The organism is Nocardioides luteus, from assembly GCF_000960475.2.
Lineage (GTDB): Bacteria > Actinomycetota > Actinomycetes > Propionibacteriales > Nocardioidaceae > Nocardioides > Nocardioides luteus_A.
This window is the reverse complement of record NZ_JZDQ02000050.1, coordinates 1-41410: the sequence shown is the minus strand read 5'-3', so window position 1 is coordinate 41410 and position 41410 is coordinate 1. Positions and strand designations below refer to the sequence as shown.

The 41410-nt window shown below is 69.9% G+C and carries 38 protein-coding genes; 21 read left to right on the top strand and 17 right to left on the bottom strand.

Translation table 11 applies throughout. The features are described 5' to 3' along the window. Positions 1-40 precede the first annotated feature (40 nt). Together UG56_RS25455 and UG56_RS25450 are read right to left on the bottom strand one after the other, a co-directional pair. A complete protein-coding gene (locus UG56_RS25455) occupies positions 41-1483 on the bottom strand; it encodes an MFS transporter (RefSeq protein ID WP_045548141.1) in 1443 nt (480 codons plus the stop codon). Positions 1484-1540: 57 nt separating this feature from the next. Next, positions 1541-4636 (bottom strand): AfsR/SARP family transcriptional regulator, encoded by a 3096-nt coding sequence (locus UG56_RS25450; protein WP_052693397.1) that lies wholly within the window; start codon positions 4634-4636, stop codon positions 1541-1543. A gap of 151 nt (positions 4637-4787) precedes the next feature. Here UG56_RS25450 and UG56_RS25445 point away from each other — a divergent pair, with 151 nt between their 5' ends. From UG56_RS25445 to UG56_RS25435, 3 genes are all read left to right on the top strand, one after another. Continuing rightward, complete coding sequence (locus UG56_RS25445) at positions 4788-5696, top strand: hypothetical protein (protein WP_045548142.1); 909 nt, start codon at positions 4788-4790, stop codon at positions 5694-5696. 43 nt (positions 5697-5739) lie between these two features. After that, positions 5740-5946, top strand: a complete 207-nt coding sequence (locus UG56_RS25440; RefSeq protein WP_045548143.1) for a heavy-metal-associated domain-containing protein — start codon at positions 5740-5742, stop codon at positions 5944-5946. Between the two features lie 74 nt (positions 5947-6020). Next, a complete protein-coding gene (locus UG56_RS25435) occupies positions 6021-8300 on the top strand; it encodes a heavy metal translocating P-type ATPase (RefSeq protein WP_045548144.1) in 2280 nt (759 codons plus the stop codon). A 66-nt stretch (positions 8301-8366) separates the two neighbouring features. Here the strand turns inward: UG56_RS25435 and UG56_RS25430 are convergent, their stop codons facing one another. The 3 genes from UG56_RS25430 to UG56_RS25420 are packed head-to-tail and all read right to left on the bottom strand — an operon-like array spanning position 8367 to position 10800. Continuing rightward, on the bottom strand, positions 8367-8942 hold the full coding sequence (locus UG56_RS25430) for a class IV adenylate cyclase (protein WP_045548145.1): 576 nt from the start codon (positions 8940-8942) through the stop codon (positions 8367-8369). Between the two features lie 17 nt (positions 8943-8959). Next, complete coding sequence (locus UG56_RS25425) at positions 8960-9532, bottom strand: GNAT family N-acetyltransferase (RefSeq protein WP_052693398.1); 573 nt, start codon at positions 9530-9532, stop codon at positions 8960-8962. Further along, positions 9529-10800, bottom strand: coding sequence for a helix-turn-helix domain-containing protein (locus tag UG56_RS25420; protein ID WP_218145289.1), 1272 nt, complete (start codon positions 10798-10800; stop codon positions 9529-9531). The genes UG56_RS25425 and UG56_RS25420 overlap by 4 nt, the downstream gene beginning before the upstream one ends. A 328-nt stretch (positions 10801-11128) precedes the next feature. Here UG56_RS25420 and UG56_RS25415 point away from each other — a divergent pair, with 328 nt between their 5' ends. Further along, positions 11129-11806 carry a TetR/AcrR family transcriptional regulator gene (locus UG56_RS25415; protein WP_052693400.1) on the top strand — a complete coding sequence of 226 codons (678 nt, stop codon included), beginning with the start codon at positions 11129-11131 and terminating at the stop codon, positions 11804-11806. 68 nt (positions 11807-11874) lie between these two features. On the opposite strand, the gene UG56_RS25410 is transcribed toward UG56_RS25415, so the two are convergent. After that, positions 11875-12420: a hypothetical protein gene (locus UG56_RS25410; RefSeq protein ID WP_143055195.1), complete on the bottom strand. Its 546-nt coding sequence runs from the start codon at positions 12418-12420 to the stop codon at positions 11875-11877. An 89-nt stretch (positions 12421-12509) separates the two neighbouring features. On the opposite strand from UG56_RS25410, the gene UG56_RS25405 reads away from it, so the two are divergent. Continuing rightward, positions 12510-14213, top strand: a complete 1704-nt coding sequence (locus UG56_RS25405; RefSeq protein WP_045548149.1) for a cation:proton antiporter — start codon at positions 12510-12512, stop codon at positions 14211-14213. Here UG56_RS25405 and UG56_RS25400 read toward each other — a convergent pair whose 3' ends face one another. After that, positions 14214-14591 (bottom strand): winged helix-turn-helix transcriptional regulator, encoded by a 378-nt coding sequence (locus UG56_RS25400; protein ID WP_045548150.1) that lies wholly within the window; start codon positions 14589-14591, stop codon positions 14214-14216. It lies immediately after the preceding gene. A 111-nt stretch (positions 14592-14702) separates the two neighbouring features. On the opposite strand from UG56_RS25400, the gene UG56_RS25395 reads away from it, so the two are divergent. After that, the gene (locus UG56_RS25395; protein ID WP_045548151.1) at positions 14703-15068 is read left to right on the top strand and encodes a DoxX family protein; all 366 of its coding nucleotides are present in this window, start codon (positions 14703-14705) and stop codon (positions 15066-15068) included. 8 nt (positions 15069-15076) lie between these two features. On the opposite strand, the gene UG56_RS25390 is transcribed toward UG56_RS25395, so the two are convergent. From UG56_RS25390 to UG56_RS25380, 3 genes are all read right to left on the bottom strand, one after another. Beyond that, entirely contained in the window at positions 15077-16651 is a 1575-nt protein-coding gene (locus tag UG56_RS25390; RefSeq protein WP_045548152.1) for a multicopper oxidase family protein, read from the bottom strand. Further along, positions 16648-17058, bottom strand: a complete 411-nt coding sequence (locus UG56_RS25385; RefSeq protein ID WP_071327330.1) for a hypothetical protein — start codon at positions 17056-17058, stop codon at positions 16648-16650. The genes UG56_RS25390 and UG56_RS25385 overlap by 4 nt, the downstream gene beginning before the upstream one ends. Positions 17059-17131: 73 nt before the next feature. Continuing rightward, the gene (locus tag UG56_RS25380) at positions 17132-18292 is read right to left on the bottom strand and encodes an ROK family transcriptional regulator (RefSeq protein WP_045549264.1); all 1161 of its coding nucleotides are present in this window, start codon (positions 18290-18292) and stop codon (positions 17132-17134) included. Between the two features lie 166 nt (positions 18293-18458). On the opposite strand from UG56_RS25380, the gene UG56_RS28995 reads away from it, so the two are divergent. The 4 genes from UG56_RS28995 (at position 18459) to UG56_RS25360 (ending at position 22403) form a co-directional block, all read left to right on the top strand. Next, on the top strand, positions 18459-19628 hold the full coding sequence (locus UG56_RS28995; RefSeq protein WP_143055194.1) for a glycoside hydrolase family 19 protein: 1170 nt from the start codon (positions 18459-18461) through the stop codon (positions 19626-19628). 225 nt (positions 19629-19853) lie between these two features. Further along, on the top strand, positions 19854-20732 hold the full coding sequence (locus tag UG56_RS25370; protein ID WP_256206899.1) for an alpha/beta hydrolase family protein: 879 nt from the start codon (positions 19854-19856) through the stop codon (positions 20730-20732). Between the two features lie 103 nt (positions 20733-20835). Then, positions 20836-21183 (top strand): non-heme iron oxygenase ferredoxin subunit, encoded by a 348-nt coding sequence (locus UG56_RS25365; RefSeq protein WP_045549262.1) that lies wholly within the window; start codon positions 20836-20838, stop codon positions 21181-21183. Further along, positions 21180-22403, top strand: coding sequence for an NAD(P)/FAD-dependent oxidoreductase (locus UG56_RS25360; protein WP_256206898.1), 1224 nt, complete (start codon positions 21180-21182; stop codon positions 22401-22403). The genes UG56_RS25365 and UG56_RS25360 overlap by 4 nt, the downstream gene beginning before the upstream one ends. Positions 22404-22538: 135 nt before the next feature. Here the strand turns inward: UG56_RS25360 and UG56_RS25355 are convergent, their stop codons facing one another. Beyond that, positions 22539-23069 carry a Dps family protein gene (locus UG56_RS25355; RefSeq protein ID WP_045549270.1) on the bottom strand — a complete coding sequence of 177 codons (531 nt, stop codon included), beginning with the start codon at positions 23067-23069 and terminating at the stop codon, positions 22539-22541. A gap of 138 nt (positions 23070-23207) precedes the next feature. Here UG56_RS25355 and UG56_RS25350 point away from each other — a divergent pair, with 138 nt between their 5' ends. The 7 genes from UG56_RS25350 to UG56_RS25320 all read left to right on the top strand — a co-directional run bounded on the left by UG56_RS25350 (position 23208) and on the right by UG56_RS25320 (position 29843). After that, positions 23208-24182 (top strand): helix-turn-helix domain-containing protein, encoded by a 975-nt coding sequence (locus UG56_RS25350; RefSeq protein WP_045549261.1) that lies wholly within the window; start codon positions 23208-23210, stop codon positions 24180-24182. Positions 24183-24426: 244 nt separating this feature from the next. Beyond that, positions 24427-25719 carry an ABC transporter substrate-binding protein gene (locus UG56_RS25345; protein WP_052693626.1) on the top strand — a complete coding sequence of 431 codons (1293 nt, stop codon included), beginning with the start codon at positions 24427-24429 and terminating at the stop codon, positions 25717-25719. After that, entirely contained in the window at positions 25716-26447 is a 732-nt protein-coding gene (locus UG56_RS25340; protein WP_045549260.1) for an ABC transporter ATP-binding protein, read from the top strand. The genes UG56_RS25345 and UG56_RS25340 overlap by 4 nt, the downstream gene beginning before the upstream one ends. A gap of 112 nt (positions 26448-26559) precedes the next feature. Next, positions 26560-27288, top strand: coding sequence for an ABC transporter ATP-binding protein (locus UG56_RS25335; RefSeq protein WP_045549259.1), 729 nt, complete (start codon positions 26560-26562; stop codon positions 27286-27288). After that, positions 27288-28154 carry a branched-chain amino acid ABC transporter permease gene (locus UG56_RS25330; RefSeq protein WP_045549258.1) on the top strand — a complete coding sequence of 289 codons (867 nt, stop codon included), beginning with the start codon at positions 27288-27290 and terminating at the stop codon, positions 28152-28154. The genes UG56_RS25335 and UG56_RS25330 overlap by 1 nt, the downstream gene beginning before the upstream one ends. Beyond that, positions 28151-29203: a branched-chain amino acid ABC transporter permease gene (locus UG56_RS25325; protein WP_052693623.1), complete on the top strand. Its 1053-nt coding sequence runs from the start codon at positions 28151-28153 to the stop codon at positions 29201-29203. Before UG56_RS25330 ends, UG56_RS25325 begins: the two co-directional genes overlap by 4 nt. A gap of 40 nt (positions 29204-29243) precedes the next feature. Next, the gene (locus tag UG56_RS25320) at positions 29244-29843 is read left to right on the top strand and encodes a TetR/AcrR family transcriptional regulator (protein ID WP_045549257.1); all 600 of its coding nucleotides are present in this window, start codon (positions 29244-29246) and stop codon (positions 29841-29843) included. A 19-nt stretch (positions 29844-29862) separates the two neighbouring features. Here UG56_RS25320 and UG56_RS25315 read toward each other — a convergent pair whose 3' ends face one another. Together UG56_RS25315 and UG56_RS25310 are read right to left on the bottom strand one after the other, a co-directional pair. Further along, complete coding sequence (locus UG56_RS25315) at positions 29863-31092, bottom strand: epoxide hydrolase family protein (protein ID WP_045549256.1); 1230 nt, start codon at positions 31090-31092, stop codon at positions 29863-29865. Between the two features lie 26 nt (positions 31093-31118). Next, positions 31119-31577 carry a nuclear transport factor 2 family protein gene (locus UG56_RS25310; RefSeq protein ID WP_045549255.1) on the bottom strand — a complete coding sequence of 153 codons (459 nt, stop codon included), beginning with the start codon at positions 31575-31577 and terminating at the stop codon, positions 31119-31121. Between the two features lie 120 nt (positions 31578-31697). Between UG56_RS25310 and UG56_RS25305 the strand changes: the two genes are divergently transcribed. The 4 genes from UG56_RS25305 to UG56_RS25290 all read left to right on the top strand — a co-directional run bounded on the left by UG56_RS25305 (position 31698) and on the right by UG56_RS25290 (position 36422). Continuing rightward, the gene (locus UG56_RS25305; RefSeq protein WP_052693621.1) at positions 31698-32549 is read left to right on the top strand and encodes an alpha/beta hydrolase family protein; all 852 of its coding nucleotides are present in this window, start codon (positions 31698-31700) and stop codon (positions 32547-32549) included. Between the two features lie 118 nt (positions 32550-32667). Then, on the top strand, positions 32668-34458 hold the full coding sequence (locus tag UG56_RS25300; RefSeq protein ID WP_045549254.1) for an FAD-dependent oxidoreductase: 1791 nt from the start codon (positions 32668-32670) through the stop codon (positions 34456-34458). 27 nt (positions 34459-34485) lie between these two features. Continuing rightward, on the top strand, positions 34486-35538 hold the full coding sequence (locus UG56_RS25295; protein WP_045549253.1) for a maleylacetate reductase: 1053 nt from the start codon (positions 34486-34488) through the stop codon (positions 35536-35538). Next, a complete protein-coding gene (locus tag UG56_RS25290) occupies positions 35538-36422 on the top strand; it encodes a dioxygenase family protein (RefSeq protein ID WP_045549252.1) in 885 nt (294 codons plus the stop codon). The genes UG56_RS25295 and UG56_RS25290 overlap by 1 nt, the downstream gene beginning before the upstream one ends. A gap of 75 nt (positions 36423-36497) precedes the next feature. Here UG56_RS25290 and UG56_RS25285 read toward each other — a convergent pair whose 3' ends face one another. The 4 genes from UG56_RS25285 to UG56_RS25270 all read right to left on the bottom strand — a co-directional run. Then, positions 36498-37247 (bottom strand): Clp protease N-terminal domain-containing protein, encoded by a 750-nt coding sequence (locus UG56_RS25285; protein WP_045549251.1) that lies wholly within the window; start codon positions 37245-37247, stop codon positions 36498-36500. A 31-nt stretch (positions 37248-37278) separates the two neighbouring features. After that, positions 37279-38085 carry a class I SAM-dependent methyltransferase gene (locus tag UG56_RS25280; RefSeq protein WP_071327329.1) on the bottom strand — a complete coding sequence of 269 codons (807 nt, stop codon included), beginning with the start codon at positions 38083-38085 and terminating at the stop codon, positions 37279-37281. Between the two features lie 147 nt (positions 38086-38232). After that, a complete protein-coding gene (locus UG56_RS25275) occupies positions 38233-39576 on the bottom strand; it encodes an FAD-dependent oxidoreductase (RefSeq protein WP_045549249.1) in 1344 nt (447 codons plus the stop codon). A 626-nt stretch (positions 39577-40202) separates the two neighbouring features. Beyond that, positions 40203-41410, bottom strand: a 1208-nt coding sequence (locus UG56_RS25270) for an HNH endonuclease signature motif containing protein (protein ID WP_071327328.1), incomplete at its 5' end; no start/stop codon positions are given.

Sequence of the window (41410 nt, the reverse complement as noted above, 5' to 3'; positions counted from 1 at the left end):
GGCCCCGGACGGATCCGGGGCCACGACGGGATAGCGCGGGCTAGCGGCCGGCGGGTACCGACTCGGCCGCGGTCTCGGTGCGAACCGTCTTCCAGCCGATCCCGGTGACGACGGCACCGGCGAGGGCGATGCCGGCGGCGCCGAGGAACCCGGCCGAGAAGCCGTCGGTCATGGCGGCCAGGTCACCGACCTGGTCCGAGCCGTACGCGGCCGCGACGACGGTCATCGCCGCCAGCCCGAGCGCGGAGCCGACCTGGTAGCTGGTGTTGACGATCCCGGCGGCCAGACCGCCCTCCTCGGGAGCGGCGGCGCCGAGCGCCGTGCTCAGGGAGGGGATGAAGGCCAGCGCCATGCCCGCCGCGGTGACCAGGGTCGCGGGGAGCACATCGACCGCGAAGCTGCCGTCGGCGTCGATCCGGGAGAGCCAGACCAGGCCCGCCCCGAGGACGACCAGGCCGCCGACGGTCATCGCCTTCGGGCCGTACGCCGCGGTCAGCCGCGGAGCGACGGCGACCATGCCGAGCATGATCGTCACCGTCATCGGCAGCAGGGCCGCGCCGGACGCGAAGGCGCCGAGGCCGAGGACCTGCTGGAGGTAGAGGTTGATGAAGAAGAACATCGGGATCCAGGCGGCGCCGAGCAGGAGCTGGGCGATGTTCGCGGCGGCGAGGTTCGTGGCCTTGAAGATGCCCAGGCGCATGAGCGGCGCCGAGGATCCGGCCTGCAGGGCGACGAACGCGACGAGCAGGGCGATGCCGATGGCCCCGGCGACGAGCGTGCTCGGCGATGCCCAGCCCTCTTCGGGGACGCGTACGACCGCGAAGACCACGGCGGCGAGGCCCAGGGTGACGGTCAGCGCGCCGAGCAGGTCGATGCGGCCCCGCTGAGCCGTGCCGGCCGGCATCGCGCCGGGCGTCAGGGCGAGGACCGCGAGGGCGATCGGCAGGTTGATGAAGAAGACCCACGGCCAGGAGAGGTACTCGGTGAGCACGCCACCGAGGAACACGCCGGCGGTGCCGCCGGCCGGGGCGGCCGCGCCGTAGAGCGCGAGCGCCTTGGTCAGCTCCTTCGGGTTCGCCCCGAAGGTCATGAACAGCAGGGTCAGCGCCGAGGGCGCGATCAGCGCGGAGCCGGCGCCCTGGACGGCGCGGCCGGCGATCTCGACGGCGACGGTGTCGGCCAGTCCGGCGACCAGCGAGCCGACGCCGAGGACCAGCCAGCCGAGGGCGAAGAGCCGGCGCGCGCCGAGCAGGTCGGAGAGCCGGCCCCCGAGCAGCAGGAGGCCGCCGAAGGCGACCACGTAGGCGTTGAAGACCCAGCTGAGGTCCTGCGGGGCGAAGCCGAGATCACGCTGGATCTCGGGAAGCGCCACGCCGATGATGGAGGTGTCCATGATGACCATGAACTGGGCGGCGGCGATGAGGCCGAGGGCGAGCCAGCGGCGGCTGTTGGCACCCGCCGCCGGGGATGCTGTGGAAGACATGGTTCTCTCTCTTCGTCAGGGCGGCCGTTCGACCGCGTGAGGAGAACCTGTCCCGCGCTACTGTCCCTGGTCTGTCCGGGCGCCGTCCGTCGTGTCGTCCGTCGTGCCCCCGGTCAGCCGGGACAGCGCTTCGTCCGCCTGGCCCACGAGGGCGACCTCGCCGGTGGCGAGGCCGAGGCTGCGGGCCTCGTCGTAGCGCTCCACGGCCGCCTCCGTCTCGCCGAGCCGCTCGTGGCACCGGGCCAGCGCGAGGGTCGCCTTCGCCGTCATCGCGGGCGTCTGCAGCGTCTCGAAGCCCTGGATCGCCGCCGTCAGCAGGTCGATGGCGCTCGACCAGTCCTCCCGACGCTCGGCGAGCCGGCCACGTCCGTACGCCGCCAGGACCGACCCGGCGCGGTCGCCGACGTGCCGCGACGCCAGCTCAGCGCGGCGGAACGCGTCCTCGGCCGACTCGTGATCGCCCAGGCCCAGGTGGGTGATGCCGAGGTCGGCGAGAGCCCACTGCACGGTGTTGTGGATGCCGGCCGAGGCCGCGACGTCGATGGCCTGCTCGAGCGTGCGGGCCGACTCCCGCAGACGTCCGAACTGCCGCAGGCCGTAGCCGAGGTGGTAGAGGACGGCGCTGTGACCCCACGAGTCGTCGAGGTGGCGGAACTCGGCCGCGGTGGCCCGGCCGAGGCGCATCGCCGCCGCCTCGTCTCTGGCCTTGAGGGCGGTCTCGAGACGTACGAAGCCGGCGACGGCGAGGCCCCAGCGGTCCCCGCGATCGCGGAACGACCGCTCGGCGGCATCCAGCAGGGCTGCCGCCTCCGGATCCTGGCCGTTGACCCCTTCGACCGCGAGCAGCACCTGCGAGACGGCGGCCCGGTCGGCGTCGCCGTCGCTGCTGAAGATCGCGAGGCTCTCGCGGGCCGCCTCGGCACAGCGCGGGTGCGGGTGGACGACGCAGGCGCGGGGGCGTTCGACCAGCGACACCGCCTGCAGGGCAGCGGCCCGTGCCGACGCTGTCCCGCGGCCGGTCTCCAGGAGACGCCGCAGGATCCGGCGGCCCTCGAGATGGCGGCCCTGGTGCCAGAAGAGGCCGAGGTGGCCGGCCAGCCGCAGGGCGGCGTCGACGTCGCCGGCCGGGCCCTCCAGCCAGGCGATGGCGGAGCGTACGTTGGCCTGCTCGTCGCCAAGGAGGTTCCGCGCGCGGGGGTCGCCCTGACCGCGCAGCGCCTGCGCCGACCGCTCCGCGATCTCGGTGAAGTGGTGGGCGTGCCGGGCGGCCAGGGCGTCGCTGCGGCCGGTCCGGGAGAGCCGTTCGGCGGCGTACTCGCGCAGGGTCTCGAGCATGCGGTAGCGGGTGAGGGGGCCGCGTTCGGCGACGATCAGGGACTGCTCGACCAGGCGGCCCACGGCGTGGATGACCTGGCTCGGGTCGGTCTCGTCGTCGGCGAGGACCTGCTCGGCCGCGGTCAGGGTCCAGCCGCCGTGGAACACGGCGAGCCCTTCGAAGACGCGCTTCTCGAGGTCGTCGAGCAGGTCGTAGCTCCAGTCCACGGTCGCGCGGAGGGTGCGCTGGCGGTCCTCCGCCGTCCGTGGTCCCGAGGTGAGGAGCGTGAACCGCTGGTCGAGCCGGTCGGCGAGGTCGCTCGGGGACAGCGAGGCGGCGCGGGCCGCGGCCAGCTCCAGCGCCAGCGGCATGCCGTCGAGCGCGCGGGCGATACGGCCGAGCGGGACGTACGCATCAGGGTCGGTCTCGATCCCGGGCAGGACGGTCGCGATCCGGCGAACGAGCAGCTGCACCGAGGGGGTCGTCGCGATCGTCTCGGGGTCGTCGTCCTCGAGCGGTGTCGGGAGCGGGCCGACGAGAGTCTGCACCTCGCTCGGCAGGGCGAGGGGCTCCCGGCTGGTGGCGATGACGGTGAGCCGCGGGCAGCGGGCCAGCAGCCGTTCGACCAGGGTCGCGACTGGATCGACGAGGTGCTCGCAGTTGTCGATGACCAGGAGCAGGTGCTTGTCGGCGAGGAAGTCGACCAGCCGTGCCTGCAGGTCGGTCGCCGACCCGTCCTGCGGCATCGCCACGGCCGCGGCGACGGCCGGGACGATGTGCTCGCGGCTTCGGATCGCGGCGAGCCGGACGAGGAAGGTGCCGTCCGGGAACCGCTCGGCGAGACGGTGGGCGGCATGCAGGCCCAGGGCGGTCTTCCCGGAGCCGCCGGGGCCGACGAGAGTGGTCAGCCTGGAGCTGCCGACGCGCTCGCTCAGGGAGGCGAGCAGGTCGTCGCGCCCCACGAGCGGGGTGAGGTCGGTCGGGAGGTTGGAGAGCCGCGCTCCGGAGCGGGCGTGGTGCGGAGCGGTCGCCGGCGTGGAGAGGGTGACCTCGCCGGAGGAGCCGAGCGACGGGTCCTGCCGGAGCACCCGCTCGTGGAGCGACCGCAGGGAGGTCGACGGCTCGAGACCGAGGTCGGCGTCCAACGTCTTCCGGGTGCGGGTGAAGACCTCGAGGGCATCGGCCTGCCGGCCGGCACGGTAGAGCGCGACCATCAGCAGGCCGGCCATGGCCTCGTGGGCGGGGTCGGTACGCAGCAGCGGCTCGAGGTCGGTGACGACCTCGGCGTGGCGGCCCAGCGACAGCGCGATCTGGGCCCGCTCGGCGTACGCCGTCCGGCGCAGGTCCTCCAGCCGCACCGACTCGGGAACCGCCCACGGCTCGGTGGCGAAGTCGGCGAGCGCCTCGCCGCGCCAGAGCCCGAGCGCCGCGTCGTAGGTGGCCAGATCCTCCTCGCTCGGGCTCCCCGAACCGGCGACCGATGCCCGGACCTCCCGGATCCGTCGCTCGAACGTCTCGGCGTCGATGCTCTCGGGGTCGACGGCTGCCCGGTAGCCGCCGCCGTCGCGCTGCACCAGGTCCAGCCCGACCGCCTTGAACACCCGGCGCAGCTTGGAGACCCGGAGCTGGAGCGCGTTCAACGGGTCGGCCGGCAGCGACGAGTCGGCCCACAGCCGGTCGATGAGCGCCGAGGCCGGCACGATCCGGCCGCGCGCCAGGAGCAGCACCGAGAGCAGGGCCCGCTCCGCCGAGCCGGGGACCTTGACGGTCTCGCCGTCGACCGTCGCCTCGAACGGACCGAGCAGCCCGAAGCGGATGTCACGCGAGGTCGGCAGCACGTCGAGATCGTAGTCAGGCCCCGCTCGGGCGCCGAACGGATATCTGTCCGCACCTGTCCGGGCCGCGACAACGCCGGGACAGTACGCAGACAGATCGCCCGACCAACCTCTGGCACGTCAACACATCGAGATCCGAGCCAGGAGTGATCACATGAACGCCATTGCCAAGGTCGGTGCGTTCGCCGGAGCCGTCGTTGCCCTCGGCGGCCTGGGTTCCGCCGTGGGCGCCTCCGTCGGCCCGCTCGGCGAGCCGGAGCGCCACCCGGAGCACGCGACCGAGAACAGCAGCCACGGCGGCCACGCCGGGCACGGTGCCGGGAAGGCGCCCGCAGCCACCGGGCTCAACGTCAGCGAGGGCGGCTACACCCTCGATCTCGTCGAGGACCGCTACCAGCGCACGCCCGACGCCACGCTGCGGTTCCGGATCCTCGGTGACGACCACGAGCCCGTCACCCGGTTCGCGACCGCGCACGGCAAGAAGCTCCACCTGATCGTCGTACGCCGCGACCTGGCCACCTTCCAGCACGTGCACCCGGTGATGTCCGCCGACGGCACCTGGGCGGTCGCCGCCGACCTCGCCGAGGCCGGGACCTACCGCGTCTTCGCCGACTTCCGGCCGGAGGCCGCGGACGAGGGCCTGACCCTCGGCCAGGACCTCTTCGTCGGCGGGCCCTGCGAGCCGCAGCCGCTGCCGGCGGCCGCCACCACCAGCACGGTCAGCCCCTACCAGGTGGACCTGGGCGGGCATCTGGTCGCGGGCAAGACCTCGCGCCTGACCCTGACCGTGACCCGCGACGGCGAGCCGGTCACCGACCTGGAGCCCTACCTCGAGGCGTACGGCCATCTGGTCGCGCTCCGCGACGGCGACCTGGCTTACCTCCACGTCCATCCCGACGGGGCGCCCGGAGACGGGCGCACGCAGCCCGGCCCGGAGATCACCTTCTCCGCCGAGGTGCCCTCGGCCGGGACGTACCGCCTGTTCCTCGACTTCCAGCACGCCGGTGAGGTGCGCACGGCGGCCTTCACCGCCACGGCCGAAGCCCACGGAACAGCCCACTGACTCCCTGCTCCAGCAGGGTCCACCACAGAGAGAGGAAAGCACCATGTGCAGCACCACCTACACCGTTTCCGGGATGACCTGCGGCCACTGCGTCAGCTCCGTCACCGAGGAGGTCACCCAGATCGCGGGCGTCTCCTCCGTCGACGTCGACCTGGCCACCGGCCAGGTGACCGTCACCTCCGAGAACGAGCTCGACCCCGTGCTGGTTCAGCGCGCGGTCGAGGAGGCCGGCTACCAGCTGGCCGGCTGAGACCCGCGTCGGCTCCCCTCCCCGTGAAGGGGAGCCGACGCGTACGCCGATCCACCCACCCGAAGGACACCGTCATGACCGTCTCCGGAACCTCTCCATCAACCTCTGCACCCACGACCGACTTCGAGCTCGAGATCGACGGCATGACCTGTGCGTCGTGCGCGAACCGCATCGAGCGCAAGCTCAACAAGCTCGACGGCGTCACCGCGACCGTCAACTACGCGACCGAGAAGGCGAAGATCTCCGTCGCCGCGGACAACACCGACATCGACGCGAGCGTGTTGATCGCGACCGTCGAGAGCGCCGGGTACGGCGCGACGGAGCCTCGTCGCGAGGACCCGTCGTCGAGCGCGCCCGTCGACGCCGAGGCCACCGACCCCGTCGACCGGCTCCGGCAGCGGCTGCTGATCTCGGCGCTGCTCACCGTCCCGGTGGTGCTGATGGCGATGGTGCCGGCCCTGCAGTTCGAGAGCTGGCAGTGGCTCTCGCTCACCCTCGCCGCGCCGGTCGTGGTCTGGGGCGCGGCACCGTTCCACCGGGCGGCGTGGACCAACGCGCGCCACGGCGCGGCGACCATGGACACGCTGGTCTCCGTCGGGACCCTGGCCGCCTTCGGCTGGTCCCTGTACGCCCTCTTCCTCGGCACCGCCGGCGAGCCCGGGATGACCCACGCGTTCAGCCTCGCCATCGAGCGTACGAACGGGCTCGGCAACATCTACCTCGAGGCGGCAGCCGGCGTCACGACCTTCATCCTCGCCGGCCGCTACTTCGAGGCCCGCTCGAAGCGCCGTGCTGGCGCTGCCCTCACCGCGCTCCTCGAGCTCGGCGCCAAGGAGGTCGCCGTCCTCCGCGACGGGTCCGAGACCCGAATCCCGATCGACGAGCTCGCCGTCGGCGACCTGTTCGTCGTACGTCCCGGGGAGAAGGTCGCCACCGACGGCATCGTCGAGGACGGGTCCTCTGCCATCGACGCGGCGATGCTGACCGGCGAGTCCGTACCGGTCGAGGTCGCACCCGGCGACGCCGTCACCGGGGCCACCGTGAACGCCGGCGGGCGCATCGTCGTCCGGGCGACCCGGGTCGGCGCCGACACCCAGCTCGCCCAGATGGCGCGCCTGGTCGAGGAGGCGCAGACCGGCAAGGCCGCGGCGCAGCGGCTCGCCGACCGGATCTCGGGCGTCTTCGTACCCATCGTGATCGCCCTCTCGGCCATCACTCTCGGCTTCTGGCTCGGCGCGGGCGCCGGGACCGCCACCGCCTTCACCGCGGCGGTCGCGGTGCTGATCATCGCCTGCCCGTGCGCGCTCGGTCTGGCCACGCCCACGGCGCTGATGGTCGGCACCGGACGCGGCGCCCAGCTCGGCATCCTCATCAAGGGACCCGAGGTGCTCGAGAGCACCCGTCAGATCGACACGATCGTGCTCGACAAGACCGGCACCGTCACCAGCGGGACCATGACGCTGACCGATGTGATCGCCGCACCCGGCGAGGACGCCGACGAGATCGCCCGGCTGGCCGGCGCCCTGGAGTACGCCTCCGAGCACCCGATCGCCCGCGCCATCGCCTCCGGAGCCGAGGCCCGCGTCGGCACCCTGCCCGCGGCCGAGGACTTCGCCAACGTCCCGGGCCTGGGCGTGCAGGGCATCGTCGAGGGCCACGCCGTCCTCGTCGGCCGGGTCCGCCTGCTCGAGGAGTGGAGCCAGTACCTTCCCGGCGACCTCGCCCTCGCGATGGCCGAGGCCGAGAGCGAGGGCCGCACCGCCGTCGCTGTCGGCTGGGACGGACACGCGCGCGGCGTCCTGGTCGTCAACGACGTGATCAAGCCGACCTCGGCCGCCGCGATCGCGGAACTCCAGCGGCTCGGCCTGACCCCGGTCCTGCTCACCGGCGACAACGAGACGGTCGCCCGGAGCGTTGCCGCCGAGGTCGGCATCCCGGTCTCCGCGGACACCGTCATCGCCGAGGTGCTCCCCGAGGACAAGGTCGCCGTGGTCCGCCGGCTGCAGGAGGAGGGACGCGTGGTCGCGATGGTCGGCGACGGCGTCAACGACGCCCCGGCACTGGCCCAGGCCGATCTCGGCCTCTCGATGGGCACCGGCACCGACGTCGCCATCCAGGCCAGCGACCTGACCCTGGTCCGCGGCGACCTGCGGGTCGCAGCCGACGCGATCCGGCTCTCCCGCCGCACGCTGGCCACGATCAAGGGCAACCTGTTCTGGGCCTTCGCCTACAACGTCGCGGCGATCCCGCTGGCCGTCGCCGGGCTGCTCAACCCGATGCTCGCCGGTGCCGCGATGGCCTTCTCGTCGGTCTTCGTGGTGAGCAACAGCCTCCGGCTGCGACGTTTCCGCTGATCCGAATGGAGACACTGCTCCTCGGGCGTGACCGTGCTCGAGAAGCAGTGTCTCTCGGTCTGCGTACTATCCAACTCCCCGCTGGCGGGCGGCAGCGACTGCTCCGGTGTAGGTCTCGGTGGTGAGGTCGCCATCGCTGATTCCAAGTTTCGCGAGGACGGTCCGGATCGTGCCGAGGCCGGCCTCGACGTCGTCGGTAGGCGCCAGCGTCTCGACCTCCAGATACGTACCTTCGATCTCGGGCACCTCGACGAGAGTCGCCAGAAACTCGCGGCCCTCGGCCTCGAACCGATGGTTGCGACACAGCTTGCGAAACGAGATCAGCTCCACCGCGCCCAGAGCCTTCAGAACGGTGTCGGCAACAGCCGGGTCGGTCATCTCGGTCTCGTGCTCGGGCCTGGACCCCGAGGCCGTTTCGACTGGGGCGGTCTTGAAGGTCAACAGCGAGCGGCTGCCGGAATCGTTGGTGACAGTCCGGACCCGAAGCTCCTGGTCACGGGCGGTCAGAGTCTCATCGGGCAGGTCGTAGTAGGTGTCGTGGTAGGTCTCATCGATTCCGGATGCCAGTCGTTCGAGCTCGGCCCGGACGTGGTCGACATCGCTGACCTTGGCCTTCAGCTCGACCTCGATGAGTCCGCTCACTGTTCCGCCTTCCCTGATCAGGAGGTCGGTTGAACGGGCAGGTCGTGCATCAGTACGTCGAAGGTCGGTGCATCAGGCCAGGCCGGGCGGAGCTGTCCGACGCACTGCCAACCCCAGCGTTTGTAGGCGGTGTACGCACGTTCGTTGGTGGGCGAGACGAGCAAGGTTGCGCGTGGTTCGGTGCGGGCAGCGAGGAGTTCGTCGTGCAGGGCATGCGCCACGCCTCGGCCCATCCACTCGCTCGCGACCATGATCTCGCTGAGGGCGAAGGTGCGCTGCCCCGACTCCTTCGTGAAGTCAGCTCCCAGGTCGGTGAGTAGCCCATCCCACCAGGAGCTTCCGGCCTTCAAGGGCCAACCCCAGGTCAGCCCGACAGGGTCTCCCGCCTCGTACGCGACGACCATGTCGAAACCGGGAGTGTTGGTGTAGCGCTCGAACCGGTTCATGAAGGTGGCCGTGGTGCGGAAGGGGTCGCCGCTGGCGATGGCGTCCTCGTGAGATCGAACGTAGAGGTCCTCGATGAGCGCGGAGGCGCCGCGTGCTGCTTGCGCGTCGAACCGCTGGAAGGTGAGGGCGTCGAGGGATGTCATGCGGCACCACCGTTCATCGCTTTCAGGTTGTCGAAACGCACGTGGAACTCTTCACCGCCCCGGTGGTTGGCAGCCGCTTCTCGAACAGGTTCGAGCCGTCGCAACGTCCGCCACGAGGACACATTCTCTTCCAGTGAGCTCAGCACGGTTACGCCCTCGGTGATCGCGGTCGAGGTATCGCCTGCGTCAGCGAGGGTCGAGGCGAGCGCGGCACGATAGTTCGTAGCGTTCCGTGGATCTGGCTGTTCCTCCGCTCCGGCGTGGTAGATGGCAGCGGCGGCGTCGAGATCACCGAGGTAGGCGTGTCCTCGCGCTTCGTGATACCGAACTTCGGCGGGAACGACGAACTGCAGCCAGATCGCTGTGTCCGCAGGTGGCTCGTGGCCCTCTGCGTGCTCGACCTCACGCCATGCGGTTCCGATCGCTCTTTCGAAGTTGGGACGGTCGCCCATAGCCGCGTGCGCGATCGCCGAGCGCGCAGCGATGAGGGCGTGCAGCCGGCTTGAACGGATGTTGCGGGCGATGATGCGGGAGCGCTCGGTCAGCTGCATCGCGCGGCTGGGCGAACCGGTCCCCGTGGGCGACATGGCAAGGAGGCTCGCGTTCTGAAGCGCGTGGACGGCAAGGTCGTCGTCACCGGCCTCGCTGGCGAGAGCGAGTGCATCTGAATACCACTGCCGAGCCAGATCCTCCCGGTCGGCGTCATAGGCGACCCACCCGGCGCACAGTGCGAGATCGCCGGTGGCGCTCATCAAGGCGGTGCCGACCTCCGGGGTATAGGTCGCGGTCTCGAGCATGGCCTTCGCCCTGGTCAGGCAGTCCGCGGCTTGGTGCAGCAGCACGCCGCCGCCGACGTGCTGGTCGCGTTGCCGGATCCAGTCGGCGGCTGCGCGGAGCGTCTGAACGTGCACCTTGTCGACATTCATGCCGGCTGGAGTGGCGGACGTTGTGTGGGCCCACGCTGGTAGGGCGAGTGTGCTGATACCGAGCAGAGTCTTGTTGAACACGCGTCGGTCCACGCCGGAGTCGTCGCTATCGCGATCGGCGAGAGCCTGAGCGAAGCGTCTGTGTGCGGCTTTGTCGGCGCGGTCGAGAAGCGTGTCGAACATGGCCTGGAAGTGGGGTCGCGGTTGTCGTGAGGAGCCAGCCTGCTCCCACTTGGAGACGGTTCGGGGCGAGATGCCGAGCTCGGTCGCGAATTCGCGCACCGTCATGCGCAGCGCCACCTTTCGCAACAGTCGCGCTTCCGCCCCGGTCCAGGTGTCCACCTTCGGCATTGAACCAGGTTTACGCACCCGTGGGCAGGCAAAGGGCCACGCATGGGCCACACGTGGGCGTTCCGAATCACCTCGCCGGTGAGCAGGCTGAGAAGTGACCCCCGGCACCGGTCGAACGAACGCATCTGCGAGCAAGCCGTCGCATCCTGCCGCTCCGCGTATCTCGCCAGACGCGAGGTGCTCCCCAGCGGGGCCGACGAGTCTCCGGTGCCGGGGTCAGCAAGGTCGAAACGCATACCCACCCTGAGAGTCATGGAGCACCATGAGTTCAGTACCAGCCATCGGTCCTCGTCGCGGACGGCCTGGGCGCCCGCGCCTCGTGCATCCTCAGCTCAACGGATCGCCGCGCGAGCAGATCCTCGAAGCCGCCGCTCGGTTGTTCACCAGCAAGGGATACGCCGCGACCTCGACCCGGGAGATCGCCGAGGCGGTCGGAATCCGGCAGGCCTCGCTCTACTACCACTTCGCGGGCAAGGGTGAGATCGTCACGGAGCTGCTGGCTCAGACGATCCGGCCCACGGTGGACAGCGTCGCCCGGATGGAGTCGCTGACCGACGACCCTGACACGGTGCTGTACCTGGTGGCGCTCACCGACGTTCGTACGTTGGCAAAGGCGCCGCACAACATTGGTTGGCTCTACCTCGCCCCTGATGTCGCCCAAGTCGAGGGGTTCGACGAGTTCACCGAGGCCCGCTCGGATCTCGCTGCCACCTACGCGCGCCTGGCCGAGCCGATCGCGACTTCCGAGGTCCTCGGTGCTCTCGGGCCGGTCCGACTCGGAGAGAAGCTGGTCCACAACGTCGAGGAGGTCATCGGGCTGCGGAACGCCGGCCGCCGCATCGATCTCGACGAGTCTGCGTCTATCGCATCCTCATGCCTACGGCTGTGTGGCATCGACCAGGCTCGTATCGACCTCGCACAGAAGACCGCCGCCACCCTCCTGGGTCAGCTGGACCAAGTCGATGGCAGCGCGGGCGGAGACGCAAGGTGCGGATAGCGAACAGCCCCTGAGACTGTCTCGACGTACAGGCTCAGGGGCTGTCGTTGCGCTTGCCCGGGCTGGATCTACTCGGGAACTGCTTTGGCCGAGGTTGCCGCCGCGATCGCTACCGCGAGAGCGGCGCCGATACCGGCCCCGAGAGCGGCTCCTATCCAGTTCACGACGACATCACTCAGCAGGAACCCGATCCGTCCCATCGCCGGAAAGAGCATCTGAATCAGCTCCACCAGTAGAGGCAGCCCCACCGCGGTGGCGACAGCGACCCCTCGGCGGCCGGCGCACCACATCAGCACTGATACCGCGCCCAGGCTTGCCCCAGCTAGAACATTGAGTGAGTCGGAACTGATCATCAAGAGGTTCCCAAGTGACGGCAGCTGGACTTCGAGCATGAGCCCACGAGACGCGCCCGGAGTCCCCCACAGCCCGGATATGTTCGGCGTTGCGGTCACGCCCAGGTAGGCGCCGCACACCGCGACGAACAAGACCGCGGTCGTGCGCGGCACACGCAACCACCTTGCCCACCATGGTGCTCCCAGGACGGCAAGCACCCCTGCGCCGATGATGGTCGGCAAAGCGAGCGGCAGCGAGCGGAAGAAGGGCTCGATGAACAATCTAGGCCTCCGGCTCTGGAGTAGCGCTATGTGCATAGGCCACGTTTCCTACGGCTGAATCATCGCTTGCGAACCTAGACTCCCGAAACGTGGACGAACACGTGTTGCTGATCGCCGGGGCGGCGCTCGTGATCATGATCGCGGCGTCGGTGTTCGCGCGGCGTACGGGGGTGGCGGCGCCGCTGCTGCTCGTGGGGCTCGGGATCGGGGCGAGCTATCTGCCCGGTGCCCCGGCGATCGAGCTCGATCCGGAGCTGATCCTGGCCGGCGTACTGCCGCCGTTGCTCTACTCCTCCGCGGTCAACCTGCCGGTGATCGACTTCCGGCGGAACTTCCGGCTGATCAGCTGGCTCTCGGTCGTGATGGTGATCGTCTCGGCGCTGGTGATCGGCGCGGTCGTGCACTGGCTGTTCCCGGAGATCTCGTTCCCGCTCGCGGTCGCGCTCGGCGCGGTCGTCAGCCCCACCGACGCGGTGGCGGCGACGGCGATCGGGCGCCGGGTCGGGCTGCCGCCGCGGGTGATGACGGTGCTGGAGGGGGAGAGCCTGGTCAACGACGCGTCCGCCCTCGTGGTCCTCCGGACGGCCGTCGCGGGGATCGCTGCGGCCAGCTCGTTCTCGCTGGGACGTACGGTCCTGGAGTTCGGGTGGGCGGTGCTGGGCGCGCTCGTGATCGGTGGCCTCGTCGGCTGGGGCACGGTCGTGCTCCGCCAGCGGCTGGACGATCCGGTGCTCAACACGACCATCTCGTTCGCGGTGCCCTTCATCGCCTACTTCCCGGCCGAAGAGCTGGACGCGTCCGGCGTGCTCGCCGTGGTCGTCGCGGGGCTGGTGACCGGTGGTCTCGGCAGCCGCCGGTTCAGCGCCCGCGACCGACAGACCCAGGCCACCACCTGGACCACGTTCAACTTCATCCTGGAGAGCGGCGTCTTCCTGGCGATGGGCTACCAGCTGCCCGACTTCGTCGATGCCGCCCAGGGCGAGACCACGCCGGGCCAGATGGCCGGCCTCGTCCTGACCGTCGTCGGCCTGCTGGTTGTGCTCCGGTTCGCCGGCCTGGCCGGGCCTGCCCTCCGTGACCGCGAGGAGACCCAGGAAGAGGTACGCACCCGCCTGGACCAGTTCGAGGAGAAGCTCGACTCGCTGACCCCTGCCGACGACCGGGAGGACGCCCGGATCACCGCGGCCCGGCGACGGCTGGCGCGAGGCCGGGCCGACATCGACTTCGAGGAGCGCGAGCCGATCACCAAGCGCGGCTTCCTGACGATCGGCTGGGCCGGGATGCGCGGCGTCGTCACGGTCGCCGCGGCCCAGACCATCCCGGCCGGCACCTCCCACCGGTCGACCGTCGTGCTCGCCGCCTTCCTGGTCGCACTCATCACCCTCGTACTCTTCGGCCTCACCCTCCCGGCTCTGATCCGCCGGCTGCGGTTCTCCCCGGAGAGCGCCAAGGACCGGCACGACGCGTTCCGCTCGCTGCTGCAGCAGGTCGGTGAGTCGGCCGTCGACACCCTCGGGCCACTGGAGTCGCAGACGATCGACGGCGAGCCGATCGACCCGAAGCTGGTGACCAAGCTCAAGGACCGCATCCTCCCGCGGGTGCTCGCGGGTGTGCAGGAGGCACCGAGACTCCGGCCCGCGGCGCTGGAGCAGACGATGATCCTGCAGAAGCGCTACCTCGATGCGATGCGCGAGGCACTCGCCGCCGAGCGCAGCATCGGGGCCTACAGCTCCCACACCTACGCCAGGGTCGAGTCGATCCTCGACGACATGGAGAAGCGGCTCGAGGTGTAGTCAGCTCTGGCGGGCGTCGTAGGCGCGTCGCTTCTCGTCGATGATCGGGTTGTGCCGGATCGCCCACTCGGCCAAGGAGACCGCCGGGCCGACGAGCGTCCTGCCCATGCCGGTCAGCTCGTATTCCACCCGTGGCGGCACCTCGGGATAGCTCGTACGGCTCACCAGCCCGTCGCGCTCCAGATGGCGCAAGGTCAGCGTGAGCATGCGCTGGGAGATGCCCGGGACGTGCTGCTTCAGATCGCCGAACCGCATCCGACCGCCGTCCAGCGTGGCGATCACCAGCAGACTCCACTTGTCGCCGATGCGGTCGAGGATGCCTCGGATCGCGCTCCCGCCGTCGCCCCTGATCAGGCAGACCTTCTCGTAGTCCGACATGCGTCGCTCCTGCCGTCACAGGCACACCGATGTGCCTTTTGTACGCCTCTCGGAACCGGTCCATGCTGGGTTCTCGATCGGTCAGTTACTAATCGTAACCAAGGAGTTCGCATGGTGGTCGCATACTGGGTCGTCGCGGGGCTGCTCGCGGTGTTCTACCTCTACTCGGGCGGGATGAAGATTCTTCGGAGCCAGGAGCAGCTGGCTCCGATGATGGCGTGGGCGGGCACGGCGATCCCGATGCCGGGAGTCCGGGCGATCGGGGTGGTGGAGATGGCCGGCGCGCTCGGTCTCGTCCTCCCGCCGCTGACCGGCATCGCCCCCGCCCTGGCGATCTGGGCGGCCGGAGGGCTGGCGCTGGTGCAGGTGCTCGCCACGGCCTTCCACCTCTCCCGTGGAGAGCGCAAGGATCTGTGGCTCAACGGTGTGCTGATCGTCGTCGCCCTGGTCGCGCTGCTCCTCGCCACCCGCTCGTAGCTCCACGGTCACACGGTCTCGAAGCCGGCCATCATCGCCATGTCCTCGTGCTCGAGGTTGTGACAGTGGATCAGGAACCGGCCGGCGTACCTCTCGAAGCGCACCCGGACCCGGACGGCCTCGTAGGGACGGATGTCGACGGTGTCCTTCCAGCCGAGGTCCATCGGGCCCGGGCCGCGGTTTCCGCGGCGCAGGACCTGGAAGGGCGAGAGGTGGACATGGACCGGGTGGTGGGCGTCGGTGAAGAACTCCCAGATCTCGGTGGAGCCGAGTGGCACCTGGGCCTGCGGGACCGCGGGGTCGAAGGGCTTGCCGTTGATCCCCCAGCCCCGGCGGCCATGGACGCCCTCGCGGCGGAAGTGCCATCGCCGGACGACGGCGCCGTGGGGACTCTCGGGTTCGGGTACGTCGGCCAGTTTCTCGGGGATCTTCACGTCGTCGGTCGCGCGGCGGGTGATCCGGAACCGCATCACCCGGGTGGTCCGGCCGGTGCCGAGGCCGTTGCGCATCTCGATGGTCGTCCCGGGTGCCAGTGACCGGAAGTCGACGACGACGTCGAACCGCTCGCCCGAGGCCATCGTGATCCGGTCGTGCTCGACGGGTTCGCCGAGCAGGCCGCCGTCGGAGCCGATCTGGAGGAGCTTCACCGGCTTCCCGTCCGAGGTCCGCAGACTGAGCGCGTAGCGGCGCGCGTTGGAGGCGTTGAGCAGCCGCAGCCGATACTGCGCCGCCTCGACCTCCGCCTCGGGCCACGGCGCGCCGTTGACGAGGACGACGTCGCCGAGCACGCCGGCCATGTAGCGGTCCGCGACGCCGGGCTCACCCAGCAGCTCCGGGTCGCGCGCGGGATAGCGCAGTGCGCCGTCCTCGTCGAAGGCCCGGTCGGCGATCATCAGCGGCAGCTCCCGGTCGCCGCGGGGCAGCGAGAGCGCGTCCTCCTCGTCGTCGCGGACGATGTGGAAGCCGGCCAGCCCGCGCCACACCTGCGGGGCGGTGAAGTCCATCCGGTGGTCGTGGTACCAGAGCGTCGTGGCGGGCTGCTCGAGCGGATAACGGTAGTCCCGTCTCCCCGCTCTGACCTGCGCCTTCGGGTCGGCCATCGCCTCGTGGCCGCCGGGTCCGTCCCCGTGTCCGGCGTGATGAGCACCGTGATGCGCAGGAGCCTCGAAGCCGGGCGGCACCAGCAGATCCGTCGGCCAGCCGTCGCTCTCCGCCGGCGTGTGCCCGCCATGGAGATGCGTCGCGGTCGGCAGCGTGAGGGAGTTGGTGTGGCGTACGGTCACCGCCTGGCCGCGGCGGGTCTCCAGCGTCGGCCCCGGAAAGACCCCGTCGTACGTCATCATCTCGGTCCGCAGCCCAGGCAGGATCTCCACCGAGGCACTGCGCTGCTCGATCGAGATCAGGCCGCCCGAGGGGCGCCTGACCGGCGGCAACGGCAACGGCGTCGCGTACGCCTCCGGCAGCCGTGCCGCGCTGTGCAGGACCCGTCCGGTCTGTCCGGGGGCCTGGCCGCACGCGGCCAGCGATCCGGCGACCGGCGCGGCCAGGCCGGCGCCGAGGAGGACGCGTCGGCTGAGCCTCATGCCCGGACCTCCCGCGGGCTGCCGGCGCCGCGGCGCAGGGAAGCGATGGCGACGGCCACCGCCACGCCGACGGTGAGGACACCGAGCGGGACGTGCACCTGGAGGACGCGGGTGTAGCCGAGGATCGCCTGGACGTGGATGAGGAGGAAGAGCACGAGCGACCAGACGAGGAACCACCAGCGCCCGCGCACCGCGACGACCGCGCCCGCGGCGATCGGCAGCAGCAGGGCGATGCTCTGCAGTGCCGCCGCGCCGGCGGAGTGGAGTCCCAGCGCCTCGAAGGTGCCGGCGAAGTAGGAGCCGATGAAGATCGGCTGCCCGATGGCGAGGAGCGCGGTCACGACCGCGACGGCTCGGAAGCAGAGGAGGCTCAGGCGTGGTCGGCGCTCGCGTATCTCGGTGGTCACACCTCGACGATATGTAGGCGCGGTACGTATCGCATCGGGCGTTCCCCTGAACGCCCACGCATCCTCGTCGGGGTCAGCCCTGGTGCGCGAAGACCTCGTCGCGGGCCGTGTCGAGGCCCATCTGGAGGGCGCCGCGGAGCACCGGGTCGCCGGAGATCGCGGTCGGGACGACCGTCGGGACGTTCGGGCCGAGCGAGGCGATCGCCTTCTGTACGCGGGCGGCCAGGACCTCGCCGCCGGCGCGGCCGACCTCGCCCGCGAGCACGCACAGCTCCGGGTCGAGCACCACGCAGATGCCCGCCAGGCCGAGGGCGAGCCGCCGGGCCAGCTCCTCCAGGAAGGGCTCGGCATCGGCGTCGCCCTCGACGGCGGCGCGTACGCAGTCCACGCCGCTCCCGCTGAGCCCGAACGCCCGGGCGAGGGTGTCCATCGCCTCGACGCTGACCAGGGACTGGAAGGCCGCGTGCTGAGGGCTGTCGGTGCCGTGCGGCGTGGAGGCGCCGGGGACCGCGAGATAGCCGATCTCGCCGGCACCGCCGCCGGCGCCGCGGTGGAGCCGGCCGTCGACGATCACCGCGAGGCCCAGACCGCGGTCGATCCAGGCGAGCACCGAGTCCTTGACGCCGTGGGACGCGCCGGCGGACTGCTCGGCGAGCCCGGCCAGGTTGACGTCGTTCTCGATCAGTATCGGCCGCTGGAAGCTTCGGCGGAGGTCCTCCAGGACGCCCGCGCGCCAGTCCGGCAGGTCGTTGGCGAAGCGGATGTCGCCGGTGCGCGGGTCGATCATGCCCGGCGTACCGATCGAGAGGCAGCGGAGCTGCTCCATGGTGATGCCCGCGCTCCGGGTGGCGTGGGCGACGGTGGCCCGCACCGCCTCGACCGGGTCGGAGGCCTCGTGGGGGTCGAGCTCGCCGGTGGCCAGCTCGGTGCCGGTGATGTCGGCGACCGACGCGGTGATCTGGTCGGGGCCGATGTGGAGGGCGGCGACGTAGCCGGCCGAGGGGACCACTCCGTAGAGCGCGGCGTTGGGGCCGCGGCCGCCCTGCTGGGCGCCCACGACCTCGACGAGGCCGCGGTCCCCGAGGCGGGTCAGCAGCTGTCCGGCGGTCACCTTCGAGAGGCCGACGAGCTCGCCGAGCCGGGTCTTCGTGATCGGCCCGTTCGAGAGCATCAGGTCGAGCGCCGCGCGGTCGTTGGTGTCGCGGATCAGGTGTGTCTTGGGTGCTCTCGACATCGGCGGCGCTCCTTTCGAGGGTGAGGGTGGCGTACGGAAAACCAACCTAACAATTCCGGGGCTCCGGCCGAGGTCTGTCCACGCTGGGTCTAGACGGTATCTGTAAAGGAACCTTACAGTAGGGGCTTCGATCGCCATCCATCTCAACCCCCTCTAGGAGCTTGGAATGCGTACTACCACGAAGATCGCCGTTCTCGGCGGGATCTTGCTGGCGCCCGTCCTGGCCATGCTGCCGACGAGCCCCGCAAGTGCGCACGGCTACATCTCGAACCCCCCGAGCAGGCAGGCCCAGTGTGCTGCCGGCACCGTCGATTGCGGGGACATCAAGTACGAACCGCAGAGCGTCGAGGGTCCCAAGGGCCTGACCAGCTGCTCCGGCGGCAACTCCCGGTTCGCGGAGCTCGACGACGACTCGAAGAACTGGCAGGCCACCCCGGTCGGCAAGACCCAGACCTTCACCTGGTCGCTGAGCGCGCAGCACCGGACCAGCACCTGGCAGTACTTCATCGGTGGCACCAAGATCGCCGAGTTCGACGACGGCGGCGCGCAGCCGCCGGCCACCGTCGAGCACCAGGTCGACTTCGGCTCCTTCACCGGCCGCCAGAAGGTGCTCGCGGTCTGGAACGTCGCCGACACCGCGAACGCCTTCTACGCCTGCATCGACGTGAACATCGGCGGCACCGCCGGCGACCCGGAGTCGCCTGCCCCGACGGCCGGAGAGTTCCCGGTCAGCGAGGCCCAGTTCGACCAGCTCTTCCCGAACCGCAACCCCTTCTACACGTACGCAGGGCTCGTCGAGGCGCTCAGCGCCTATCCGGAATTCACCAATGCTGGGGACGAGGCGACCCAGCAGCGCGAGGCCGCGGCGTTCATCGCCAACGTCGCCCACGAGACCGGTGACCTGCTCTACGTCGTCGAGCAGAACCAGGCCAACTACCCGCACTACTGCGACCCCAACCAGTCCTACGGCTGCCCCGCCGGCAACGACCAGTACTACGGTCGCGGCCCGGTCCAGCTGAGCTGGAACTTCAACTACAAGGCCGCCGGGGACGCGCTCGGGATCGACCTGCTGAACAACCCCAACCTGGTCGCCACCGATCCGGCCGTCGCCTGGAAGACGGGGCTCTGGTACTGGAACACCCAGAACGGCCCGGGCACCATGACCGCGCACGCGGCCATGGTCAACGGCGCCGGCTTCGGTGAGACCATCCGGTCGATCAACGGATCCCTCGAGTGCAACGGCGGCAACCCCGGTCAGGTGCAGAGCCGCGTCGACAACTACCTCGAGGTCACCGGGCTGCTCGGGGTGGACCCGGGCGGGAACCTGTACTGCTGAAGTCCTGTCGTCGGGGTAGTCCGGTAGCGAACTGCCTATTACTCGCCAGTAAATGGGCAGTTCGCTCCCGGACTACCCCGACGTCGGCCCCCGCCTGATTTGTGACAACCGCCCAACGAGGTTGTGCCTCCGTGCCGGTGCCCGCCGCCCGGCCGCGCCCCTACCTTCGAGGAGCAACCGGAACCCCGGACGGCCCGGGGCCGGATGGACGAAGGAGCAGGCTCGGTGCTCAGATCTCTCTCCCTCAGATCTCTCTCCCTCAGAATCGCCGCGGTCGCCGCGGCCCTCACCCTCCCCCTCGTCGGCCTGGTCGCGCCGGCCGAGGCGGAGAGCGCCTACGAGCGCGGGCCGGACCCGACGTCCGCCAGCGTCCTGGAGAACGGCACGTTCGCCCTCTCCACCACCTCGGTCTCCTCGCTGGTGACCGGCTTCGGCGGCGGGACGATCTACTACCCCACCTCGACCACCGAGGGGACGTACGGCGGTGTCGTGCTCGCCCCCGGCTTCACTGCGAGGTCCTCGGCCTACTCCGCGGTCGCCCGGCGGGTCGCCTCCCACGGCTTCGTGGTCTTCGCGATCGACACCAACAGCATCTACGACCAGCCCGACAGCCGTGGCTCCCAGATCCTGGCTGCGGTCGACTACCTGAAGCAGGACGCCTCCTCCGCCGTCGCCTCGCGTCTGGACGAGACCCGGATCGCGATCTCCGGCCACTCCATGGGTGGCGGCGGCACCCTCGCCGCGGCCAACCAGGACTCCTCGGTGAAGGCCGCGGTCGCACTGCAGCCCTGGCACACCGACAAGACCTGGCCCGGCATCCAGGTCCCGACCATGATCATCGGCGCGGAGAACGACACGGTCGCGCCCGTCGCCACGCACTCGATCCCCTTCTACACCTCGATGACCGGGGCACGGGAGAAGGCGTACGGCGAGGTCAACAACGCCGACCACCTCATCGCCAACACCGACGACGACTGGCAGGGGCGTCTCTTCGTCACGTGGCTGAAGCGGTACGTCGACGACGACACCCGCTACTCGCAGTTCCTCTGCCCGGCGCCGTCCTCGATCTATCTGTCCGACTATCGCCACACCTGCCCGGACTGATCGGGTCGGGTAGTCCGGTAGCGAACTGCCTATTACTCGCCGGTATACCGGCAGATCGCTACCGGACTACCCCAGGTTGGCCCCCGTCACAGAGGATGGGGGCATGGACACCGCAAAGAGCCAAGGCATCCGCGTCGCGTCCGTCGACGACATCCCGGAGGGAGAGGGGATCGCGATCTCCTCCGACATCACCGGCACCGAGGACGACATCGCCATCCTGCGCGACGACGACGGCACCTGCTGGGCCCTCAACGACACCTGCACCCACGAGACCGCCTCGCTGGCCGAGGGCTGGGTCGAGGACGGCGACGTCGAGTGCCCTCTGCACTCCTCGCGGTTCAACCTCAAGACCGGCAAGGTCGACGGCCTCCCGGCGACCCGCGACACCGTGCCGCACCGGGTCGAGGTGCGTGACGGGGAGGTCTACCTGTTCCCCGGCGAGAGGCCGTGACGGTCTCCTCGGTCATCTCTTCCGTTGTCGTCGTCGGTGGTGGCATCGCCGGGGTGTCGACGGTCGCGGAGCTGCGGAAGAAGGGGTACGTCGGTGACCTGACGCTCCTCTCGGCCGACCCGGTCCCCTACGACCGCCCGCCGCTGTCCAAGGAGTATCTCGCCGGTGGCCGCGACCTCGATTCGATCGCGCTCCAGGCTCCGGAGTGGTACGTCGACCAGCGGATCTCGCTCGTCGGGGGAGTCGTCGCGGTCGCGCTGCGCCCGGACGCCGGTGAGGTCGAGCTCTCCGACGGGCGGGTGCTGACCGCCGACAGGATCGTGCTCGCGACCGGCGGTCGCGCGGTCCGGCCGTCTCTCGGCGAGATCGGATCCGCGATCCACGTGCTGCGGGAGGTCGGGGACGCCGATCGACTGCGTACGCAGCTGGTGCCTGGGGCCCGGCTGCTGATCGTCGGGGCGGGGCTGATCGGGGCCGAGGTCGCATCGACCGCGCGAAAGCTGGGGGCGGAGGTCGTGCTGGTCGACCCGCTCCCGGTGCCGCTTGCCGCCGCGGTCGGGATCGAGGTCGCGACGTGGCTCCACGGCCTGCACGCCGACCACGGCGTGGGGGCGCTCACGACAACCGTAGAGACTCTGCTGGAGACCCCGGCAGGTGTCGCGGCCCAGCTGACGGGCGAGCCGGGCTCGCGCGAGTTCGACGCCGTGCTGCTGGCCGTCGGCCTAGTCCCCGAGACCGCGCTGGCCGAGGCCGCGGGCCTGGAGACGTCCCGCGGCATCCTCGTCGATGCCGGCCAGGTGACCAGCCACCCGTCGGTGCTCGCGGTCGGGGACTGCGCCCGGCTCCGCGATCACCCCCGCGCCGAACACTGGGAGGCCGCCCAGCTCGACGGTGCCCGGGCCGCGGCGACGATCCTCGAGGCCGAGCCCCCGCCAACCACCGCGTCCTGGTGGTGGTCGGACCGCTACGGCCTCCATGTCGAAGGGGTCGGCGAGATGCGGTCGCCTGACGCCGAGCACCAGACCGTCGTACGCGGCGTGGTCGGCGAACCGCCCTTCTCGGTGTTCACGCTCCGCGGCGAGCGCGTCATCGGCGCGGTCGCGGTCGACGACCCCAACGCCGTGCGCGCGGCTCGCCGGATGATCGACCGGGGTGTCGACGTACGAGCCTCGGATCTCGCCGATCCCGGGACCGATCTGCGCAAGCTGCTGCGCCGGTGACGATCTCTTGCCGAGTCGGCTCGTTCTGACTGGTTTCCACGTCGAGTCGGCGCGTTGGAACGAGCCGACTCGGCGGATATATGCGAAAGGCGCCCCGCGAGCTGCTCGCGGGGCGCCTTTCGTGGGCGAGGAGGCTCAGACCGTCAGCTGAGCGGGCTTCGACTGGTTGGCGACGCGGTTCTCGGAGTCGATGAACCAGGCCAGCTGCTCGATGCGGGTGATGATCGCGTGGAGCAGGTCGGCGGTCGTCGGGTCCTCGGCGTCGATGTCGTCGTGGATGTCGCGAGCGGTCTTCGAGGTGGCGTAGAGCGCGGCGGCGGCCAGGTCGGCGGCGGTCGCGGTGTCGACCTCGGTCGCCGGGAGCGGCGCGAGGGAGGTGTCCTCGGCGACGGTGCCGGTGCGGCCGTCGGGGAGGATGTAGAGCGCGCGCATGCGCTCGGCGACCTCGTCGGTGAACTCACGGGCGGCGTCGACGACCTCGTCGAGGACGAGATGCATGTCGCGGAAGTTCTTGCCCACGACGTTCCAGTGCAGCTGCTTGCCCTGCAGGCTGAGCTCGGTCAGATCGACGAGCAGGCGCTGCAGCTGGGTCGCGAACGCCGGGCTCGGGATGAACGCGGGGTGCGAGGTGTGCGTGGCGCTGTTCGTGTCGGTCTTCGTAGCCATGTTCGGTTGGTCCCCCAGATGGAAGTGTCGGTCTCTCTTGGTGACACCCACTGTGCCACCTTTTCTTGAACGATTCCAGAAAGGTAAGTCTTCCCTAAGTCCTCGCCCGTGGCTTCCGTCACGCAATAGAGTCGGGTTGTGCCGCCAGCCGGAGCCGACTCAGCCACCCTCGTCGCGCGGGTTCCTCGTCCGGAGGTCTTCCAGACCCACGGACTGAGCGAGGACGCGCAGGTCGAGGCCTGGGAGCGCCACAACGCCTGCGCGCTCGTCGCGCTCTCCTGCCGGCCCATCGACGGCCACGGGTTCGACGCGCAGGAGGTCAACCTGCAGCTCGACGAGATCCACCTGGCCCGCGTCCGGGCCACCCGTCACGTCGTCGAGCGTCCGGCCAGCCTCGTCAAGGAGATCCCCGCCAAGTCCATCGCGGTCTACGCCAGCCTCCGCGGGGAGGCGATCCTGGAGTACGCCGGCCGCCGCAAGGTCATCCGGCCCGGCCAGCTGATCGTGTGCGACGTCGACGCCCCGTTCCTGCGCGGCTTCGGACACGGCCTCGAGGAGCTCGCGGTCAAGGTGCCGGTCGACGCCTTCGCGGCCCGCACCGGGATCGCCTCGATGCCGTCGCCCCTCGTCCTCGACGCCGGCCGCGACCAGGATCCGCACGGGCGAGCCCTGGTGCAGATGGTCGGCCGGGCGCTCCGGCCTCACGACCCGGTACCGGCCGACGAGGACGCCGTCCTCGACCTGATCTCGGTGATCGCGACCGCCGGCAAGGTGACCCTGGCCACCGCCCACCGGGCCGCGGCGAAGGCGTTCATCGAGGACCATCTCGTCGACCCCGGCCTCTCCGCGACCACCGTCGCCGCAGGCGCCGGCATCTCCGAGCGACACCTCTCCCGGCTCTTCGCCGACGCCGGCACCAGCGTCCCGCGCCATATCCTCGGCCGCCGCCTGGAGCTCGCCTACGCGATGCTCGCCACCGGCTCGGACCCGACCGTACGCACCGTCGACGTCGCCGAGAGGTGCGGCTTCACCTCCGCCTCGTACTTCTCCCAGGCCTTCCGCAAGCGCTTCGGCGTCGCCGCCGGGGACGTACGCCGCGCCGCCCGCGCCTGACCCCGGCCGAGTCCGCACTTGTGGCGGCCGAGTCGTCAGTTATGGCGTACGAAAGTCGAGTTTCGTACGCCACAAGTCACTTCTCGGCGCCCAGAAGTCACTTCTCGGCGCGAAAGGGTGACAAGTCCACCAAAGTCCGATAGGTCTTCCATGCGATTTTCCGCCAACCGGACCCTGCATCCCACCCGTAGGGACGGTGACGGACGACACTCTCGTTCACCCCACACTCTCTAAGGAGACGTACGTGCGCAACGGACTCACCACCGGACGCGGCCTGAGCATGGCCGCCGCCGGTGTCGCAGCGATGGCGCTGACCTTGACGGCCTGCGGGTCGGGCGGCATCGGCAACGAAGGCGGTGGCGGCGAGGACACGCTCACCATCGGGTTCGTCTCGACCGAGACGGGCTCCTCGGCCCCGTTCGGCGAGGCGAACAGCTTCGTCGTCGACGAGATGGAGGCCTACTTCAAGGACCACCCGGTCAAGGTCGGCGACAAGGAGCTCGATGTCGAGATCGTGGTGCGCGACGCGCAGAGCGACACGACGAAGGCCGGGGCGGTGGCCGGCGACCTGATCAACAAGGACGGCGCCGACATCATCGTCGCCTCCTCGACGCCCGACATCGTCAACCCGGTCTCGGAGCAGTGCGAGGCCAACTCGATCCCGTGCATCACCACGGTCGCCCCCTGGCAGCCGTTCGCGATCCGCAGCGGCGACAAGCCGGCCGACCTGAAGTACAGCTACCACTTCTTCTGGGGCCTCGAGGACGTCGCCACCGTCTACCAGGGCATCTGGAGCAAGGTCGAGAACAACGGCAAGGCCGGCGGCCTGTTCCCGAAGGACCCCGACGGCGAGGCCTGGGGCGCCAACTTCCCGGCGCTCACCGAGGCGTCCGGCGTGAAGATCGACAACCCGGGCAACTACCCGAACGGCACCAAGGACTTCTCCGCCCAGATCAGTGCCTACAAGGGTCACGACGTGCTCGTCGGCGTCCCGATCCCGCCGGACTTCACCACGTTCTGGCAGCAGGCGAAGCAGCAGGGCTACAACCCGAAGGTCGCCACCATCGGCAAGGCGCTCCTGTTCCCGAGCAGCGTCGAGGCGCTGGGCCCGATCGCCCACAACCTCTCCACCGAGGTCTGGTGGACCCCGACCGCGCCCTACAAGTCCTCGCTGACCGGCCAGTCGGCGCAGGAGCTGGCGGACGCGTACGAGGAGAAGACCGGCAAGCAGTGGACCCAGCCGCTGGGCTTCGCCCACGCGCTCTTCGAGGTCGCGACCGCGGCCGTGACCGAGGCCGGCTCGACCGACGCCGACGCGATCACCAAGGCACTCTCCGGCCTCGAGGTCTCCACGGTCGTCGGTGACGTCGCCTGGGGCAAGGACAAGAACGTCCCGCCGTACGTCGCCAAGACCTCCCTCGCGGGCGGTCAGTGGCGCCAGGTCGAGGGCGGGAAGCACCCGTTCGAGCTGGTCGTCGTCGAGAACTCGCTGGCTCCCGACGTACCTCTCGGGGGCGAGCCCGAGGCGCTCAAGTGACCTTGCTCCACGTCGACGACCTGGCCAAGTCCTTTGGCCAGGTCGTCACGGCCCGCTCGGTCTCCTTCCACGTGGCCGCCGGCGAGGCGCTCGGGATCGTCGGACCCAACGGCGCCGGAAAGTCGACGCTGCTCAACCTGGTGACCGGCACCCTCCCGGTTGACGCCGGCACCATCCGCTTCGACGGCGCCGACGTCACCCGGATGCCGGCCGCCCGGCGTACGGCCCTCGGGATCGGGCGTACGTTCCAGGTCCCCCGCCCCTTCGAGGGGCTCACCGTCTTCGAGAACGTGCTGGTCGGATCGACCTTCGGCGCGGGCACGCGCCGTCGTGAGGCCAGCGAGCAGGCCTGGCAGGCGCTGGAGACGGCTTCGCTCACCCACCTCGCCAACACCCCCGCCGGCTCGCTGCGGCTGCTCGACCGCAAGCGGCTCGAGCTCGCCCGCGCGCTGGCCACCCGGCCGCGGCTGCTGCTCCTCGACGAGATCGCCGGCGGCCTCACCGAGCACGAGCTGCCCGCCCTGATCGAGACCATCTCCACGATCCGCGACGCCGGCACCGGCGTCGTCTGGATCGAGCACATCGTGCACGCGTTGCTGCAGGTCGTGGACCGGTTGATGTGCCTGGCCCAGGGCGACGTCGTCGCCACCGGCGACCCGCGCGAGGTGATGGCCTCCGACGCGGTCGCCGCCGTCTATCTCGGCTCTCCTGATCTGGAGGGCACGTGAGCCCGCTGAATGCTCACCGAGGTAACTCGGTCGGCGCGCGCTCCCCTCGTGGAGTTCCGCGAAGCAAGCACCAGTTCACCGAGTCACCTCGGTCAACATTCGAGGAAGGCCGATGACCACCCTGCTCGAGGTCGACGCGATCGACGTCGCCTACGGCGACTTCCGCGCGCTGCACGGCATCACCCTGACCGTCGCCGAGGGCGAGACCCTGGCCGTGATCGGCGCCAACGGCGCCGGCAAGTCCACGCTCCTGAAGACCATCGCCGGCCTGCTCCGCCCGAGCGCCGGCCAGATCCGGTTCAACGGCCACAACGTCTCCCACACCCCCGCCCACCGGCGGGTCCGCGAGGGCATCGCGCTCACGCCGGAAGGGCGGCGGATCTTCGGCTCGCTGACCGTCGAGGAGAACCTCAAGGTCGGCGCGCACGGGCGCCGTCCCGGCCCCTGGAACCTGGCCACCGTCTACGACGCGTTCCCGCTGCTCGCCGAGAAGCGGGCGCGCCGCGGGGTGCACCTGTCCGGCGGCGAGCAGCAGGCCACCGCGATCGGCCGGGCGCTGATGTCCAACCCGAGGCTGCTCCTGCTCGACGAGGTCTCGCTCGGCCTCGCTCCGGTCGTGATCGCCGACATCTACAAGGCGCTCCCCGCGATCGCCGAGAGGGGGACGACCGTGCTCGTGGTCGAGCAGGACCTCACCCAGGCGCTCACCGTCGCCGACCGGGTGCAGTGCCTCCTCGAGGGCCGCACGGTCCTCGAGGGCGCGGCGGCCGACGTCACCCGGGAGCAGGTCCAGGCGGCGTACTTCGGGGTCGACAACGCGAACGGAAGGGAGGCCGGCTGATGGACTGGATCAACGCGGTCCTCCAGGGACTCCTGCTCGGCGGGCAGTACGCCCTCCTCGCCTGCGGTCTGAGCCTCATCTTCGGGGTGATGCGGATCGTCAACCTCGCCCACGGCGTCCTCGCGGTCGCCTCGGCCTACCTCGCGCTCTGGCTGATCCAGCAGACCGGGATGCCGTCGTTCCTCACCATCGTCATCGTGATCCCGGTGCTCGCCGCGGTCGGCTACGCGATCCAGCGCGGCCTGTTCAACGCCGCGCTGCGCCACGGCGAGCTGTCGCCGCTGCTGGTGTCGTTCGGCCTGGCCGTCATCGGCGCCAACCTGCTCCAGGAGATCTTCACCGCCGACTCCCGCAAGATCTCGATCGGCGGCCTGTCCACCTCGTCGGTCGAGCTCGGTCAGCTCAGGCTCGGCGTCTTCTCGCTGATCACGCTCGTGGTTGCGGTCGGCGTCATCGTCGGCCTGCAGCTCTACCTCTCCCACACCCGCATCGGCCGCGCCATGCGCGCGACCAAGGACGACCCCGAGGCGGCCACGCTCATGGGGATCGACGAGAGGCACATGTACGCCCTCGCCACCGCGATCGCGATCGGCACCGTCGCGCTGGCCGGTGTCTTCCTCGGCATGTCGACGCAGTTCAGCCCGACGTACGGGGATCTGGTCCTCATCTTCGCCTTCGAGGCCGTCATCATCGGTGGCCTCGGATCGCTGTGGGGCACGCTCCTCGGCGGGCTCGTGCTCGGCGTCGCGCAGACGGTCGGCGCCCAGATCGACCCGGCCTACGGCGTCCTCGCGGGCCACCTGGTCTTCCTGGTCGTGCTCCTGTTCCGGCCCCAGGGCCTCCTCCCGAAGGCGGTCGTCGCATGAGCCCCACGACAACCCTGGCCCCCTCCACCACCCTGAAGGTCGTACGCGGCGGCTGGCCGTCCCTGACCGGCGGCGGAGTCCTGGCCGCGGTCGTGGTGTTCCTGGCCGCGGCGCCGTGGTTCGTCTTCAGCCCCGGTGACGTGACCAACCTGGTCACGCTCTTCGCGCTGATCATCCTCGGCACGACCTGGAACCTGATGGCCGGCTACGGCGGCCTCGTCTCGATCGGGCAGCAGGCCTTCATCGGCGCGGGCGGCTACGGCGTGATCAAGCTCGCCGACGTGGTCGGGCTGCCGATCCCGGTGGCCGTCGTCGCGGCCGGCGTCGTCTGCGCCGCCCTGGCCGTGCCGACCTCGTTCCTGCTGTTCCGGCTGGTCGGAGGGTACTTCGCGATCGGCACCTGGGTGGTGGCCGAGGTCTTCAAGCTGGTCACCCAGGAGCTTCCGGGCTTCGGTGGCGGCTCCGGCCTCTCGCTGACCGCCTTCCAGGGCGTCGACCGGGTGACCCGGATCGCGACCGTCTACTACCTGGCGCTCGTGCTGGCCGTGCTCGTCGTGCTCGCGACGTACGTCCTGATGCGCTCGCGCGTCGGCCTCGGTCTCACCGCGATCCGTGACGACTCGGTGGCGGCGGCCTCCCTCGGGGTCGCGGTGCGGCGTTCACAGCGCCTCGTCTATGTCGCCGCCTCCGGCGGTGCCGGCCTGGCCGGCGCGCTGATCGCGGTCAACGGCCTGCGGGTCTCGCCGGACTCGATGTTCTCGGTGCAGTACACCGCGTTCATGATCTTCATCGTGGTCATCGGCGGACTGGGGACGATCGAGGGCCCGATCCTGGGAGCGGTCGTCTTCTTCGCGCTGCAGCAGCTCCTCGACTCCTACGGCACCTGGTATCTGATCGCGCTCGGCGCGGTCGCGATCGCCGTCGTGCTGCTCGCCCCGCGCGGGTTGTGGGGCTTGCTGGCGCGTGGTCGTTACGAGGTCTTCCCGGTCGGTCACCAGGTTTATCCACAGGCTTCTCCACAAGCGGCCCAGTCTGTGGATTTCGACTGATTTTGGACCAGCCGGTCCTATTCCGGGATAGGCTCGGCGCATGGCGTTCACCACCAAGGGCATGGCCACGCGGCAGCGGCTGCTCGAGGGCGCCGCGGCCTACCTGCGCAGCACCGACCCCGGGGCTGCGACCTTGGACGACATCCGTGCGGCCACCCAGACGAGCAAGAGCCAGATCTTCCACTACTTCCCGGGTGGCAAGGAGGAGCTGTTCCTCGAGGTCGCCCGCCTCGAGGCCGATCGGGTGATCGAGGACCAGCAGCCGCACATCAGCGAGCTCGACTCCTGGGCCGCCTGGGACCGCTGGCGCAAGGCCGTGATCGCGCGCTACCGGGCGCAGGGGGCCCACTGTCCGCTGGCGTCGCTGATGAACCAGGTGGGCAGCGTCCCCGGGGCTGCGGAGGTCTCGACCACGCTGATCGGCCAGTGGCAGGACCATCTCCGGCGCGGCATCGAGACCATGCAGGCGAACGGGTCGGTGAGCGCCGAGATCGATGCGCGGCGTACGTCGGCGGCGATGATCGCCGGCATCCAGGGCGGTGTCTCGGTGCTCATGGTGACCGGCCGGACCGACCACCTCGAAGCGATCCTGGCGCTGCTGATCAGCCACCTGCGCGACTCCGGACGGGCGGCGGCCTAGGCCGCCGCCCGTCGACACGTCAGCCGAGGATCCGGCGGAAGGTCTCCTGCAGGTCGGCGGCGAAGCCCGCGGGGTTCTCGTAGTGGACGAAGTGGCCACCCTTCAGGTGGGCGTTCACGTTGACCACGTTGAACATCCCGCGCGTCGGCCCGTTCTCGAAGGCGGCGATGCGGTCCTCGACGGTGTCGATGGCGGGCGGGTAGGCATCGCCGAGCAGGAACGTGAAGCCGGCCGGCGGCTCGACGACGGGCTGGCGGTCGTGGGAGGGCACGAACCGGTGGCGCTCCGCGTTGCGATACATCCGGATGGAGGTGCCGATGGACTGCGTCACCCAGAAGATGGTCGCCTGCGTGAGGATGAGGTCGCGCGAGAAGGCCGCCTCGAAGTCACCTCGCTTGTCGCTCCACGACTTCCAGCGCTTCAGCAGCCAGGCGAGCATCCCGATGGGAGAGTCGTTGAGGCCGTGCGTCAGCGTCGAGCCGTCCAGCATGTGCGCAGCGACGTGCGAGGCGTAGGTGTCGACGAAGTGCTTCCAGCCGGCCCGCCACTCCTCCGAGGCGTCCTCGGGGACCTTGGCCCCGTCGGTCAGGTCCCAGAACCGCTCGTTCTCGAACATCCCCGGGGGCAGGTCGTGGCCGAAGTGCAGGCCGATGATGCTGGCGGCGTACTTGTGGCCCAGTGCGCTCGTGACGAGTGCGCCGTAGTCGGAGCCGGCCACGGCGTACCTCTCGTGGCCGAGCACGTCGGTCACGAGCTCGTGCATGATGTCGGCGATCTTCCAGTAGTTCAGATCGCCCCGGCCGACGGGCGTCGAGAAGCCGAAGCCGGGCAGGTCCGGGATGATCACGTCGAACGACAGCGACGGATCGCCGCCGTGGGCCGCCGGGTCCGTCAACGGCTCGATGAGCGGATAGCTGAACTCGCCGGGCCAGGGCCAGCCGTGCAGGATGATCAGCGGGATCGGGTTCTCGCCCTTGCCGCGTACGTGGACGAAGTGCACGGGCGTGCCGTCGATCTCGACCTGGTGGCGGGCGTAGGTGTTGAGCCGCTCCTCCTGGGTGCGCCAGTCGAAGCCGTCGGCCCAGTACTCGACCAGCGGCCTGAGGTACGCGGTGCTGATCCCGTAGTAGCCCTCCTCGTTGTCGAGGTCGTCGAAGAAGCGGGTGCGCTTCAAGCGGTCCCGGAGATCGTCCAGGGCGTCCTGGGGGATGTCGATCTTGAAGGGGGCGAGCTCGGTGGTCTTGTTCATGATGTCTGCTGCTTTCGGTGTGGAGGTCAGTTGGAGAAGTCGAGGCGCGTGCGGGTCTGGGTCAGGTCGGCGATCCGCCAGGAGCCGTCGGTCCTGACGAACCGGGCGTGGTAGTGGCCGAACCCGTGCATGCGACGGAAGGGGATGGCCTCGGACACCTCGGCGTCCTCGGGCCTGATGACGATGTCCTCCATCGCGAACACGCCCCGCGCGCTCGTCGCGGAGTCGACGTCGATCTCGTCGGAGAAGAGGTGATGGATCAGGGTGACGCCGGGGCCGCCGCTGGCGCCGACCGTCGCGCTGATCTCGTCGCGACCGTTCATGCGCAGCCAGACCGATCCGTCCGGCTTGTGCGGGGTGAACGTGCCGTCCTCGGTGAACAGGTTCGCCAGATCGTCCCAGCGTTGGTGGTCGGCGTAGCGGACGTAGCGAGCCATCAGCCGGCGTACGTCCTCGGTGATGCTGAGGCGCTCGAGGGTTTCCATGACATTCCTTCCCGTGTGGACTACTTGGTCCAAACAGGATGCTCTTCGAAATTTGGACCCACAAGTCCAGAATCTTCGTGGTGTGAACCCGTCGCCTTACTGGCGGGTAACATTGGTCGGGTGACCGAGACGAGCACCCCCACAACCACCCCCGAGGCGTACGTCATCGAGCGTGCCGAAGGCACCAGCTTCACGCTGACCGTCGTCCGTGCGGCGGACCCCGAGGCGCCGACCCTGCTCGTCGTGCCCGCGATGGGCATGCCGGCGGGCTATTACGACAAGCTGATCGTGGCCTTCGCCGAGGCAGGGATCAACGTCGGCCGGATGGAGCAGCGCGGCCACGAGGAGAGCGGCGGCCGGACCGCCGGCTGGGGATACGACTTCGGCTACGCCGATCTGGTCGACGACATCGCCGCCGCCGTCGACCGCCTCGGCGAGCTGGTCCCGGCCGCGGCCGGGGCGACGTACGTCCTCGGGCACAGCCTCGGCGGCCAGGCAGCGAGCGCCTACGCGGCGCTCCACCCCGACCGGGTCGCCGGGCTCGTCTACGTCGCGTCGCAGACGCCCTACTGGCGCAACTACGGCCCCGGCTTCCTCGTCGCCAGCCAGGCGATGGGTCTGATCGGCCGGGTCGTCGGCCACTTCCCCGGCAAGCAGCTCAAGTTCGCCGGCCGCGAGGCGCGCACCCTGATGAAGGAATGGGCCCGGTACGCCCGCACCGGCCGCCTCCGCTTCGGCAGCCCTGCCCGCGATGTCACCGCGGAGATGCGAGCGCTGGCGAAGCCCGCGCTGGTCGTCTCGATCGAGGGCGACTGGCTGGCACCCAGCGCGACGGTCGACGAGATCCACCGGCGGATGCCCGGGCTCGAGGTCGAGCGGGTCCACCTGGACGAGCCCGGCATCGACCACTTCAAGTGGGCCCGGAAGCCCGAGTCGACGATCGCGGCCGTCCAGGAGTGGCTCGCGCGCTAGTCGCGTACGCATTTCCGCCAACCGGCGGGTCCACCTTTGATGCCGCCCGCACGGGCCGGTAAGACTCGCCCTGAGACTGCGATCCCACACCCCACCGCGGTCTCGGAAAGGTGAGGAAATGCCAGTCTTCGACGACGGCCAGAAAGAGACCGAGATCCCGGAGACCGAGGACGTCGTGACCACCGACGTGCTCGTCGTCGGATCCGGCCCGGCCGGCGCGTCCGCCGCGCTCTTCCTGAGCGAGCTCGGTGTCGACAACATCATGATCACGAAGTACCGCTGGACCGCCAACACCCCACGGGCGCACATCACCAACCAGCGCGCGATGGAGATCTTCCGCGACCTGGGCATCGAGGAGCAGGTGCTCGCCGACGCGACGCCGCACGAGCTGGTCGGTGACACCGTCTTCTGCACGAGCATCGCCGGCGAGGAGATCGGCCGCATCCGCACCTGGGGCACCCGCCCGGACCGCGAGGCCGACTATCAGCTGGCGAGCCCGTGCCTGACCGTCGACATCCCGCAGACGTACCTGGAGCCGATCCTGGTCCGGAACGCCACCGAGCGTGGCACCCAGACCCGGTTCTCGACCGAGTACCTGAGCCACGTCCAGGACGAGGACGGCGTCACCACGACCGCCCGTGACCGGCTGACCGGCCACGAGTACAAGATCCGGTCCAAGTTCCTGATCGGCGCCGACGGCGCCCGCACCCAGGTCGGCGCCGACATCGACCTCCCGCTCGAGGGCGCGATGGACATCGCCGGCTCGATGAACATCACCTTCAAGGCCGACCTCTCCGAGCTCGTCGACCACCGCCCGTCGGTCCTCTACTGGGTCATCCAGCCGGGCTCGAACGTCGGCGGCATCGGCACCGGCCTGGTCCGGATGGTCCGTCCCTGGGACGAGTGGCTGATCGTGTGGGGCTACGACATCAACCAGCCGCCGCCGGAGCTGACCGAGGAGTACGCCATCGGCGTGATCCGCGACCTGCTCGGGATGCCCGACCTGGAGCCGGAGGTGACCGGCTACTCGCTGTGGGGCGTGAACGAGATGTACGCGACCCACGCCCAGAAGGGCCGGGTCTTCTGCGCCGGCGACGCCATCCACCGGCACCCGCCGTCGAACGGTCTCGGCTCCAACACCTCGATCCAGGACTCCTACAACCTGGCCTGGAAGCTCGCCGCGGTCCTCCAGGGCTATGCCGAGCCGTCGCTGCTGGAGTCCTACTCCACCGAGCGCGCCCCGGTCGCCAAGCGCATCGTCACCCGCGCCAACCAGTCCGCGCGCGAGTTCGGCGAGCTCTTCGAGGCGCTCGGTGTCGTCGGTCTCGAGGGCGAGGAGATGGCCAAGGCCATCGAGGAGCGCAAGGCCAACACCCCCGAGGGGGCCGCCAAGCGGGCCGCCCTGGTCACCGCGATGGAGCGGAAGAACTACGAGTTCAACGCCCACGGCGTCGAGCTCGGCCAGTTCTACGAGTCCAACGCGATCCTCTCCGACGGCACCCGTCCGGCACCGACCGACGACGAGGACCTCTACCACCGGATGTCGACCTCCCCGGGTGCGCACCTGCCGCACGCCTGGGTCGGCGACAACGTCGAGAAGCACGCGATGCTCGACCTCGCGCCCTACACCCAGTGGACGCTGATCACCGGCATCGCCGGCGAGGCGTGGTCGGAGGCGGCGGAAGCGGCCCGGACGAAGTTCGGGATCCCGCTCGAGACCGTCGTGATCGGCCCGGGCCGGCCGGTCACGGACCTCTACTTCGACTGGGCCAAGCTCCGCGAGGTCGAGGAGTCGGGCGCCATCCTGGTACGTCCCGACAAGCACATCGCCTGGCGGGCCATGTCGCTGCCCGAGGACCCCGGCACCGCGCTGGGCGAGGCGGTCGCGACGCTGCTGGGCAAGGCCTGATCGTTCCGGCTGAGCGGGGGGAATCTCATGAAGTTCACGCATGAATCGCTCCCGCAGCGGGTCCGCTTCGCCACCGGCGAGGCGCCCGCTGCGGTGTCAGCGGAGATCGAGACGCTCGGGGCAACCCGGGTGATGGTCATCGCCGGCGAGCGCGAGGCCGAGCTCGCCGCCCGGGTGACCGCCGACGTACCGGTCGCGCTGCGTCACGACGAGGTCGTGATGCACGTGCCGGTCGAGGTCGCCGAGCGGGCTCGTGAGCGGGCGGCCGAGGCCGACGTCGACGCGCTCGTGTGCGTCGGCGGTGGCTCGACCACCGGGCTCGCCAAGGCGGTCGCGCTCACCACGGGGCTGCCGATCGTGGCGGTCCCGACGACGTACGCCGGGTCGGAAGCGACCAACGTCTGGGGTCTGACCTCGGGCGAGACCAAGACGACCGGGATCGACGCGCGGGTCCTGCCGCGTTCGGTGGTCTACGACGCCACGCTGCTGACCACCCTGCCCGGCGAGATGACCGTCGCCAGCGGGCTCAACGCGCTCGCGCACTGCGTCGACGCGATGTGGGGCCCGCGGGTGGATCCGATCGACCAGGTCAACGCGGCCGAGGGGATCCGCGGGCTCGCCGGTGGGCTGCCGAAGGTCGCGCGCGATTCCGCCAGCATCGAGGGGATCGAGGAGACCCTCTACGGCGCCTACCTCGCGGCGGTCTCGTTCACGTCGGCCGGGTCCGGGATGCACCACAAGATCTGCCACGTGCTCGGCGGCATGTTCAACCTGCCGCACGCCCAGACCCACGCGGTCGTCCTCCCGCACGTGCTCGCCTTCAACGCCCCGAACGCCCCCGAGGCGGAGGCGCGGATGGCAGCGGCCTTCGGGGCGCCGAGCGCCGTGGAGGGGCTGGCGGGGCTGCGCAGGACACTGTCGGCGCCGAAGGCGCTCGCGGACTACGGCATGCCCGAGGACGGCATCGCCAAGGCGGTCGCGCCGATCCTGGCCGCGATCCCCGACAACAACCCGACCCCGGTCACCGAGGAGAACCTGACCGCGCTGCTGACCGCGGCGTGGGCGGGAGAGGAGAGCTGATGAGCGACGTATCGCCGGAGCAGGAGGCGGTCGAGCAGACCCTGGTCGACACCGTGGTCGCGTCCTTCGACGCCTGCGAGGACCCGCGTCTGAAGGAGGTCATGGTCTCGCTGACGCGTCACCTGCACGCCTTCATCCGCGACGTACGTCTCACCGAGGAGGAGTGGGCCGCGGCCATCGACTTCCTGACCAAGGCCGGCCACATCACCGACGACGTACGCCAGGAGTTCATCCTCCTCTCCGACACCCTCGGCGCCTCGATGCAGACGATCAACATCAACAACGAGGCGTACGCCGACGCGACCGAGGCCACCGTCTTCGGGCCGTTCTTCGTGGAGGACTCCCCGGCGATCGAGTTGGGCGGGGACATGGCCTTCGGAGCGCCCGGTGAGCCGTGCTGGGTCTCGGGGACGGTCACCGACACCGACGGGAAGCCGCTGGTCGGAGCCAGGATCGAGGTCTGGGAGGCCGACGAGGACGGGCTCTACGACGTCCAGCGCGACGCGGGCGCGCGGGCCGCACGGGCGCACCTGTTCACCGACGAAGAGGGCGGCTACCGGTTCTGGGGGCTGACGCCCACGCCGTACCCGATCCCCGACGACGGCCCCGTCGGCAAGATGCTGGCCGCGGTCGGTCGCTCTCCGCTGCGGGCCTCGCACCTGCACTTCATGGTCACCCACGAGGGCTGCAGGACGCTGGTCACCCACATCTTCCCGGAGGGCGACCCGATCGGCTGGAAGGACACCGTCTTCGGGGTCAAGGAGTCGCTGATCAAGAAGTTCGAGCGGCAGGCCGCCGGCACCCCCACCCCGGACGGCAGGGCCGTCGACGGCACCTGGTCGAAGGTCCGCTTCGACATCGTGCTCGCCCCCGCAGGGGCCTGAAACGTCCCTGGCGTGCTCGGGACACAGGGGTGTTGCCCCAGCACGCCAGGGACCCTCGGACAGCCGTCCTGACGGCTACTCCGTGGCGTCGGGGTCGGCGAAGTCGACGTTGAGGGAGTCGAGGATCGAGATGATGCTCCGCTCGGTCGGCTCCTTGTCGACGCCGGCGTCGTGGAGGATCCCGGCACCGTCCTCGTGCTCGAGGAGGGCGAGCAGGATGTGCTCGGTGCCGACGTAGGTGTGCTCCAGCCGGAGCGCTTCGCGGAAGGTCAGCTCGAGCACCTTGCGGGCATCGGCCGTGAACGGGATCATCTCGCCGACCTCGCCGTAGGGCTCCGGAGTGGCGGCGGTCGCCACCTCGCGGACCGCCTCGAGGGTCACACCCTGAGCCCTGATCGCATGGCCCGCGACCCCCTCCGGTTCGGCGAGGAGACCGAGCACGAGGTGAGGTACGCCGGTCTCGGCGTTCGCCGCCTTCCGCGCCTCGGCCTGGGCCTGGACCACCACCGTGCGGGCGCGCGGGGTGAACTTCGCGAACCCGGCGTTCGGGTCGAGCGACTGGTCGCCGGCCTTGGGGACGTACTTCTTCTGCGCCGCCTGCTTCGTCACCCCCATCCGGGTCCCGATCTCGGTCCAGGAGGCGCCGGAGCGGCGGGCCTGGTCGACGAAGTGCCCGATCAGGTGATCGGCCACCTCGCCCAGGTGCTCGCTGACCACCATCGCGTCGGCGAGCTGGTCCAGGGGCTCGGTCCGAGCCTTCTTGATCGAGTCGATCAGGGTGTCGAGGCGTACGGCCTTGAGGGCAGGGTCTGGCGTGCTGGTCATGCGTTTCTCCTAGGTCGATCGAAATGACGGGTCATGGCACGTGCCGGAACGGGACCGCGACGCCCACCGTGACGGTGTTCAGCGTGAACGTCCCGCCGAGGCCGTCGATGGCCGCACCGACCATCTCCAGCACCGGCGCACACTGCTCGGCGGAGAGCCGGGTGAGGAAGCCCTGCGTGGGTACGAAGTCGAGCCACTCCTCGCGCGTGACGTCACGCGACCACGAGAACCGCCACGGCTCCGGCTCGGCGAACCCGCCGAGGTCGACGAAGCGCTCGCCGACCTGCCGGGCGCCCTCTTCGTACGTCTTGTCCGCCTGCTTCATCGCGCCCAGGCCGAGAGGAAGGTCGGGCACGACCTTCCTCAGGCCCTCGAGAAGCGCGTCGCCGACCGGTGCGGGCGGCTCGTAGACGTTCCAGAACGCAGCGAACAGCCCGCCAGGACGCAGCACGTCCCGCACCTTCGCTGCGCCGGCAACAGGGTCGACCCAGTGCCAGGCCTGCGCCGCGACGACGGTGTCGAAGGTACGCCCCGCGGCGTCCCAGTCCTCGAACCGCGACTCCTCCACGGCGAGCCCGCGCGAACGTGCGTACGCCGCCATCCGCGGGTCCGGCTCGACGCCGAGCACGCTCGCTCCGACCGCCTGAAGCTGCCTGGCCTCGATCCCGGTGCCGCACCCGACATCCAGCACCTCGGGGCCCGGGGAGAGCTCCAGGATGCGAGCGATCAGTTCGTCGGGATAGGGCATCCGTGCTCGGTCGTAGCGGTCGGCGTCGGCGCCGAACGACTCGGCCATCTGTCGCTGTCGGTGTGCGGCATCGGATCCAGAAGTGACCATGCGTCAACTCTAGGTTGACGCTCGTGATGCGTCAACCCTTGGTTGACGATCTGATTCTCGCTCAGGGTGCGGGCGTGCGAGTGTCGGTAGGAAATGCGGAGCGGGCCGGCCATCCGTGTGGATGACCGGCCCGCTGCGTACGTCGTCTCAGCTGTTGGAGATCTGGATCATCTCGTCGCGGGGGACGACCTTGATCCGCTCGCGGCCCTGGGCCTCGCCGAGGGCGCGCTCGTGGTTGTCGAGCTTCTCCCAACCCTCGATGGTGGTGAACTCGACGCCCTTGCCGGACAGGTGCTCGAGGACCGCCGCCGGGGAGGCGTGCTCGGCCGGCTTGAGCTTGTCGAGGTCGTGAAGGAGGTTGTCGATGGTCTCCTTGGCGTCGGACTTGGTGTGGCCGATGAGGCCGACCGGTCCGCGCTTGATCCACCCAGTGACGTACGTCCCGTCGATGTGCTCGCCGTTGAGGCCGAGGACCCGGCCGCCGTCGTTGGGGATGACGCCGTTCTCGCTGTCGAAGGGCACGTCGGGCAGCGCCTCGGAGAGGTAGCCGACGGCGCGGTAGACGGCCTGGACCGGGGTGTCGGTGAACTCGCCGGTGCCGGACACCGTGCCGTCGCCGTTGTACTCGGTCTTCTCGCTGCGCAGCGCGACCACCTGACCGTCCTCGCCGAGGATCTCGACGGGGTTCTGCATCATGTGGATGACGATCTTGTGGGGCTTGTCGCTGGCGGGCGCCTCCATGTACTTCAGGAGGATGTCGGCCACGAGCTTGGTCGCCTTGTGGCTCTGGATCGCCTTCTCGCCGGCCTCATCGATCTCGAAGCCCTCCTCCTCGACGACGACCTGGACCGACGGGGAGTGGGAGAGCTCGCGCAGCTCCATCGGGCTGAACTTGATGTGGGCCGGGCCGCGGCGGGCGAAGACGTGGATCGTCTTGGCCGGGTTCTTCTTCAGGCCCTGGTAGACGTTGTCGGAGACCTCGGTGACCAGCTGCTCGTCGGCAGGCTTGGCCAGCATGCGGGCGACGTCGAGCGCGACGTTACCGGCGCCGAGCACGGCGACCTCCTCGGCCTCGAGAGGCCAGTCGCGGGAGACGTCGGGGTGCCCGGCGTACCAGCTGACGAAGTCGGCGGCGCCGTAGGACTGCGGCAGGTCGATCCCCGGGATGTCGAGCTCACGGTCGGCCATCGCGCCGGTGGCGAAGATGACGGCGTCGTAGAACCGGTGCAGGTCGTCGAGCTTGAGGTCGGTGCCGAAGTCGACGTTGCCGATGAAGCGGATGCTGTCCTGGTTCAGGACGCGCTTCAGAGCCTTGATGATCTCCTTGATTCGCGGGTGGTCGGGAGCCACGCCGTAGCGAACCAGGCCATAGGGAGCAGGCAGACGCTCGATGACGTCGACGCGCGCACCAGGGTGCTCCTTCGTGAGGATGTCGGCAGCGTAGATGCCGGCCGGGCCGGCACCGACGATCGCAACGCGGATGTCACGCATAAGGGAGTTCAACCTTCCGTGGAGTACTAAGGCAAGCCTAAAGGGGGTCGTGTAACCCTCCGAATCCGTTCCACCAGGTGGTTACGTGGGTGTACGCGGGTTTCACGCTCAACTCTAGAACGTGTTCTCGTTTTGGGCGGATGTCGGGGAGTGATCTCCAACACGTACGGCGCGTCGTCGAGCCTGAGCCGAGCTGGGGTGTTTCGCGGGGTCGATGGCCGCGGGACCCTGTATCCGATGGTGTTCTCGGCATCGTCCGGAGTCAAGGCGATGCATCGAGCTGGTCGAGACGATTCATGGCGCCTACGTCAGTGGACGCGACCTTGTGAACGATTCACAATGACGGCCCGAGCCTGAAGCTGCCGACTCGGCGCAACTGTCCCAAGCTCCGCCGCCGAGTCGGCGCGTCTGTCCCGCGCGGGGACGCCGAAGCGGCTCGGAAGACCGCGGTGAAGCTGTCGCCGGAACTGCCGCATCGGGCTCCCAGCCGATGTGCGGGACGGTCGCGCCAAGTCAGACGCGTCAGCGGGACATTCGCGCCGAGTCGAGCTTTACACGCGGGACATTTACGCCGACTCGGCGGCGGGTGCGGTTCTTGGGGTGCTGGAGCGGTCGTGCTGCCGGGCTCAGGGTCTGCGGGTGAATCGGATGGTGCCATCGGGTAGTCGCTCATGGGTGTACGCGGGGTTGTGCGCCAGGCGGTGATGATGTGGGCACAGGAGGGCGCCGTCCTTCAGGTCGGTCTTGCCGCCGGTTGCCCAGGGGTCGAGATGATGGGCGTCGCACCATTCGGGTGGCATGTCGCATCCTTCGGCCTGGCAGCACTTGTGCCACAACCGGAGCGCCTTGCGTTGGATCGGCTGGAAGAGCCTGCTGGCCCGGCCGGCGTCGAGGACCTCGCTGTCACCACCGAGGACCCAGGGGATGATGGTGGCGTTGCACGCCATCCGCCGCGCCTCGGCGGCGCTGATGGTGGTGCCGTTGGTCTCGTCATAGCCGAGGGTGGCGATGCCGAGGTCTTTGCTGAGCTCGTCGAGGCTGATGACGACGTTGATGGTGGTGGCGTCGCCACCGTGGCGGGGCAGGCTGGCGGGGTCGATGGTCTCCAACAACCTCGTGAAGCCTTGTCCCATCAGTCGTTCCCACGGCGGCAGCGGGGCGCCCTTGTCGAGGAGGTGTTGTTTGCGGGGCTGGGCGTAGGCCTCAACGAGCCGTTTGAACCGCATCCCGACCGAGGTCGGCAGCACGCCGTCGAATCCGATGGTGCCGTCGTGGTTGTCCCAGACCCGCAACGCGGTCCTTTGTTGGGCGCGTTCTTCCTCGGCCAGCAGTGCCTTGGCTTCGGCGTCTTCGAACCGGGCCGGGTCGATCTCCCGCAAAATCCGTTTCCCGACCACACGGAGTTCATGAGCGGTGAGCCGGGTGGCGTAGTCGACCAGCAGCTTCTCGGCCAAGACCAGGTCCTCGGCACTAGCGACCGGGTCGTTCTCGATCGCATCGAGCGCCGAGGTGATCACCCGCGCCTTGTTCTCCGACACCACGCCCTCGGCCAGGCCAGCGGCGATAAGGCCGTACTTCGCGACCCTGGTGGCGAGCTTGAGCTGCGACCTCGCCGCGCCTTTGTCGACCAGTAGCTCGGCACGCATCCACGCCGAGGCGTCCTTGTCGCCGGTCTCCTCGGCGATGTCGCCACCCGAGGCGAGCATCCGCAGTTTCAGGGCGGCCTGTTGGGCTTGGAGCTTCTCCAACCGCTCGAGGAGGTTCTTCTTCTGCTCGGTGCGCCAGTAGACGGGGTCGGTCGCGACGAGGTCGTGGAGGGCGGTTTCGATGGCGG

Excerpts from the sequence above, each read along its gene's own strand:
- UG56_RS25320 (WP_045549257.1), top strand. The coding sequence starts at position 29,244 with ATGGCGTTCACCACCAAGGGCATGGCCACGCGGCAGCGGCTGCTCGAG.
- UG56_RS25310 (WP_045549255.1), bottom strand. The coding sequence starts at position 31,577 with ATGGAAACCCTCGAGCGCCTCAGCATCACCGAGGACGTACGCCGGCTG.
- UG56_RS25315 (WP_045549256.1), bottom strand. The coding sequence starts at position 31,092 with ATGAACAAGACCACCGAGCTCGCCCCCTTCAAGATCGACATCCCCCAG.
- UG56_RS28995 (WP_143055194.1), top strand. The coding sequence starts at position 18,459 with ATGCGTACTACCACGAAGATCGCCGTTCTCGGCGGGATCTTGCTGGCG.
- UG56_RS25355 (WP_045549270.1), bottom strand. The coding sequence starts at position 23,069 with ATGGCTACGAAGACCGACACGAACAGCGCCACGCACACCTCGCACCCC.
- UG56_RS25330 (WP_045549258.1), top strand. The coding sequence starts at position 27,288 with ATGGACTGGATCAACGCGGTCCTCCAGGGACTCCTGCTCGGCGGGCAG.
- UG56_RS25380 (WP_045549264.1), bottom strand. The coding sequence starts at position 18,292 with ATGTCGAGAGCACCCAAGACACACCTGATCCGCGACACCAACGACCGC.
- UG56_RS25395 (WP_045548151.1), top strand. The coding sequence starts at position 14,703 with ATGGTGGTCGCATACTGGGTCGTCGCGGGGCTGCTCGCGGTGTTCTAC.
- UG56_RS25440 (WP_045548143.1), top strand. The coding sequence starts at position 5,740 with ATGTGCAGCACCACCTACACCGTTTCCGGGATGACCTGCGGCCACTGC.
- UG56_RS25445 (WP_045548142.1), top strand. The coding sequence starts at position 4,788 with ATGAACGCCATTGCCAAGGTCGGTGCGTTCGCCGGAGCCGTCGTTGCC.
- UG56_RS25400 (WP_045548150.1), bottom strand. The coding sequence starts at position 14,591 with ATGTCGGACTACGAGAAGGTCTGCCTGATCAGGGGCGACGGCGGGAGC.
- UG56_RS25365 (WP_045549262.1), top strand. The coding sequence starts at position 20,836 with ATGGACACCGCAAAGAGCCAAGGCATCCGCGTCGCGTCCGTCGACGAC.
- UG56_RS25425 (WP_052693398.1), bottom strand. The coding sequence starts at position 9,532 with ATGACATCCCTCGACGCCCTCACCTTCCAGCGGTTCGACGCGCAAGCA.
- UG56_RS25455 (WP_045548141.1), bottom strand. The coding sequence starts at position 1,483 with ATGTCTTCCACAGCATCCCCGGCGGCGGGTGCCAACAGCCGCCGCTGG.
- UG56_RS25335 (WP_045549259.1), top strand. The coding sequence starts at position 26,560 with ATGACCACCCTGCTCGAGGTCGACGCGATCGACGTCGCCTACGGCGAC.
- UG56_RS25435 (WP_045548144.1), top strand. The coding sequence starts at position 6,021 with ATGACCGTCTCCGGAACCTCTCCATCAACCTCTGCACCCACGACCGAC.
- UG56_RS25290 (WP_045549252.1), top strand. The coding sequence starts at position 35,538 with ATGAGCGACGTATCGCCGGAGCAGGAGGCGGTCGAGCAGACCCTGGTC.
- UG56_RS25325 (WP_052693623.1), top strand. The coding sequence starts at position 28,151 with ATGAGCCCCACGACAACCCTGGCCCCCTCCACCACCCTGAAGGTCGTA.
- UG56_RS25280 (WP_071327329.1), bottom strand. The coding sequence starts at position 38,085 with ATGGTCACTTCTGGATCCGATGCCGCACACCGACAGCGACAGATGGCC.
- UG56_RS25285 (WP_045549251.1), bottom strand. The coding sequence starts at position 37,247 with ATGACCAGCACGCCAGACCCTGCCCTCAAGGCCGTACGCCTCGACACC.
- UG56_RS25295 (WP_045549253.1), top strand. The coding sequence starts at position 34,486 with ATGAAGTTCACGCATGAATCGCTCCCGCAGCGGGTCCGCTTCGCCACC.
- UG56_RS25275 (WP_045549249.1), bottom strand. The coding sequence starts at position 39,576 with ATGCGTGACATCCGCGTTGCGATCGTCGGTGCCGGCCCGGCCGGCATC.
- UG56_RS25390 (WP_045548152.1), bottom strand. The coding sequence starts at position 16,651 with ATGAGGCTCAGCCGACGCGTCCTCCTCGGCGCCGGCCTGGCCGCGCCG.
- UG56_RS25300 (WP_045549254.1), top strand. The coding sequence starts at position 32,668 with ATGCCAGTCTTCGACGACGGCCAGAAAGAGACCGAGATCCCGGAGACC.